Below are 56287 nucleotides of genomic sequence, written 5' to 3'. Positions count from 1 at the left end.
GCCGCCGAGAATGTTGGCCGACAGAATCCGTTCGGCAGCGCCTTGCAGGTTCTCGTCGCTGATGCGGTGGATGAATGACGGGATGTCGATTTCGCTGGGGCACGCGTTGACGCAGGGCGCGTCGTAGCAATACAGGCAGCGGGCGCTTTCCACGGCGGCCTGGCGTGCGGTGAGGGGTGGGGCCAGGTCGCTGAAGCACTCGGCCAATTGGTCGGCGCCGGCCCGGGGGCGCGGCAAATGGTTCAGGGCGTCGATCACGGTTGTAGCCTCTCTATTTTTTTAGGGTTCAGGCGACAGCTGTTGTGGTGGGATCGGGGGCCGCTGTGCGGCCCATCGCGACGCAAGGCCGCTCCTACAAGGGACCGCGCATTCCTGCAGGAGCGGCCTTGCGTCGCGATGGGCTGCGCAGCAGCCCCAATGGCTTCAGCGCTGAACGGGCGTCGGCCGCTGCTGGTCGGCCCGACGCTCCAGCACCTCATACACCGACGGATACGCCGGCCGCTCCACATAGCGCCCCGCGCCCGCCTCGGCGCGCAGGTCGCCATCAGCCCAGACCACTTTGCCCTGGCTGATGGTGTGGCTGGGGACGCCACGTACAGTGCGGCCTTCGAAGATGTTGAAGTCCACCCGTTGGTGGTGGGTCTGCGCCGAGATGGTGCGCGTGCCTTGCGGGTCCCATAGCACCAGATCGGCATCGGCCCCTACGCGGATGGCGCCCTTGCGTGGGAACAGGTTGAAGATCTTCGCCGTGTTGGTAGAGGTCAGTGCCACGAACTCGTGCATCGACAGGCGCCCGCTGTTGACCCCGGCATCCCACAGCACCGCCATGCGGTCTTCGATGCCAGCGGTGCCATTGGGGATGCGGCTGAAGTCATCCCGGCCCATGGCTTTCTGTTCGGCGCAGAAGCAGCAGTGGTCGGTGGCTGTGGTGTGCAGGTTGCCCGCCTGCAGGCCGCGCCACAGCGCCTCCTGGTGCTCGCGCGGGCGGAACGGCGGGCTCATGACGTAGCCGGCGGCTGTGGCCCAGTCCGGGTCACGGTAGACGCTGTCGTCCAGCAGCAAGTGGCCAGGCAGCACTTCGCCGTAAACCGGTTGGCCCTTGGCCCGCGCATAGGCGATTTCATCCAGCGCCTCGCGGCTGGAAATGTGCACCAGGTACAGCGGTGTACCGAGGGTTTCGGCAATGCGGATGGCGCGGCTGGCCGCCTCGCCTTCAACCTGCGAAGGGCGCGACAGGGGGTGCGCTTCCGGCCCGGTCAGGCCCTGTGCCAGCAGCTTTTTCTGCAGGTGGAACACCAGCTCGCCATTTTCGGCATGCACGGTGGGCACTGCACCTAGCTGCAGGCAGCGCTCGAAGCTGGCCACCAAGGTGTCATCGGCCGCCATGATGGCGTTCTTGTAGGCCATGAAGTGCTTGAAGCTGTTCACCCCATGCTTGGCCACCAGTTCGCCCATCTCTTCGGCCACCTGCTCGCTCCACCAGGTGACGGCGACGTGGAAGCCATAGTCGCTGGCACTTTTCTGGGCCCAGCCGCGCCAGGTGTGAAAGGCCTCCAGCAGTGACTGCTGCGGGTTGGGAATGACGAAGTCGATGATCGATGTGGTGCCGCCCGCCAGGCCGGCCGCGGTACCGCTGAAGAAGTCTTCGCTGGCCACGGTGCCCATGAACGGCAATTGCATATGGGTGTGCGGGTCGATGCCGCCCGGCATCAGGTATTGCCCGCTGCCGTCGAGGATCTCGCAATCGGTCGGCGCTTCCAGGCCAGGTCCGACTGCACGGATCAGGCCATCGGCACACAGCACATCGGCGGGGTAACTCTCTTCGTGGGTAACAACGGTGGCGCCACGGATCAACAGGGACATGCCGTTTTCCTCGCAGGCTGACCGGTCTTGGCCGGTTCTTGGAATTTTCGGAAGCAGGGCGGGCAGGGGTTAATCCTGTCATGCCTGACAAGATTCGAGGCTAGATGCTGATCCTGAATTCAGCAAGAAAATTTCCTATTTATTTTGTGGTTTTTAAATCATTGATTTAAATGAATTAAATATTTAGAGCCCGCTGAATTCGGGCCCTCCAGGGTTTTTGACTAACTTGACAAGATAGAAAATTGGTCGAGATTTCTAAGGCACTCATACGCGTGTGTACTCCGGCCATCGAATTAGCCCGATGAGCAGACAACTCGAAAAAGTCTGGAGAAAGGCCCATGCAACAGAGCAGATCGCAAGTGGTCGAGCAGGATGGCCTGTTCGAGCTGGCCGAGGGCAGTGATGTTCTCGACAGCCCGCGCTACAACCACGACATCGCCCCGACCAAGGTGCACCAGCGCACCTGGAACAAATGGCACATCACGGCCCTGTGGGTAGGCATGTCCATCTGCGTGCCAACCTACACCCTCGGCGGCGTGCTCACAGCCTACTTTGGCCTGAGCGTTGGCGAGGCGCTGCTGGCGATCCTGCTGGCCAACATCATCGTGCTGATCCCGCTGACCCTTAACGCGTTCCCCGGCACCAAGTACGGCATCCCGTTTCCGGTGCTGCTGCGCTCGTCGTTCGGCATTCTGGGCTCCAACGTGCCGTGCCTGATTCGCGCCGTGGTGGCCTGCGGCTGGTTCGGGATCCAGACCCTGTTCGGCGGGCTGGCCATCCACCTGTTCCTGGGGTCGGTGTTCGACGGCTGGAAGGCCCTGGGCGGTGTCGGCGAGGTGATCGGGTTCATGATCTTCTGGTGCCTGAACCTGTGGGTGGTACTGCGGGGCGCCGAGTCGATCAAGTGGCTGGAGACGCTTTCGGCGCCGCTGCTGGTGGCCGTTGGGCTGGGCCTGCTGGTGTGGGCCTTGCCACACATGTCGATGACCGAACTGCTGGCGCAACCGCCCAAACGCCCTGAAGGCGCCAGCGTGGTCAGCTACTTCTGCGCTGGGCTCACGGCCATGGTCGGCTTCTGGGCCACGCTGTCGCTGAACATTCCCGATTTCAGCCGCTATGCCCGCAGCCAGAAGGACCAGATCCTCGGGCAAATCTTTGGCCTGCCGCTGACCATGTTCCTGTTCGCGGCCTTGGGCGTGGTGCTGACTGCGGCCTCGGCGTCGCTGGTGGGCGAAACGGTGTCCGACCCGGTCAGCCTGATCGGCAAGATCCACAGCCCGTTCTGGGTCGCCCTGGCCATGGCGCTGATCGTGATCGCCACCCTGTCGACCAACACTGCGGCGAACATCGTGTCGCCGACCAACGACTTCCAGAACATTGCCCCGCGCCTGATCGGGCGCAGCCGTGCGGTGTGGCTGACCGGCTTCATCGGCCTGGCGCTGATGGGCCACGAGTTGCTGAAGAAACTGGGCTGGATCGTGTCCGACCTGAGCCTGGAAAGCGTGTACTCCAATTGGTTGCTGGGCTACTCCAGCCTGCTCGGGCCGATAGCCGGGATCATGGTGGTGGATTACTTCCTGATCCGCCGGCAACAGCTGGACCTGGCCGGGCTGTACCGCGACGACGTGTACCCGGCGTGGAACTGGGCTGGCTTCGCCGCCTTCGTGCTGCCCGTGGGGTTGACGGTGCTGGCGATCGGCAACAGCAGCTTCAGCTGGTTCTACGACTATGGCTGGTTCACCGGCTCGCTGCTGGGGGCGGCGTTGTACTACGTGTTCGCCGGCTTGGCGGCGCGCAGCCCGGCGCGGCTGGTCAAGCCCTTGCCCTGAGACCGTGTCTGCTTCTTCGCGGGCATGCCCGCTCCTACAGGTACTACGCAGTACTGGAAAACCTGTGGCGATCTGGTGGGAGCGGGCATGCCCGCGAAGAGGCCCGAACAGACAACAAAAAAGCCTGAAGGAGAAACCCGTGACCCCTTTCCAAGACATCCTCAAGACCACCGCCCACCACATCGACAGTGCCCGCCTCTGGCAATCGCTGATGGACCTGGCCCGCCTCGGCGCCACGCCCAAGGGGGGTGTCTGCCGCCTGGCCCTGACCGACCTCGACCGCCAGGCCCGCGACTTGTTCGTGCAGTGGTGCGAGGCGGCCGGTTGCACGGTCAGCGTCGATGCCGTGGGCAATATCTTCGCCCGTCGCCCTGGGCGTAACCCCAAGCTGCCACCGGTGATGACCGGCAGCCATATCGATACCCAGCCCACTGGCGGCAAGTTCGACGGCTGTTTCGGCGTGATGGCCGGGCTGGAAGTGCTCCGTACCCTCAACGACCTGGGCGTGGAAACCGAAGCACCGCTGGAGGTGGTGGTGTGGACCAACGAAGAAGGTTCGCGCTTTGCCCCCTGCATGATGGGGTCGGGTGTGTTCGCCGGCAAGTTCACCCTGGAAGAAACCCTGGCCAAGCGCGATGCCCAGGGCACCAGTGTGGGCGAGGCGTTGAACGCCATTGGCTACGCCGGCCCACGTGCGGTGCTCGGGCACCCGGTGGGGGCATATTTCGAAGCGCATATCGAGCAAGGGCCGATACTCGAGGACCAGGCCAAGACCATTGGGGTGGTCCTCGGTGCCCTTGGCCAGAAGTGGTTCGACCTGACCCTGCGCGGCGTCGAAGCCCATGCCGGCCCCACCCCCATGCACCTGCGCAAGGATGCCCTGGTGGGTGCCGCAGCGGTGGTCGAAGCGGTCAACCGCACAGCCCTCGGCCACCAGCCGCATGCCTGCGGCACGGTGGGTTGCTTGCAGGCCTACCCGGGCTCACGCAACGTAATCCCTGGCGAAGTGCGCATGACCCTGGACTTCCGTCACCTTGAGGGCGAGCAACTGGATGCGATGATCGCCGAGGTACGAGGGGTCATCGAGGCGACCTGCGCCAAGCATGGCCTGAGCCACGAACTGGTGCCCACGGCGGACTTCCCGGCATTGTACTTTGACAAGGGCTGTGTCGATGCCGTGCGCGATTCGGCCAAGGCCCTGGGGTTGCCGCACATGGACATCGTCAGCGGGGCAGGGCATGACGCGATCTTCCTTGCCGAGCTGGGGCCGGCCGGGATGATTTTCGTACCGTGCGAGAACGGCATCAGCCACAACGAAATCGAAAACGCCGCACCCGATGACCTGGCGGCGGGTTGTGCGGTGTTGTTGCGGGCGATGCTGGCTGCTTCGCAGGCGATTGCCAGCGGCCGCCTGGCAGCTTGATCAGGCGTAAGGGCCGCTCCTTCACTGGTCGTGTTTGGCCATAGATCGGCGGAGCCACACCGTCCGTTTGTAGGACCGGGTTCACCCGCGAACACCGGCGTAGCCGGTGCCAGCCACCGCGCTGGATTCTTCGCGGGCGCGCCCGCTCCCACACAGGCCGCGTCGCGCTTACGAATTCAGTTCTCTGCGCGACAGCGCAGCCCGTAGTGCTGTGTTATCTCCTACTGGGCTGGTTCCAGGTAGCCGTCACGGCCGATGTGATAGCGCTGCAGGTCCTGCGCCAGCACCAGCCGGCCGCGGTAGTGGGCCAGTGCCTCATCACGCACGTCGTTGATGCTCGGGCTGCGCCTTGGGTCGCTCTGATAGCGGGCACTGAAGTGCGTCAGCACCAGGTTGCGCACGCCTGCCGCCTCGGCAAAGCGCGCCACTGCCGCCGCAGTGCTGTGCCCAAAGGTGACCCCGGTCCGCTCCACCACCGCCTGCGTGAAGGTTGCCTCATGCACCAGCACATCGGCGCCACGGGCGGCGTCGGCGAGCAATTGCGGGTTGTCATTGTCACCACACACGATAATCCGCCGGGGCGGGCGCGAGCCACGCAGGTATTCATTGCCATGCAGCAGCTGCTCGCCGAATTGCACGGTACGCCCCTTGGCCAGCTCGCCCCACATCGGGCCACGCGGTATGCCCTCAGCCTCCAGGCGCAGGGTGTCCAGGCGGGGTTCAGGGTTGAGTTCGGTAAACACGAAACCTACGCTCGGCACCCGGTGCGACAAGCGCACCGCTGCAACCTGCAGGGTCTGGTTGCGCCAGCCCTGCCAATCTTCCACGGCCAGCAGGCGCAGCTCGAACGGCAGGAAGGTATCACTGGCGGCCAGGCCTTGGCGTAGCCAGCCATGCAGCGCGGCAGGCAAGACGATATCCAGCGGTTGGTTACGGCCACTCATGCCGGCACTGGCGAGCAGCCCGGGCAGGCCAAAACAATGGTCACCATGAACGTGGGTAATGAAGACCGCCTGCAGGTCGCGAACCGACAGCGGCGTGTGCAACAGTTGGTGCTGGGTGCCCTCGCCGCAGTCGACCAGGTACCAGTGGCTACCACTGGCTTCGACTACGGCGGTGGCGCTGACGTTGCGGGCTTTGGTCGGCACCCCGGCGGAGGTACCGAGAAACAGCAGGTCCATGTTGCGGCTCCTTGTGCCAGTCCAGTCGCGCAAAATCGCGCAATACGCAGGGCCTCGTTCCTTCGAGACGAACAACGCCGCACACCTTAGCCGGATTGCCGGAGGCCGTCGATTGCCCGCTAGTCAGCCTGCCGCCAGACCAGCTTGCTGGTGTCGTAGCCTTGCTCGCGGGCAATGTTCAGCAACTGTTCGCGCTGCTGGTCGGTGACCGCAGGGGTGCGCGACAGCAGCCACAGGTACTCACGGTTGGGGTGGCCGACCAGTGCCACGCGGTAATCCTTGTCGTGGTACAGCACCCAGTACTCACCCTTGGTCAGGCCAGGGGCCAGGCGGCTGAACCAGTTGTCGAAGCGTACCCACAATTTGTCAGTCCTGCCCGGCTGCTGGGCTTCAGCGATGCCTTTGGCTTCGTTCACCTCACCGTCCTTTTCCTTGCAGCGGTTGGTCACGTCGATACGGCCATCGGCGCGTAGCCCATAATGAGCCTCGGACTGTACGCAATTACGCTGGAAGAACATCGGCAGCCGCGCCAGTTCGTACCAGGTGCCCTGGTAGCGTTGCAGGTCCACCTGCTGGGTGCGCGGCGGTGCAGGGTGGTCGTTGCCGGCGCAGCCGAGCAAGGCAAGGGTCATGCAGGAAAGCAGCAGCGTGGTGCGTAGCGCCATGGTTGATCTCCTTGAAACGGATGAGTGCTTACCTGGGGTTCGATCCCGCGGCGGGGCAAAAGTTGTATGCGCAAACCATTGTCTGCTCCAGCTGGGTTACCATCCACGATGGTGAACCATCCAACCCTAGGAGTTCCGTTCGTGACCGAATACACCGCATTCAAGGTCGAGCTGACCGATAGCATCGCCCACGTTCAGATCAACCGCCCGGAGAAGGTCAACGCGATGAACGCGGCCTTCTGGGAAGAGATCGTCGATATCTTCCAGTGGATCGACGACACCTACGCCGTGCGTGCGGTGGTCATCAGTGGTGCCGGCAAGCACTTCTCGGCCGGTATCGACCTGATGATGCTGGCCTCGCTGGCCGGGGAGATGGGCAAGGACGTGGGCCGCAATGCGCGCTTCCTGCGCAAGACCATACAGCGCCTGCAAGCCTCGTTCACCGCCGTGGACAGCTGCCGCAAACCGGTACTGGCCGCGGTGCAGGGCTATTGCATCGGTGGCGCCATCGACCTGATCTCGGCCTGTGACATGCGTTACTGCAGCAGTGACGCGCAATTCTCGATCAAGGAAATCGACATGGGCATGGCCGCCGATGTCGGCACGCTGCAACGTTTGCCACGTATCATCGGCGACGGCATGATGCGTGAGCTGGCGTTCACCGGGCGCAATGTCGCGGCGGACGAGGCGCTGCGCATCGGCCTGGTGAACCGGGTCTATGATGACCACGCCGCGCTGCTGGACGGGGTTTTTGCCATCGCCCGCCAGATTGCTGCAAAATCGCCGATCGCGGTGGCGGGCACCAAGGAAATGCTCAGCTACATGCGCGACCACCGCATCGACGATGGCCTGGACTACATCGCCACGTGGAACGCCGCGATGCTGCAGTCCGAAGACCTGCGCGTGGCTGTGGCCGCGCACATGAGCAAACAGAAACCGACGTTCGCCGACTGATCGGGCCGGCGCACGCGCAGTAAAGGAAACCCGAGATGTCAGCACGCTGGACTACCGCAGTACTCGACCCTCAGATCACCGGCGGGCTGGCCGTGGCGCGCAGCCCGGAAGGGTTTCTGCACGACGCCAACGGCGCGCTGTTCCCTCGTGACTGGCTCAAGCGCCAGGGCCTGGATGTGCTGTGCGAACACGGCATTGGCCACTTCGACGGCCAGCCTGTGTTCCTGCTGGAACTGCGCGCTGCCAGCGACGTGCCCGGTTGCAACTGGCGCGGCCTGCGGGCGTTCATGCTGGAGGGTGACTTCGACACCTACATGGTTCTGGGTTATGCCGCACAGATCGGCACCTGGGCTCGCGAGCACCGTTTCTGCGGCAGTTGCGGGCAGGCGATGACACAAATCCGCTGGGAGCGCGCGATGTACTGCCAGCCTTGCGACCTGCGCAGCTACCCGCGTATTTCGCCGAGCATGATCGTGCTGGTGACCCGTGGCGACGAAATCCTGCTGGCACGCTCGCCGCGCTTCGTCACGGGGGTGTACAGCACCCTGGCAGGCTTTGCCGAGCCGGGCGAGTCGGCCGAGGACTGCCTGGTGCGCGAAGTGCGTGAAGAAGTGGCGGTAGAGGTGCAGAACATCCAGTACGTCGGCAGCCAGTGCTGGCCGTTCCCGCACTCGATGATGCTGGGCTTCCATGCCGAATACGCGGGTGGCGAGATCGTCATGCAGCCGGACGAGATCGAGGACGCCCAGTGGTTCAGCGTGCACGACCTGCCGCCGCTGCCGGCTGGGCGCTCTATTGCGCGCTACCTGATCGACCTCTATGTCGCTCGCCGCTTAGGCCTGCCCGAACCAGTGCTGCCACGCTAGGCGCACGGTCAACGCCAGCACCACGGTGATGAACACCGGGCGGATGAACTTGCTGCCGCCGCTGATCGCCGTGCGTGCGCCAAAGAAGGCGCCGACCATCACCGACAAGCCCATGCACAGGCCGACGATGTAGTCGACCTGCCCGGAAATGATGAACACCGTCAGCGCCGCGATGTTGCTGACGAAGTTCATGCTGCGCGCCACGCCGCTGGCGCGAACCAGGTCGATGGGGTACAGCAGCAGGGTGCTGACCGTCCAGAACGCCCCGGTGCCGGGGCCGGCCACGCCGTCATAGAAACCCAGGGTAAAGCCCTGCGGCGCCTGCCATTTTTTTCTGATCGGGGCATCGACGTCCAGCGGTGCCTTGGGCGTGCCGCCGAACAGCAGGTACACGCCACAGGCGAAGACGATGACCGGCAGCATCTTGTTCAGCCATTCGGCTGGCATGTAGTGGGCCACTACGGCGCCGATCAATGCCCCGACCAGGGTGGCCAACAGCGCCGGCCGCCACTGCGCCGGGTGGAACAGCTTGCGCTTGTAGTAGGTGAAGCTGGCGGTGGCCGAGCCGAAGGTGGAGCTGAGCTTGTTGGTGCCCAGCACCAGGTGTGGCGGCATGCCGGCGGTGAGCAGCGCCGGGGTGGTGAGCAGGCCGCCGCCACCGGCGATGGCATCGATGAAACCGGCGACGAAGGCGACCAGGGCCAGAATCAGCAGGGTGAGGGGTTCTACGGTGAGTTCGAAGGGCATGGGAGGCTTCAAGCTGAAAGGCCGGGGTGCGGCAAATGGACAGATAAACGGGCATGATAAGCCCTCGTCCCTTAGGTTGTCAGTGTCAGCCTGCTTGTGCGGGAGGTGATTGATTGGGACCAACCTCGGACAAAACGGGCCGGTACTGACACTGCAAACATTCAGGTTGCCGCTTTTTTCCGCGGCTGCCTTGGCTTGCCAGCCGCTGCTTTGCCCCCGGCCGCTTTGCTTCTCCCGCCACCCCGGCGCTTCTTTTTCCACGGCGGTGCCGCCCCGGCTGCAGGCCCGCTGATGGTCATGCGCATACCCTGGCAACGTTCTACCAGCTTGCCCATCCATGCCGACTGCCGGGCGACGAACTCTTCCAGGCTCATCTCGCCGCTCTGCACCATGTCCAGCGCCTGCTCCCAGATGGCCGTGGTGCCCGGATCAGCGATGGCGCGCGGTACGGCATCGATCAGGCTGAACGCTGCTGGCGTGGCCGACAGTGCCTTGCCGTTCTTCACCAGATAACCGCGATCGAGCAGGCCTTGGATGATGCTGGCGCGGGTGGCTTCGGTGCCGATACCGGTGGTTTCCTTGAGCTTCTGTTTCAGCCGTGGGTCGTCGACCAGCTTGGCCACGTTCTTCATCGCCTTGATCAGGTCGCCTTCGGTAAACGGCTTGGGCGGCTGGGTCCATAGGTCTTTCAGCTGCAAGCCCTGCACGTTGCAGTCCTGGCCTTCGCGCAGCATTGGCAGTACTTGGGCGGGTGGTGCCTCACGGCCTTTGGTTGGGGTCAGCGCCTCGGGTAGCGCGCGGCGCCAGCCCGGTTCGACGATCTGCTTGCCCACCGCGCGCAGGGCATGGCCCGCGCAGTCGAAGTCGGCCTGGGTGCGGTCGAACTCGTGGTTGGGCAGGAACTGCGCCAGGTAGCGGGCGCGGATCAGGGTGTACACCGCCTTGTACTTGGCTGGCAGGCGCGCCGGGTCGCTGGCAGCGGCAGTGGGGATGATGCCGTGGTGGGCACTGACCTTGGCGTCGTTCCAGGCCCGCGAGCGGCGTTGCGGCTCGAGGTAGGGCTGCAGGGGCGCCAGGCTGGCATCGGCCCGTTGCAGGGCGGCGAGGATGGCTGCTGCCTCGGCGTGCTGGCTTTGCGGCAGATAGCCACAGTCGCTGCGCGGGTAGGTGATCAGCTTGTGGGTTTCGTACAGCGCCTGGGCAATGTCGAGGGTTTCCTGGGCGCCGAGGCCGAATTTTTTCGAGCACAGCTCTTGCAGGGTACCGAGGTCAAAGGGCAATGGCGCTGCTTCGCGCACGCGCTCGGTGGCCACCTTCATGGCCCTTGCAGTGGCGGCCTGGCCGATATCGGCAGCCGCTCGTTGCGCCAGTGCCTGGTTCAGGCAGCGCCCCTGGTCGTCACAGGCGTCTTCCGGCGCCCGCCATTGCGCGTTGAACCCCTGGCCGGCGTGTTCCAGCTGCACGTCGATAGCCCAGAACGGCACCGGCACGAAGTTCGCGATGCTGCGGTCGCGGTCAACCACCAGGCGCAAGGTGGGCGTTTGCACCCGGCCCACGGGCAGCACGCCCTGGTAGCCGGATTGCCGGCCCAGCAGGGTGAACAGCCGGCTCATGTTCATACCGATCAGCCAGTCGGCGCGGGAACGGCCCAGCGCCGAGTGGTACAGGTTGAAGGTTTCGTGGCCGGGCAGCAGGCGCGCCAGGGCCTTGCGGATGGAGGCGTCGTCCAGCGCCGACAGCCACAGGCGCTGCACCGGGCCACGGTAGCGACAATGCTCGACCAGCTCACGGGCGATCATTTCCCCTTCACGGTCGGCGTCGGTGGCAATTACCAGCTCGCGCGCTTCGCCAAGCAGGCGCTTAACCGCCTTGAACTGGCTGGCGGTCTTGGGTTTGACCAGCATTTTCCACTTGTCAGGAATGATCGGCAGGTCGGCCAGGTTCCAGCGCTTGTAGCGTTCGTCGTAGCTGTCGGGCGGGGCGGTTTCCAGCAGGTGGCCGATGCACCAGGTGACGCAGACGCCGGTGCCTTGCCAGCAGCCGTCGCCCTTGCGGGTGGCGCCGAGCACTTTGGCGATGTCTTTTGCCTGGGAGGGTTTTTCGCAGAGGAACAGGCGCATGGCCGGGAACGCTTCATCGGGGAATGATGAGCACTAGGATGCGCAACCAGGGGCGCGGAGGCAAGTTTTATCTGGATGGATGTACAGGTTTCTTGGTGCTTGAAATTTTCACGATCCCTGTGGGAGCGGCCTTGGTGGGGCGCCGCACGGGGGAAAGGGCTGCATAGCAGCCCCAGTAATATCAGCCACGGAGTAGAAGCGTGGGGCCGCTTTGCGGCCCTTTCGCGACACAAGGCCGCTCCCACTAGGCCGCTCCCACAAAGGCCGCTCCCACAACTGGGAGTCAGGGGCGCGAGTCGCGCACCATGTCTACGTGCGGGATGCCGGCTTCGAGGAACTCTTCGCTGACTACGCGAAAGCCCAGCCGCTCGTAGAACGGCGTGGCGTGGACCTGGGCGCTGAGCATCTGCTGCTTCAGGTCACGGTTCTGCGCTTCGACGATCACCGCATTCATCAGTGCGTCACCCACCTTCAGCCCGCGCCAGTCCTTCAATACCGAAACCCGGCCGATGGTGCCATCGGGCAGCAGGCGGGCGGTGCCGATCGGATAGTCCCCTTCCAAGGCCAGGAAGTGTACGGCGGTCGGATCTTCCGAGTCCCATTCCAGCTCAGGCGGCACGTGCTGTTCGGCGATGAACACCGCTTCACGGATACGGCGGATGTCGGCGTTGTCCTTGTGCCAGTCGGCGAGGCGCACACGAATCTTATTCATTGGCGAATCCCAGGCTTCCTTGTTTGACCAGCTGCTGTACCAGCATAAGGCCATCTTCATCCTGCAGCCATTCGCCGATGTTGTCGATGTGCAGGGCGTCGGCCGCGCACACCAGTTTCAGCAGCTCGCGCAGCTTGCCAGGCAGTGGGCAGCTGCGGCCGCTGGCGAACAGCAGCAGGTCGTCTTCGAATTCCGACCAGGCCAGGCGGGCACTCGGGTTGCGGATCAGGATGGCGCCTTGCTCCAGCGCATCGACCAGTTCCTCTTCGCTCAGCTCTTCACCGACGATCTGTTCGGGGTAACGCGGTTCGGTCATGAACTGGCCAAACCAGGTCAGCAGCAGGTCCTTGTCGTTCATGTGCTTGTCGAGCAGCGCCTTGAGGCGGTCGAGGGCGTCATGCTGGATCTGGTGCGGGTCGCTGGCAGGCTGGGCGTCGGCGTCGCTGTAGCGTTCTTCGTCGGGCAGGAACTGGCCGAGGAAGTCGGTGAAGTGGGTGAGTACTTCGGCGGCGCTAGGGGCACGGAAGCCAACCGAGTAGGTCAGGCACTCGTCCACGGCAACGCCGTAGTGGGCCAGGCGTGGTGGCAGGTACAGCATGTCACCTGGCTCCAGGGTCCATTCTTCGCCCTGCTCGAACTCGGCCAGGATACGCAGGTCGGCATGCTCCAGCAGCGCACTGTCGCTGCTGCACATCTGGCCGACCTTCCAGTTGCGCTGGCCGTGGCCCTGCAACAGGAACACGTCGTAGTTGTCGAAGTGCGGGCCAACGCTGCCACCAGGGGCAGCGAAGCTGATCATCACATCATCGATGCGCCAGCTGGGCAGGAAGCGGAAGTTCTCCAGCAGCTCGGCGACTTCCGGAACGAACTGGTCTACGGCCTGTACCAGCAGGGTCCAGTCTTTTTCCGGCAGCTCGGCGAAGGTGTCTTCGGTGAACGGGCCACGGCGCAGTTCCCACGGGTGGGCGCCATGTTCCAGCACGATACGCGACTCGACTTCTTCCTCCAGGGCCAGGCCAGCCAGCTCGTCGGGGTCGATCGGGCTGATGAAGTCCGGGAAGGCCTGGCGCACCAGCAGCGGCTTTTTCTGCCAGTAGTCGCGCATGAATTCGCGGGCCGAGATGCCGCCGAGCAGCTGCAGTGGAGTATCAGGATTCATGTTCAACCTATTGAAAAAACGTAATTTTCGTACGGGAATAAAAACGCCCGGCCAGGCCGGGCGTTGTATGCGGCGGTCCGCTTAGACGCGTTTGGCCTGGGCTGCCGCGTTACCGATGTAGGTAGCAGGGGTCAGCAGCTTGAGCTCGGCCTTGGCTTCGGCTGGCATGTCCAGGCCGTCGATGAAGGTCAGCAGCGCTTGTGGGGTGATGCCCTTGCCACGGGTCAGCTCTTTGAGCTTTTCGTAGGGGTTTTCGATGTTGAAGCGGCGCATCACGGTCTGGATCGGTTCGGCCAGCACTTCCCAGCAGGCGTCCAGGTCGGCGGCGATGCGGGCTTCGTTCACTTCCAGCTTGCCGATGCCTTTGAGGCTGGCTTCGTAGGCAATGACGCTGTGGGCGAAGCCCACGCCCAGGTTGCGCAGCACGGTGGAGTCGGTCAGGTCACGCTGCCAGCGCGAGATTGGCAGTTTGCTGGCCAGGTGCTGGAACAGGGCGTTGGCGATACCCAGGTTGCCTTCGGAGTTTTCGAAGTCGATCGGGTTGACCTTGTGCGGCATGGTCGAAGAGCCGATTTCGCCGGCGACGGTCTTCTGCTTGAAGTAGCCCAGCGAAATGTAACCCCATACGTCACGGTCGAAGTCGATCAGGATGGTGTTGAAGCGGGCGATGGCGTCGAACAGTTCGGCGATGTAGTCGTGCGGTTCGATCTGGGTGGTGTACGGGTTGAACTGCAGGCCCAGCTCGTCTTCGATGAAGGCACGGGCGTTGGCTTCCCAGTCGATCTGCGAGTAGGCCGACAGGTGGGCGTTGTAGTTGCCCACGGCGCCGTTGATCTTGCCCAGCAGCGGTACGGCGGCAACCTGGGCGATCTGGCGCTCCAGGCGGTACACGACGTTGGCCAGTTCCTTGCCCAGGGTGGTCGGCGAAGCCGGCTGGCCGTGGGTGCGCGACAGCATCGGCACGTCGGCGTGAGCGTGGGCCAGGGCACGAATGGCCTCGGCGATCTGGCGCATCAGCGGCAGCAGCACGTCGTCACGGCCAGCACGCAGCATCAGGGCGTGGGACAGGTTGTTGATGTCCTCGCTGGTGCAGGCGAAGTGGATGAACTCGCTGACCTTGGCCAACTCAGGCAACTGGGCGGCCTGCTCCTTGAGCAGGTATTCGATCGCCTTGACGTCGTGGTTGGTGGTGCGCTCGATTTCCTTGACGCGCTCGGCGTGCTCAAGCTTGAAATCGCTGGCCAGGGTGTCCAGCAGGGCGTTGGCCTCGGCGGAGAACGCCGGCACTTCGCCAATTTGCGGGTGGGCGGCCAGGCGCTGCAACCAGCGCACTTCGACCAGGGCGCGGAAACGGATCAGGCCGAATTCGCTGAAGATGGGGCGCAAGGCCTGGGTTTTGCCGGCATAACGGCCGTCTACAGGGGAAACCGCAGTGAGCGAAGAAAGCTGCATGGGGTGTTCTCGGACAGTCAGGCTTTTGGAAGGGCGCATATCATACATGAAAAAGGCAGGCGGCGAGCTTCAAGCTGCAAGTAGCAAGTAAAAGCCGACGTGCTGCTTCTGCTTGCTGCTTGTAGCTTAGAGCTTGCAGCTCACCCTCGCATCATGTCGTACAGCTCGTTCAGCAGTTTGCGCCGGCTGAACACCAGTTGCCAGCGGTGCCCGCCCAGCTGGCGCCACAGGCGCGCGGCGCGGATGCCGGCGAGCAACAGGGCGCGGATTTTCGAGGCGTTGCTGGCTTGCTGCAGGAAGCGCATGTCGCCGTGTACCTGGATGCGCTGGCGCAGGGTGCTCAGGGTGTCCTGGTACAAGGCTCCGCTGGAAGCGATGACATTTTCGTGGACCAGGCCGAAGTGATCGGCCTGCGACTGGATTTGTGGCAAGCGGTTGCCGATGGTGTCGAGCATGTCGCCGCGCTTGTTCAGCTGGCGCTCCAGGCCCAGCATCGACAGGGCGTAGCGCAGGGGCTCGCGCTGCAGGCTGCTGGGGTCGCGCTCCAGGGCGCCGACCAGCGCGCGATAGCCATCGCGCAGGTTCAGGTCGTCGCCGCCGAACACTTCCAGGGTGTCTTTGGGGTCGCGTACCAGCAAGCTGCCCAGCATGCAGCCGATGTTGGCCTCGCTGGCCTGGCCGGTGCGGGCGATGCGGTCAACCAGTACGGCTGCCTGGAAGACGCCGCCCAGGGCAATCAATTGCTCGCGCAGTGTGCTCATGCCCGCGGGCTCCACGGCTCGGCCGCCTCGATCACGCCACCACCCAGGCACACCTCGCCATCATAGAACACCACCGACTGGCCCGGCGTCACGGCGCGCTGGGGCTCGTCGAACACGGCGCGGTAGCCGCCATCGGTCAGCGCCAGGGTGCAGCGCTGGTCGCTCTGCCGGTAGCGTACCTTGGCGGTGAGCTGGCGCGGGCTGCTCAGGTCCACCGGGTTGACCCAGAAGATTTCCGACGCGAGCAGGGCGCGGGAGAACAACCATGGGTGTTCGTTGCCCTGGCCAACCACCAGCACGTTGCGGGTCAGGTCTTTGTGCAGCACGTACCAGGGCTCGTCACCGGCGTCCTTCAGGCCGCCGATACCCAGGCCCTGGCGCTGGCCGATGGTGTGGTACATCAGGCCATGGTGGCGGCCGATCACCTCGCCTTCGGTGGTTTCGATGTTGCCTGGCTGGGCGGGCAGGTACTGCTTGAGGAAGTCGCTGAAGCGGCGTTCACCAATGAAGCAGATGCCGGTGGAGTCCTTTTTCTTGGCGGTGGCCAGGCCGTGTTTTTCGGCAATGGCGCGGACCTCGGGTTTTTCCAGTTCGCCCACCGGGAACAGCGTGCGGGCGATTTCCTTGCCGCCAACGGCGTGCAGGAAATAGCTCTGGTCCTTGTTCGGGTCCAGGCCTTTAAGCAGTTCGGTAACGGCGCCGGTGTCGCGGCGGCGTACATAGTGGCCGGTGGCAATCAGGTCTGCACCCAGCGACAGGGCGTAGTCGAGGAACGCCTTGAACTTGATTTCGCGGTTGCAGAGGATGTCCGGGTTGGGCGTGCGGCCGGCCTTGTACTCTTCGAGGAAGTGCTCGAACACGTTGTCCCAGTACTCGGCGGCGAAGTTGGCGGTGTGCAGCTTGATACCGATGCGGTCGCACACGGCCTGGGCGTCGGCCAGGTCTTCACGGGCGGTGCAGTATTCGGTGCCGTCGTCTTCTTCCCAGTTCTTCATGAACAGCCCTTCCACCTGGTAGCCCTGCTCGATGAGCAGAAGGGCGGAGACGGAAGAGTCCACGCCGCCGGACATGCCGACGATGACGCGGGTCTTGGCGGGGTCTTTGAGTGCTGGGCTGGTCATGGGTACCGGTGTGTATCAAGGGGGAAAAACGCCGATTCTATCAAAGCCGCGGCGCTACGTCAGTCGCGCAGCAGCGCAAGGCTGTGCAGCGGGCCTGCAAGGTAGTCGTCCAGGCAGCGCGGCACCAGCTCGCTGCGCCAGCGGGTGGGGTCGGCCAGCAGCTCTTCGCGGGTCAGCCAGACAGCGCGGACGATGTCGCTGTCTAGGGCCAGGTCGGCATGGTGGCGCACGGGGCGGGCGGCAAAGCAGATGCGCTGGTAGGTCACGCCGTTGCTGGGCGCAGTGTACAGGTAGATGCCGACCACGCCGGTGAGCTCGACTTCCCAGGCGGTTTCTTCCAGGGTTTCGCGCAGGGCGGCCTGGGGCAGGGTCTCGTTGGCTTCCAGGTGCCCGGCGGGCTGGTTGAAGACGTGCCGGTTGGCTTTGAATTCCTCGACGAACAGGAATTTGCCGTCCTGCTCGATGATGGTGGCGACGGTGATGTGGGGTTGCCATGACACGGTCGATTCTCTCCCTAAGTAGCAAGTGGCAAGTGGCAAGTGGCAAGTGGCAAGTGGCAAGTGGCAAGTAGCAAGTAGCAAGTGGCAAGTGGCAAGTGGCAAGTGGCAAGTAGCAAGTTGAAGCAATCCGCGTACCGCTTCGGCTTGTAGCTTGTAGCTTGTAGCTTGTAGCTTGTAGCTTGTAGCTTGTAGCTTGTAGCTTGTAGCTTGTAGCTTGTGGCTTGTGGCTTGTGGCTTGTGGCTTGTGGCTTGTAGCTTGTAGCTTGTAGCTTGTAGCTTGTAGCTTGCAGCTTGCAGCTGAAAAAGCACAAACCCCGGTGCGTGGCCGGGGTTTGTGCTGTTACGTCAAGCGGACCTTACAGGGCGGCGATGGCGCTGTTCAGGGTCTGGCTTGGGCGCATCACCTTGGCGGTCAGCTCGGCGTCCGGGGCGTAGTAGCCACCGATGTCGGCTGGCTTGCCCTGAACGGCGTTGAGCTCGGCGACGATGGTCTCCTCGTTCTCGGTCAGGGTCTTGGCCAGTGGGGCGAAGCGTGCCTGCAGGGCGGCGTCGTCGCTCTGTGCAGCCAGGGCCTGGGCCCAGTACAGGGTCAGGTAGAAGTGGCTGCCGCGGTTGTCGATACCGCCAACTTTGCGCGATGGCGACTTGTTGGTGTCGAGGAACTTGCCGGTTGCCTGGTCCAGGGTGCTGGCCAGAACCTTGGCGCGCGGGTTGTCGTAGGTGTTGCCCAGGTGCTCCAGGGAAGCGGCCAGGGCCAGGAATTCACCCAGCGAGTCCCAACGCAGGAAGTTTTCTTCGACCAGCTGCTGCACGTGCTTGGGTGCCGAGCCGCCGGCGCCGGTTTCGAACAGGCCGCCGCCACTCATCAGCGGCACGATCGACAGCATCTTGGCGCTGGTGCCCAGTTCCATGATCGGGAACAGGTCGGTCAGGTAGTCGCGCAGTACGTTACCGGTAACCGAGATGGTGTCCTTGCCTTCGCGAATGCGGGCCAGGGAGAACTTGATGGCGTCGACCGGGGCCATGACACGAATGTCCAGGCCGGTGGTGTCGTGATCCTTCAGGTACTTTTGCACTTTCTCGATCATCACGCCGTCGTGGGCGCGTGCCGGGTCCAGCCAGAACACCGCTGGGGTGTCGCTGAGGCGGGCACGGTTGACGGCCAGCTTGACCCAGTCCTGGATCGGCGCGTCCTTGGTCTGGCACATGCGGAAGATGTCACCGGCCTCGACGTTCTGCTCCAGAACCACGTTGCCCTTGCTGTCGACCACGCGAACCACGCCGTCGGCCTTGACCTGGAAGGTCTTGTCGTGGGAGCCGTACTCTTCGGCTTTCTGCGCCATCAGGCCAACGTTCGGCACGCTGCCCATGGTGGTCGGGTCGAAGGCGCCGTTGGCCTTGCAGTCTTCGATGGTGGCCTGGTAGATGCCGGCGTAGCAACGGTCCGGGATCACTGCCTTGGCGTCTTGCAGTTCGCCAGCGGTGTTCCACATCTTGCCCGAGTCACGGATCATGGCCGGCATCGAGGCGTCGACGATCACGTCGCTCGGTACGTGCAGGTTGGTGATGCCCTTGTCGGAGTTGACCATGGCCAGGGCCGGGCGCTGGGCGTACAGGGCCTGGATATCGGCTTCGATCTCGGCCTGCTTGTCAGCTGGCAGGTCCTTGATGCGGGCGTACAGGTCGCCGATGCCGTTGTTGGCGTTGAAGCCGACTTCGGCCAGGGCGGCGGCGTGCTTGGCCAGCACGTCGTTGTAGAACTCTTCGACGATGACGCCGAACATGATCGGGTCGGAGACCTTCATCATGGTGGCTTTCAGGTGTACCGACAGCAGCACGCCGGTGGCCTTGGCATCGGCGATCTGCTCGGCGATGAAGGCCTTCAGGGCCTTGCGGCTCATGGTTGCGCAGTCGATGACTTCGGCAGCCTTGACCGCGGTCTTTTCCTTCAGCACGGTGGTGCTGCCGTCTTTGCCGACCAGTTCGATACGTACGCTGTCGTCAGCTTCGATCAGTGCAGCTTTTTCGCTGCCGTAGAAGTCGCCTTGGGTCATGTGCGCGACGTGCGACTTGGAGTCGGCGGCCCAGGCGCCCATCTTGTGCGGGTGCTTGCGCGCGTAGTTCTTGACCGACAGCGGTGCGCGGCGGTCGGAGTTGCCTTCACGCAGGACCGGGTTCACGGCCGAACCTTTGATGCGGTCGTAGCGGGCGCGGGATTCTTTCTCTTGCTCGGTGGCCGGCTCGTCGGCGTAGTCAGGGATGTTGTAGCCCTTGCCTTGCAGCTCCTTGATCGCGGCTTTGAGCTGCGGTACCGAGGCGCTGATGTTCGGCAGCTTGATGATGTTGGCTTCAGGGGTGGTAGCCAGCTGGCCCAGTTCCGCCAGGTGATCGCCTACTTGCTTCTCTGCGCCCAGTTGCTCCGGGAAGGCGGCAAGGATACGGCCAGCCAGGGAGATGTCGCGAGTTTCGACAGCGATGTCAGCCGAAGCGGTGAACGCTTCGATGATCGGCAGCAGCGAGTAGGTGGCGAGGGCAGGGGCTTCGTCGGTGAAGGTATAGATGATCTTGGAACGGGTGGGCATGCGGGTTAACTCTCTGTGTGCTGAGCGTGCTCGAGTCTCGTGGTGCGCAGGGTAAGGCGCATCGCCCTGGCAAGCCATGAGCGGAAAGTCGAGAAGCTGCGAGCGGTGATGGTGGATGCATCAGTCGAGCGTCAAGTGCTGAACTGCGGTAACAGCCCAGGCTTTGGCAGCCAGGCGGAAAAGGCCCGGCTTTTCGGCCGATCACGGCCCAGGGCGGTCCGCATTTTCCTGGGATTCGCCCCGATGACCCAACGGTCGCGGCGGAGTATACCAAACCATTTGGCCTAATCAGCAAGGCCAAGTGATATCGGCCCATTTATAAGACCAAAGACTGAGGGGCAATGTGGCGTAATGCCGCAGCGCTGGCGGGGTGTTCTGCGCAGGCGCGCCCGCGCCTACGCCGTCAGCTTGCAGGTCGGCAGATGTGGTTTAGGCTCATTGCTACGCTTGATGTCCAACCCACACCCGATAGCGGAGTAGTGCAAGCATGGCATACCAGAAAATCAAGGTTCCGACCGGCGGCGCCAAGATCACCGTCAATGCAGACCATTCGCTCAACGTGCCCGACCAGCCGATCATTCCCTACATCGAAGGCGACGGGATCGGCGTTGACGTCTCACCGGTGATGATCAAGGTGGTCGATGCCGCTGTGCAGAAAGCCTATGGCGGCAAGCGCAAGATCGCCTGGATGGAGGTGTACGCCGGCGAAAAGGCCACCCACGTCTACGACCAGGACACCTGGCTGCCGCAGGAAACCCTCGACGCCGTGCGTGACTATGTGGTGTCGATCAAGGGCCCGCTGACCACCCCGGTGGGTGGCGGCATCCGTTCGCTGAACGTGGCTTTGCGCCAGCAGTTGGACCTGTATGTGTGCCTGCGCCCTGTGCTGTGGTTCCAGGGTGTGCCAAGCCCGGTTAAAAAACCGGGGGATGTCGACATGGTGATCTTCCGGGAGAACTCCGAAGACATCTATGCCGGCATCGAATGGAAGGCCGGTTCGCCGGAAGCTGACAAGGTGATCAAGTTCCTCAAGGAGGAAATGGGCGTTACCAAGATCCGTTTCGACCAGGACTGCGGCATTGGGATCAAGCCGGTTTCCCGCGAAGGGACCAAGCGTCTGGTACGCAAAGCCCTGCAATATGTGGTGGATAACGACCGCGAGTCGCTGACGCTGGTGCACAAGGGCAACATCATGAAGTTCACCGAAGGTGCCTTCAAGGACTGGGGCTACGAAGTGGCGCGTGACGAGTTCGGTGCCGAGTTGCTCGACGGCGGGCCGTGGATGAAGTTCAACAACCCCAAGACCGGCCGCGAAGTCATCGTCAAGGACGCCATTGCCGATGCCATGCTCCAGCAGATCCTGCTACGCCCGGCCGAGTACGATGTGATCGCCACGCTCAACCTCAACGGCGACTATTTGTCTGACGCCCTGGCGGCGGAGGTGGGCGGCATCGGTATAGCCCCCGGGGCCAACCTGTCCGACACCGTGGCCATGTTCGAGGCTACCCACGGCACGGCGCCCAAGTATGCCGGGCAGGACAAGGTCAACCCGGGTTCGGTGATTCTTTCGGCAGAAATGATGCTGCGCCACATGGGCTGGACCGAGGCCGCCGACCTGATCATCAAAGGCACCAATGGCGCGATTGCGGCCAAGACCGTGACTTACGACTTCGAGCGCCTGATGGACGGTGCCACGCTGGTGGGAAGTTCGGGCTTCGGCGACGCCATGATCAAACATATGTAAGCGAATGTGAAACGGCCGCTTCTGGTAAAGAAGCGGCCTTTCTTTTCGTTTACCGCTGGCAGGGCAGTCGGTCAGGCGTCGGCCGTGCTGCCCACGGGCTGTGCACTGGCCGGCGCGGGCGCAGCCGCGGATGCACTTCTGATGTTGACGGCATGAAAACCTTTCGGGCCTTGGATGACATCGAAGGTCACGGCCTGGCCGGCCTTGAGCGTCTTGTACCCGTCCATCTGGATGGCTGAATAATGAGCGAACAAGTCGTCGTCCTTGCCCTCTTCATTGACGAATCCATAGCCCTTGGCATTGTTGAACCACTTGACTTTACCGCTTGCCATCCCTATGTCCCTCTGCAAAGGACTCCATCACTGGAGTATCATCCACTTCATCCGCATACGAACCTTGCGAAAAAATCTGGTTGACTGCGCGGATCTTTATCGACCACGGTGGGTTCCTATTGGTTGTAACACCGTTTTGCCGATAGTCAAGGTCATGCAGCGGCTGCACCAATGGCCGTTCGCAGGGTCAACCCACAACCTTAACCTGTCGATGTGATGAAATTCTTTCCATGCATGCACACAGCCAGATTCGACTAACATTCAATCAGGATCGTCCTCAATCGAATGAGGACGATGGCTCCGGTCTGGCGGTTCAGGAAGCCAAGCCGATCCTGCAGGCGCCACCGATGTACAAGGTGGTTTTGTTCAACGATGACTACACACCGATGGATTTCGTCGTCGAAGTGCTCGAGACGTTCTTCAGTCTGAACCGCGAGCTGGCGACCAAGATCATGCTGACCGTCCATACCGAGGGGCGGGCAGTGTGCGGATTGTTTACCCGTGACATCGCCGAAACGAAGGCTATGCAGGTCAACCAATACGCCAGGGAAAGCCAGCATCCGCTACTCTGTGAAATCGAGAAGGACGGTTAATCGCCGACCACTTGGGTATGAGGTGAAGCTATGTTAAACCGCGAGCTCGAAGTCACCCTCAATCTTGCCTTCAAGGAGGCCCGTTCGAAGCGTCATGAATTCATGACCGTCGAACATCTGCTGCTGGCACTCCTGGACAATGAGGCTGCCGCGACCGTTCTGCGCGCCTGTGGCGCCAATCTCGACAAGCTCAAGCACGACCTGCAAGAGTTCATCGATTCGACCACGCCGCTGATTCCTGTCAACGATGAAGACAGGGAAACCCAGCCAACCCTGGGCTTCCAGCGTGTGCTGCAACGCGCCGTGTTCCACGTACAAAGCTCTGGCAAGCGTGAAGTGACCGGCGCCAACGTACTGGTGGCGATCTTCAGCGAACAGGAAAGCCAGGCCGTGTTCCTGCTCAAGCAGCAGAGCGTGGCCCGCATCGATGTAGTCAACTACATCGCCCACGGCATCTCCAAGGTGCCGGGGCATGGCTCGCAATCCGAGAGCGACCAGGACATGCAGGACGAAGAGGGCGGTGAAACCTCTTCTTCCAGCAACCCGCTGGACGCCTATGCCAGCAACCTCAACGAGCTGGCACGTGCTGGCCGTATCGACCCGCTGGTAGGCCGCGAGCAGGAAGTGGAGCGCGTTGCGCAGATCCTTGCCCGCCGCCGCAAGAACAACCCGCTGCTGGTGGGTGAGGCCGGGGTAGGCAAAACGGCGATTGCCGAAGGGCTGGCCAAGCGTATTGTCGATGGCCAGGTGCCTGACCTGCTGGCACAGAGCGTGGTGTACTCGCTCGACCTGGGCGCGCTGCTGGCCGGTACCAAGTACCGCGGCGACTTCGAGAAGCGCTTCAAGGCGCTGCTTGGCGAGCTGCGCAAGCGCCCGCAGGCCATTCTGTTCATCGATGAGATCCACACCATCATCGGTGCCGGTGCGGCGTCGGGTGGGGTAATGGATGCGTCCAACCTGCTCAAGCCGCTGTTGTCTTCGGGTGAAATCCGCTGCATCGGCTCCACGACCTTCCAGGAATTCCGTGGCATCTTCGAGAAGGACCGTGCCTTGGCGCGGCGTTTCCAGAAGGTAGATGTCAGCGAACCCTCGGTTGAAGACACCGTGGGCATCCTGCGCGGCCTGAAAGGGCGGTTCGAAAGCCACCACAATATCGAGTACAGCGACGAAGCCCTGCGCGCCGCCGCCGAGCTGGCCTCGCGCTACATCAATGACCGGCACATGCCGGACAAGGCCATCGACGTGATCGACGAGGCTGGCGCCTACCAGCGCCTGCAGCCGGAAGCCAGCCGCGTCAAGCGCATCGACGTGCCGCAGGTGGAGGATATCGTCGCCAAGATTGCGCGAATTCCGCCGAAGCATGTCAGCAGCTCCGACAAGGAACTGCTGCGTAACCTGGAGCGCGACCTGAAGCTGACCGTTTTCGGTCAGGACCAGGCCATCGATTCGCTGTCCACGGCCATCAAGCTGTCGCGTGCCGGCCTCAAGGCACCTGACAAGCCAGTGGGTTCGTTCCTGTTTGCCGGCCCTACCGGCGTCGGCAAGACCGAAGCGGCCCGGCAATTGGCCAAGGCGCTGGGTGTGGAGCTGGTGCGCTTCGATATGTCCGAGTACATGGAGCGCCATACCGTTTCGCGCTTGATCGGTGCACCGCCCGGCTATGTCGGGTTCGACCAGGGTGGTCTGCTGACCGAGGCGATTACCAAGCAGCCGCACTGCGTGTTGCTGCTCGACGAAATCGAGAAGGCGCACCCGGAAGTCTTCAACCTGCTGCTGCAGGTGATGGACCACGGTACCCTTACCGACAACAACGGGCGCAAGGCCGACTTCCGTAACGTGATCCTGATCATGACCACCAACGCCGGCGCGGAAACCGCGTCGCGGGCCTCGATCGGCTTCACCCATCAGGACCATGCGTCCGATGCGATGGAAGTGATCCGCAAGAGCTTTACGCCAGAGTTCCGCAACCGCCTGGATACCATCATCCAGTTTGGCCGCCTGAGCACCGAAACCATCAAGAGCATCGTCGACAAGTTCCTTATCGAACTGCAGGCGCAGCTCGAAGACAAGCGCGTGCTGCTTGAGGTCAGCGACGAGGCCCGCGGCTGGCTGGCGGCCTCGGGGTATGACGCGCAGATGGGCGCGCGGCCGATGGCGCGGTTGATTCAGGACAAGATCAAGCGGCCGCTGGCCGAGGAGATCCTGTTTGGTGAGTTGGCCCAGCATGGCGGTGTGGTGCACGTCGACTTGCGCGATGGCGAGTTGGTGTTCGACTTCGAGACCACGGCTGAAGTAGCGTGATACATGGGGCTGCAACGCAGCCCCTTACAAACTTGAAGGCATGAAAAAGCCCGGCACTTGGCCGGGCTTTTTCATGGCTGGAGCTTAGCGCGCACGGTAGGTGATGCGGCCCTTGCTCAGGTCATAAGGCGTCAGCTCGACGCGGACCTTGTCGCCAGTGAGAATACGGATGTAGTTTTTGCGCATCTTTCCGGAGATGTGCGCGGTTACGACGTGCCCGTTTTCCAACTCCACGCGGAACATGGTGTTGGGCAGGGTGTCGACGACAGTACCTTCCATTTCGAAGCTGTCTTCTTTCGACATGCAGTTGAGCCCTCGGTGTCCAGTGTTGGCCCGACGCATATCCGCACCGGGCAAAAAAGTGGCGTGGATTATGCCGGAAAACTGTGTGTCAAGCCAATGCTTTCAGTTGAGGGTGACCCAGCGCTGGTTTATCAACAATTCGATGGGCCGATACTGTGTCTTGTAGTTCATCTTCTTGCAGTTCTTGATCCAGTAGCCCAGGTACACCGCCTCCAGATCCTTGCGCAGGGCTTCGCCGATCTGCCAGAGAATGGCGAAACGGCCCAGGCTGCGGCGCTCTTCGTCGGGCTCGTAGAAGGTGTAGACCGCTGACAGGCCATTGGGCAGCACGTCGCACACGGCCACTGCCATCAGCCGGCCGGCCAGGCGAAATTCGTAGAACCAGCAGAAGGGCAGGTCCCGCACCAGGAAGGTGGAAAACTGGTCGCGGCTGGGTGGATACATGTCACCGTCGGCATGGCGGGTTTCGATGTAACGCCGGTACAGCTCGAAGTACTCTTCCTTGAACGCCGGCCGCGCTGCGCTCACGGTGAGGTCGGCATTGCGCTTGAGGATGCGCCGCTGCTGGCGGTTGGGAATGAAACGGGCCGCGGGGATGCGCGCCGGTACGCAGGCGTTGCAGTTCTGGCAGTGGGGGCGATACAAGTGGTCGCCACTGCGGCGAAAACCCATGTCCGACAAGTCGGCATAGACGTTCACGTCCATCGGCTGGCTGGGGTCGAGGAACAGCGTGGTTGCCTGCTCGTCGGGCAGGTAACTGCAGGAGTGGGGTTGAGTGGCATAGAACTTCAACCGCGCCAACTCTGTCATGATCAACCCCTCGGTGAGACTTTGTTCTAAGTGTAAGCCAGCCAGGGAAAACCGCCTAGGCAACCACCCAGGTCGCGCTGTTGGGCTGGTCGAGGTGACGGGCCAGGTAGCGGGCGAACTCGGCGCGGCTGATGGCATGGGCGCCGAGGCTGTGCAGGTGGTTGGTGGGCATCTGGCAGTCGATCAGTACGAAGCCGGCCTGGCGCAGGTGCTCGACCAGGGTCACGAAACCGACCTTGGAGGCGTTGTCGGCGCGGCTGAACATCGATTCGCCGAAGAACAACTGGCCCATGGCCAGGCCGTACAGGCCGCCGACCAGTTCGCCGTGCTGGCGTACTTCGACCGAGTGGGCAATGCCGCGACGGTGCAGTTCGCAGTAGGCGTTGCGCATGGTATCGGTGATCCAGGTGCCGTCGGCGTAATCGCGGGGGGCGGCGCAGGCGTCGATGACCGCCGGGAAGTCGCTGTCGAAACTGACCTGGTAGCGCCCCTGGCGCATCAGCTTGGCCAGCGAGCGCGATACGTGAAGCTGGTCGGGCAGCAACACCGTGCGCGGGTCGGGTGACCACCACAGGATCGGCTGGCCGTCCTGGTACCAGGGGAAGCAGCCATGGCGGTAGGCCTGCACCAGCCGTTCGGGGCTCAGGTCGCCGCCGGCGGCGAGCAGGCCGTTGGGTTCGTGCAGGGCCTTTTCCAGGGGCGGGAAGGTCAGCGAGTCGCGGGTCAGCCAGGTGAGCATGGTCTATCGTGCGGTGGGGGAGGGGAGCGGGCAGCATGGCGTGCGCGCCCGGCAGGGTCAATGGCTGAGCGCCGGCAGCGGCGGCCAGGGCCGGCACGGCCGCGAAATTCGGGCAATTTCCTGCACATTGATGAAACCACAGGCACCATCCGCTACATTTGCTGTCATACCTGTGCAAAAACACAGCATAAGCCTTTGTCACGAAAGAAAATGCGTGCTCAAATTGCAGGCATGTGAAAGTCGCCCCCGCTTGAGCGCCTTATGGCGCGCCGTCATGGCAGTGGGCGGGCAGTAATGTTAAAAGTAGTGGTTCATTGGCCGCACTGCCGGCCGAGCACTATTGGACGCGCAACACGCGCAGGAATAGACGTGTTTTGAAGAAATCCACCGCAACCCCAGCTCCCTTGCCCGTGCCCCTGTGGCGGCAGCAGCTGCATTATCGCCTCAAGGAAGGTGCGTTGATCGCCGTTGGCGCTCTGTGCCTGTACCTGTGGATGGCGCTGCTGACCTACGACACTTCGGATCCGGGCTTCAGCCACACCGCCACCGTCGACCAGGTGCAGAACGCCGCCGGGCGTGCCGGTGCCTACTTTGCCGACATCCTGTTCATGGTGTTGGGTTACTTCGCCTATATCTTCCCGCTGCTGCTGGCGGTGAAAACCTGGCAGATCTTCCGCCAGCGCCATCAGCCCTGGGACTGGAGCGGCTGGCTGTTTTCCTGGCGGCTGATCGGCCTGGTATTCCTGGTGCTGTCGGGGGCCGCGCTGGCGCACATCCACTTCCATTCGCCTGCGAGCTTGCCATTTTCTGCCGGCGGCGCCCTGGGCGAGAGCCTTGGCGACCTGGCGCGCAACCTGCTGAACGTGCAGGGCAGTACGCTGATGTTCATCGCCCTGTTCCTGTTCGGCCTGACCGTGTTCACCGACCTGTCGTGGTTCAAGGTGATGGACCTGACGGGCAAGATCACCCTCGACCTGTTCGAACTGGTGCAGGGCGCCGCCAATCGCTGGTGGGAAGCCCGCAACGAACGCAAGCGCCTTGAAGCGCAGTTGCGCGAGGATGAGCCCGTGGTGAAGGCCGCGCCAACGGTCGCCGAGAAACGCGAACCCGCCAAACCGGCGCTGCGTGAGCGCATCTTCAAGCGTGAAGAGGCGCCGGCAGCGGTGGTCGAGCCCCGCGAGCCGACCCTCGGGCGCGAGCCCGTGGCCCCGGCCCGCGAACCGGCCCTGGCCCGCGAGCCGGTGGTGCCGCCCCGCGAGCCAAGCCTTGCCCGTGTGCCGTCGTCCACGCCAACCATCGTGCCCCCGGCCGTAGACAAGGCGCCAGAGCCGAGCAAGCGGGTGATGAAAGAGAAGCAGACGCCGCTGTTCATCGACAGCGCCGTGGAGGGCACGCTGCCGTCGATATCCATCCTCGACCCGGCCGAACAGAAGAAGATCGAGTACTCGCCAGAATCCCTGGCCGGTGTCGGTCAGCTGCTGGAAATCAAGCTCAAGGAGTTCGGCGTTGAGGTCTCGGTGGATTCCATCCACCCAGGCCCGGTGATCACCCGCTACGAAATCCAGCCTGCCGCTGGCGTCAAGGTCAGCCGTATCGCCAACCTGGCCAAGGACCTGGCGCGGTCGCTGGCGGTGACCAGCGTGCGTGTGGTCGAGGTCATCCCCGGCAAGACCACCGTGGGTATCGAGATCCCCAACGAAAACCGCCAGATGGTGCGTTTCTCCGAAGTGCTGGCCACGCCGCAGTACGATGAGCAGAAGTCCCCTGTCACCCTGGCCCTGGGCCACGACATTGGCGGCAAGCCGGTGATTACCGACCTGGCCAAGATGCCCCACCTGTTGGTGGCCGGTACCACGGGTTCCGGTAAGTCGGTGGGGGTCAACGCGATGATCCTGTCGATCCTGTTCAAGTCCAGCCCGGAAGACGCGCGGCTGATCATGATCGACCCGAAAATGCTCGAGCTGTCGATCTACGAAGGCATTCCGCACCTGTTGTGCCCGGTGGTCACCGACATGAAGGACGCCGCCAACGCCCTGCGCTGGAGCGTGGCCGAGATGGAGCGCCGCTACAAGCTGATGGCGGCCATGGGTGTGCGTAACCTGGCCGGCTTCAACCGCAAGATCAAGGACGCCCAGGAAGCCGGGGAAATCATCCACGACCCGCTGTACCGCCGCGAAAGCATGGACGACGAGCCGCCGGCGCTGAAAACTCTGCCGACCATCGTGGTGGTGGTCGACGAATTCGCCGACATGATGATGATTGTCGGCAAGAAGGTCGAAGAACTGATCGCCCGTATCGCGCAGAAAGCGCGTGCGGCGGGCATTCACCTTATCCTCGCCACCCAGCGCCCGTCGGTGGACGTGATCACCGGTCTGATCAAGGCCAACATCCCGACCCGCATGGCCTTCCAGGTGTCGAGCAAGATCGACTCGCGGACCATCATCGACCAGGGCGGTGCCGAACAACTGCTGGGCCACGGTGACATGCTGTACATGCCGCCGGGCACCAGCCTGCCGATCCGGGTGCATGGCGCGTTCGTTTCCGACGACGAGGTGCACCGCACGGTCGAGGCGTGGAAGCTGCGCGGCGCCCCAGACTACAACGACGACATTCTCAATGGCGTGGAAGAAGCCGGCAGCGGCTTCGACGGCGGCGGCGGTGGTGGTGATGGCGACGATGCCGAAACCGATGCGCTGTATGATGAAGCGGTGCAGTTCGTGCTCGAGAGCCGTCGTGCTTCCATTTCTGCCGTGCAGCGCAAACTGAAGATCGGCTACAACCGTGCCGCCCGCATGATCGAGTCGATGGAAATGGCCGGCGTCGTTACCCCGATGAACAGCAACGGCTCGCGGGAAGTAATTGCCCCAGGCGGCCCGCGCGACTGATGAACACCCTGCCGGGCGCCAGCGTTGGTGCCCGGCCTTTTCAATGCTCAATGAGGATTCCCATGCGCGCGACTCGCATGCTGTTGGTTTCTGCCCTGACCCTGGGCTCGGTTACCGCTTATGCCGGTGAGCAGGATGTGCAACGCCTGACCCAGTTGCTGGAAAAGTCACAGACCATCGAGGCCAATTTCTCCCAGCTGACCTTGGGCGCCGATGGCACCAGCCTGCAGGAAACCTCGGGCAAGATGACCGTCAAGCGGCCGGGCCTGTTCTACTGGCATACCGACGCACCGCAGGAGCAAGTGGTGGTGTCGGACGGCAAGAACGTCACCCTGTGGGACCCGGACCTGGAACAGGCCACCATCAAGAAGCTCGACGTGCGCCTGAACCAGACCCCGGCGCTGCTGCTGTCGGGTGATGTGTCGAAAATCAGCCAGAGCTTCGACATCACCTCGAAGGAGCAGGGCGAAGTGATGGACTTCACCCTCAAGCCGAAAACCAAGGACACCTTGTTCGACTCGCTGCGCGTGTCGTTCCGCAAGGGCCTGATCAATGACATGCAGCTGATCGACAGCGTCGGCCAGCGCACCAACATCCTGTTCAATGGCGTCAAGGCCAACCAGGCGGTGCCGGACAGCAGGTTCAAGTTCGACATTCCCAAAGGCGCGGACGTGATCAAGGAGTAACCAGAGCTCGCCATGGACCTGTTTCGAAGCGAACCTGTCGCCCAGCCTCTGGCGGCCCGCCTGCGCCCGTCCAACCTGGACGAGTACGTAGGCCAGGAGCACCTGCTGGCGCGCGGCAAACCGCTGCGCGAGGCATTGGAGCAAGGCGCGCTGCACTCGATGATCTTCTGGGGCCCGCCAGGGGTAGGCAAGACCACCCTGGCGCGGCTGCTGGCGCAGTTCTGTGATGCGCATTTCGAAACCGTGTCGGCGGTACTGGCCGGGGTGAAGGAAATTCGCCAGGCGGTGGAGGTTGCCAAGCAGCAGGCAGGGCAATACGGCCGCCGCACCATTCTGTTCGTCGACGAGGTGCACCGCTTCAACAAGTCGCAGCAGGATGCCTTCTTGCCCTACGTGGAAGACGGCACCCTGCTGTTCATTGGCGCCACCACCGAAAACCCCTCGTTCGAGCTCAACAACGCACTGTTGTCGCGGGCGCGGGTGTATGTGCTCAAAAGCCTGGACGAGGCGGCGTTGCGCAAGCTGGTCGACCGCGCCCTCACCGAGGAGCGTGGCCTGGGCAAGCGCAACCTGCGGGTGGGCGACGATGCCTTCAAGATGCTGATGGCCGCCGCAGACGGCGATGGCCGGCGCATGCTCAATTTTCTCGAAAATGCCTCGGACCTGGCCGAAGACGGCAGTGAAATCGACGTCGAGATGCTGCAGAGCCTGTTGGGCGACAGCCGTCGCCGTTTTGACAAGGGCGGCGAAGCCTTCTACGACCAGATTTCCGCGCTGCACAAATCGGTACGCGGTTCCAACCCGGACGGCGCCCTGTACTGGTTCGCGCGCATGCTCGACGGCGGCTGCGACCCGCTGTACATCGCCCGCCGTGTGGTGCGCATGGCCAGCGAAGACATTGGCAACGCCGACCCGCGGGCGCTCGGCTTGTGCCTGGCGGCCTGGGATGTACAAGAGCGCCTGGGCAGCCCCGAAGGCGAGCTGGCGGTGGCCCAGGCCATCACCTACCTGGCCTGTGCGCCGAAGAGCAACGCGGTGTACATGGGCTTCAAGACCGCCCTGCGCGAAGCCGCCGAGCATGGCTCGCTGGAAGTGCCACTGCACTTGCGCAATGCGCCCACCAAGCTCATGAAGCAACTGGGTTACGGCGACGAGTACCGCTACGCCCATGACGAGCCCGACGCCTATGCAGCCGGCGAGGACTACTTCCCCGATGCACTCGAGCCGCGCCAGTACTACCAGCCGGTGCCGCGCGGCCTGGAACTGAAAATCGGCGAGAAGCTGCGCCACCTGGCCGACCTGGACCGCAACAGCCCCCGTCAGCGGAGAAAGCCATGATTGCCTTGATCGCTGCCGTGAGTGCCGGGGGCGTCGCCGGTACGTTGCTGCGCTTTGCCACCGCCAATTGGGTCACCGCCCACTGGCCACGGCACTTCTATGCCGGTACGCTGGCGGTCAACCTGGTTGGCTGCCTGCTGATCGGCCTGCTCTACGGCTTGTTCCTGCACAAGCCACTGGCGCCGGTCGAGTTGCGCGCCGGCTTGATCGTCGGCTTCCTTGGTGGCCTTACGACTTTTTCCTCTTTTTCGCTCGATACCGTGCGCCTGATGGAAAGCGGGCAAGTACCGCTGGCCTTGGGCTATACCAGTATCAGCGTAGTGGGCGGGCTGCTCGCGACCTGGGCCGGCCTGTCCCTGACCCGTTTCTGAACCAACACCTACCTATAACGAGAGAACGATATGCTCGATTCCAAACTGTTACGCGGCCAACTTCAGGAAGTGGCGGATCGCCTGACCTCCCGTGGCTTCAGCCTGGATGTCGCGCGCATCGAATCACTGGAAGAACGCCGCAAGGCGGTGCAGACCCGTACCGAGCAGCTGCAGGCCGAGCGTAACGCCCGTTCCAAGTCCATCGGCCAGGCCAAGGCCAAGGGCGAGGACATCGCCCCACTGATGGCCGATGTCGAGCGCATGGCCAATGAGCTGGCGGCCGGCAAGGCCGAGCTGGACGAGATCCAGGCCGAGCTGGACGGCATCCTGCTGACCATCCCCAACTTGCCGGATGCCAGCGTACCGGTCGGTGCCAGCGAAGACGACAACGTTGAAGTGCGCCGTTGGGGCAGCCCGAAAACCTTCGATTTCGACATCAAGGACCACGTTGCCCTGGGTGAACTCAGCGGTGGCCTGGACTTCGAAGCCGCCGCCAAGCTGTCCGGCGCACGCTTTGCCGTGCTGCGCGGGCCGATTGCCCGCCTGCACCGCGCCCTGGCGCAGTTCATGATCAACCTGCATACGGGCGAGCACGGTTACGAGGAACACTACACCCCGTACCTGGTGCAGGCCCCAGCGCTGCAGGGCACTGGCCAGTTGCCGAAGTTCGAAGAAGACCTGTTCAAGATCACCCGCGAAGGCGAGGCTGACTTCTACCTGATCCCGACTGCCGAGGTGTCGCTGACCAACCTGGTGGCAGGCGCGATTCTGGATGCCAAGCAACTGCCGCTGAAGCTGGTTGCCCACACCCCGTGCTTCCGCAGTGAAGCGGGCGCTTCCGGCCGGGACACCCGCGGCATGATCCGCCAGCACCAGTTCGACAAGGTCGAGATGGTGCAGGTGGTGGAGCCGGCGAAGTCGATGGAAGCCCTGGAAGGGCTGACGGCCAACGCCGAGCGCGTGCTGCAGCTGCTGGAGCTGCCGTACCGCGTGCTGGCCCTGTGCACCGGCGACATGGGTTTCGGCGCGGTGAAAACCTATGACCTGGAAGTGTGGGTGCCGAGCCAGGACAAGTACCGTGAAATCAGCTCGTGCTCCAATTGCGGCGACTTCCAGGCGCGCCGCATGCAGGCCCGCTGGCGCAACCCGGAAACCGGCAAGCCGGAACTGGTACACACCCTCAACGGGTCCGGCCTGGCGGTTGGCCGTACCTTGGTTGCGGTGCTGGAAAACTACCAGCAGGCGGACGGCTCGATCCGCGTGCCAGAGGTGCTGAAGCCTTACATGGGCGGCGTCGAGGTCATCCGCTAAATGGATTATCTGCCGCTGTTCCACAAGCTGCAGGGCGGCCGTGTACTGGTCGTCGGCGGCGGTGAGATCGCCTTGCGCAAGGCGCGCTTGCTGGCGGATGCCGGGAGTGTGCTGCGCGTGGTGGCGCCGGACGTCGACGGCCAGTTGGCTGCGTTGGCCCGGGAAGGTGGCGGTGAGGTGCTGGTGCGTGGCTACCAGGCCGCCGACCTGGTCGGGTGCCGGCTGGTGATCGCCGCCACTGACGACCCTGGGCTGAACGCGCAGGTGTCGGCCGATGCGCAGGCCGTCAGCCTGCCAGTCAACGTGGTGGACGCGCCGGCCTTGTGCACGGTGATCTTCCCGGCGATTGTCGACCGTTCACCGTTGGTGATTGCGGTGTCCAGTGGCGGGGACGCTCCGGTGCTGGCGCGTTTGATTCGCGCCAAGCTGGAAGCCTGGATCCCGGCTGCCTACGGTGAGCTGGCCGGGCTGGCGGCGCGGTTCCGGCACAAGGTCAAGTCCTTGTATCCGGACGTGAACCAGCGCCGTGGCTTCTGGGAGACCGTGTTCCAGGGCCCGATCGCCGAGCGCCAGCTGGCCGGGCAGGGCGCCGAAGCCGAACGCCTGTTGCAGGCGATGGTGGAGGGCGCACCGGTGCAGCAGGGGGGCGAGGTGTACCTGGTAGGTGCGGGCCCGGGCGACCCGGACCTGCTCACCTTCCGCGCCTTGCGCCTCATGCAGCAGGCCGATGTGGTGCTGTATGACCGCCTGGTGGCCCCTGCGATCATCGATATGTGCCGGCGTGATGCCGAGCGTATCTACGTTGGCAAGCGCCGCGCTGATCACGCCGTACCGCAGGACCAGATCAACCGCCTGTTGGTTGACCTGGCCCAGCAAGGCAAACGCGTACTGCGCCTGAAGGGCGGCGACCCGTTCATCTTTGGGCGCGGTGGCGAAGAGATCGAAGAGCTGGCCGAGCATGGCATCCCCTTCCAGGTGGTGCCGGGCATTACGGCGGCCAGTGGCTGTTCCGCCTATGGCGGGATTCCACTGACCCATCGCGACCATGCCCAGTCGGTGCGCTTCGTGACCGGGCACCTCAAGGATGGCACCAGCAATCTGCCATGGAACGACCTGGTGGCGCCGGCCCAGACCCTGGTGTTCTACATGGGTTTGGTGGGCTTGCCTACGATCTGCGCAGAGCTGATTCGCCATGGGCGTGCGGCCAGTACCCCGGCGGCCCTGGTGCAGCAGGGTACTACGCGTAACCAGCGGGTGTTCACCGGTACCTTGGCGGACTTGCCGGAGCTGGTGGCCCAGCATGAAGTGCATGCGCCGACCCTGGTGATTGTTGGGGAAGTGGTGCAGTTGCGCGACAAGCTGGCCTGGTTTGAAGGTTCGCAGAACAGCTGAAACCGCCGGGGCCGCTTTGCGGCCCATCGCGACACAAGGCCGCTCCTACACCAAGGCACTGCGCTGTAGGAGCGGCCTTGTGTCGCGATGGGCTGCAAAGCAGCCCCCAGTGCCTCAACCCTGCCAAATCCCTTTACCCACCAACCGCTCCCGATCATGCGGCTGGTTGAAATCCTGCAACGGCCCCTTAGGCACGATCCCATTCGGGTTGATGGTCTTGTGGCTCATGTAATAGTGCTTCTGGATATGCTCCATATCCACCGTCCCCGCCACCCCCGGCCACTGGTACAGCTCACGCAGCCAGTTCGACAGGTTGTGATAATCGCTGAGGCGCCGCAGGTTGCACTTGAAGTGCCCGTGATACACAGCGTCGAAGCGCACCAGCGTGGTGAACAGGCGCACATCGGCTTCAGTCAGGTATTCGCCCGCCAGGTAGCGATTGCGGCCTAACAGCTCTTCCAGGTAATCCAGTTCGTTGAACACGTCATCGAACGCCGCCTCGTAGGCCTCCTGCGTAGTCGCGAAGCCGGCGCGATAGACGCCGTTGTTAACCGCCGGATAGATACGTTCATTCAGCGCCTCGATGGCCGGACGCAGCGGCGCGGGGTACAGGTCGAGGGTGTTGCCGGTTAACTCGTTGAACGCGCTGTTGAAAATGCGAATGATCTCAGCCGACTCATTGTTGACGATACGTTTCTCTTTCTTGTCCCACAGCACGGGTACTGTCACCCGGCCGGTGTAGTGCGGGTCGTCCTGGGTATAACGCTGATGCAGGTACTGCAGTGCATCGAGGTGATCGCCGCTGGAGCCTTGCTGCTGGTCGAAGGTCCAGCCATGGTCTTGCATCAGCCAGCTCACTACCGAAACGTCGATCAACGGCGCCAGGCCTTTGATGGCGCGGAAGATCAACGTGCGGTGGGCCCAAGGGCAGGCCAGCGACACGTACAGGTGGTAACGGCCGGCTTCGGGGGCAGGCAACGAATGGCGGCGCTGGGCGTTTTCGCGTTTGAAGGTGCCGTCCTTGCCGTTTTCATACCACTGATCATGCCAGCGGCCGTCGATCAAAAGGCCCATGGTGAGCTCCTGGAACAAAGGGTTTGTCGTTGGAGCCCAGTCTAGGCCAGATCGTTCGAAGAAATAGCGCAAAGATCGGGGTGGTGTTATCGACTAAATCGATCTATCACGGTTGTCCCAATAGGCCTGCGCGTTGGTGAAGGCCTGTTCCCGGGTCTGCTCCAGGCCACGCAGTGCCAAGGCCATGGTCGCGATCAGCGCTTTCTCGCCGTAGCTGTCTTGCACTTCGCCACGCCAGAAGGCGAGCAAATGCTCCGGTTGCAGCGTGGCGGGTTTGACGTGACGGCGCTCGCTGAGCGCCGGCCATTCTTCATCCCAGGCTACGCCGGCAGTGGTGCCGTAGAGGTGGCTGATGACGTCCGGGTTGACCTCGATCTCGCCGCCATCGCCCTTGATCACCACGGCATGGTCGCCCAGCAGGCGGCTGGCCTCCCGGTGTACCGCCTGGTAACCGGGGTGGAAGATGCTTTGCAGGCCGCAACGCGCGCCCAGCGGGTTGAGCACCCGCGCCAGGGAGTGGATGGGTGAGCGCAGGCCCAGGGTGTTGCGCAGGTCGATCATACGCTGCAGTTGCGGCGCCCAGTCGTGCAAAGGGAAAAACGCCAGCTGATGCTGGCCCAGCGCGGTGTCGACCGCTGCCCAGTCGCGGCACAGGGGGATATGCAACAGGCCGAGCAGCTGCTCGGTATACAGGCGCCCGGCTGTGTGTGCACCGCCGCCATGCATCAGGATGCGAATACCATTGCCGGCCAGGCATTTGGCGGCCAGCAGGTACCAGGGTAAGTGGCGCTTCTTGCCAGCGTAGGTTGGCCAGTCCAGGTCCACGGCAATGCGCGGGGCTTGCAGGTGGCCGCGTAGCGCTTCGGTGAAGCCGGCCAGCTCTTCGGCGCTTTCTTCCTTGTGCCGCAGCAGCATCAGGAAGGCGCCCAGCTGGGTGTCCTCGACCTTGCCTTCCAGCAGCAGGGTCATGGCAGCCCTGGCTTCCTCGCGGGTAAGGCCGCGCGCGCCGCGCTTGCCTTTGCCAAGAATGCGCACGAATTCAGCGAACGGGTGTTCAGCCGGAGTTTCCAGGGTCAGCGGGCGGGCTTGATTCAAGGGTGGCAGGGTCATATGCAATTGGTCGGCTTGGGCAGGCCCGCCAGCTTGGCGGCAAGTTTGGCGGGGGTGCCATTGAACAGGCGGTTCAGGTGCGGGCTATTGCCCTTGTCCGCGCCCAGCTTCAGGGCGGTGTACTTGATCAGTGGGCGGGTGGCCGGGGACAACTGGTACTCCTGGTAGAACTGTCGCAGCAGTTCGAGGATTTCCCAGTGGTCCGCGGTCAGGGCAATGCCCTCGCGCTCGGCAAGGGCCTCGGCAGCTGCATGGGACCAGTCTTGCAGGTCGACCAGGAAGCCGTCTTTGTCCAGGGCGATCGCCTGATCGGCAACGGTGAGGGTATTCATAGCCAGCTGTTGACCTTGTCGTAGTGCAGCGACAGTTCGACGAACCCGGCGTAGTCCACGGCCTTGGCCAGGTCGTTGCCGACCGCGCGGGCTTGCAGGTCTTCGTCCAGGGCGAACAGGCGCTGGGCCAGGCTGGCGGCTTGCAACTGGCGGTACGCTTCGCTGCCGCTGCGCAGGGCGTATACCGCATCGCCGCACAGCAGCAGGGCGTCGTTGGCGCCCAGCAGGCGCAGGCAACTGGCCAGGCGCTCGTCGCCGAACGGGGAGTGGGCAATTACGTGCAGGGTCGTCATCAGAGCGTTACCACCTGGTCGAAACGGGCGATCAGTGCGGTCAGTGCCGCGTCATCCAGCACTTGCACTGGCAGTGCCAGGCTGTCGGCGGCCAGGCCACGGCGGGTGAGGCTGTGGTTGCAGGCGAACAGTTCTTCGACGCCGAACATCGGCAACGCCTGCAGGTTGGCGGCCAGGTTCTTATGTTGCACGGCGGCAGGTTGCTGGTTTGGCGCCAGCTGGAACACGCCATCGTCGAGGAACAGCATGCCTAGCGGCAGGTCGAACGCGCCACCGGCCAGGGCGATGTCCAGCGCCTCGCGGGCAGATGGGCCGTTCCACGGCGCCTGGCGGCTGATGATCAACAAGGATTTGGCCATTTCAGTCGCCTCCAAAGCAGACAAGGCGGTCGGCGACTTGCGCGGCCTCGTGCAGTTGCCCCAGGCCGGACAACTCCCATGGCTTGGGCAGGTTCACGGCCGGGCGCTGATAGCGGTTGGCCTCGGCCTCGTCGAGCACGCCACGGCGCAAGGCGGCGGCGATGCACACCACGGCATCCAGCTGGTGGGTCTCGATAAAGGCACGCCACTGCGCGGCCACGTCCACTTCATCCTGGGGCGCGACCACGTTGGCCGAGGCACTGTGTACCCCGTCCTGATAGAAGAACAGCCGGGCAATCTCATGCCCGCCGGCCAGCACCGCCTCGGCATAGCGCAAGGCGCGCCGCGAGGAGGGCGCATGGGCCGGGGAGAACACCGCGATAGCGAATTTCATGGGTAACTCATGCAAAGGAATACCGCCATGATAAAGCAAAAAAACCCGCGCCCGCTTGTGCATGCGGGCGCGGGCTTTTGTAGGAGGCCTTGTGTCGCGATGGGCTGCAAAGCAGCCCGGGGCTTCAGCGCAAATGCACAAATTGCTGGGGCTGCTTTGCAGCCCATCGCGACACGAGGCCGCTCCTACGGGGATTGCGCAAGGCCCTGTCAGAAGGGAGAAGGCCTCAAGCCTGTTCCTTGCTCTCCGGCAAGAACCAGTTCAGTACCAGGGCACAGATGCCACCGGTCGCCACGCCCGACTCCAGCACATTGCGCACCGCCGCCGGCATGTGTGCCAAGAACTCCGGCACCTGCGCCACACCCAGGCCCAAGGCCAGGGAAACAGAGATAATCAGCAGCGCCCGACGATCCAGCCGAGTACTGGCCAGGATATTTATCCCAGACGCCGCAACCGCGCCGAACATGACCATGGCCGCACCACCCAGCACCGGCTCCGGCACCGCCTGGATCACCCCGGCAACACTCGGGAACAGCCCCAGCAGCACCAGCATCACGGCAATCCACATACCAATGTGGCGGCTGGCGATACCCGTCAGCTGAATCACCCCGTTGTTCTGGGCAAAGATCGAGCTCGGGAAGGTGTTGAACAAGCCCGCCAACAGCGAGTTGGCGCCGTTGACCAGCACACCACCCTTGATCCGCTGCATCCACACCGGGCCTTCGACTGGCTGGCGCGACACCTTGCTGGTGGCGGTCACGTCACCAATGGCTTCCAGCGACGTCACCAGGTAGATCACCAGCATCGGAATGAACAGCGCCCACGAGAAGCTCAGGCCGAAGTGCAGCGGCGTCGGCACCTGAAACAGCGCGGCCTCATGCATACCGGTGAAGTCCAGGCGGCCCATATAGCCCGCCAGCGCATAGCCGACCGCCAGGGCAATAACGATGGCACAGCTGCGCATCCACACCACCGGAATACGGTTGAGGATCACGATAATGGCCAGCACCACACCCGACAACAGCAGGTTCTCGCCATTGGCGAAGGTGCCATTGGCCATGGCGCCGAAGCCGCCACCCATGCTGATCAGGCCGACCTTGATCAGCGTCAGGCCGATCATCAGCACGACAATGCCGGTGACCAGCGGGGTGATCAGGCGTTTGACGAAGGGCAGGATGCGCGAAACGCCCATTTCGACGAACGAGCCAGCGATGACCACGCCAAAGATGGCGGCCATCACACCTTCGACTGGCGTGCCTTGCTTGACCATCAGCGCACCCCCGGCAATCAGCGGGCCCACGAAGTTGAAGCTGGTGCCCTGCACGATCAGCAACCCGGCGCCAAACGGCCCGAAGCGCTTGCACTGCACGAATGTGGCGATACCGGAGATTACCAGCGACATGGAAACGATCAGGTTGGTGTCCCGCGCGGACACCCCCAGCGCCTGGCAGATCAACAGCCCGGGCGTCACGATCGGCACGATGATCGCCAGCAGGTGTTGCAGCGCCGCCAGCAGCCCGATCAGCAGCCGAGGCTTGTCCTCGAGGCCAAGCACCAGCTCATTGGCGGGGGCCGATGCTGCTGGGCTGTGTTCATGTGTGCTCATGGCTGAAAGCTGCCCCTGAAGAAAAAAGGAGCGCATTCTACGGGGTGAAGGCAGATTGCGGTAGAGCAAAGCACGATGCCGACATGATCGGCGACCCTATGCTTAATTACCTGACTTTTCAGTCAAAAACCGCCCGCCGCGAATGTGCACTGCCGCGCCGGTTAACCCATGCTGAAGGCGAACACCGGCATGCCTTTCCCACACCCACAAAAAAGCCCGCCGAAGCGGGCTTTCTCACAAGCTACAACAATCAGTCATCACGCCCCATGATGCCAAACAGCTGGAGCAGGCTGACGAACAGGTTGTAGATGGATACATACAGGCTGATGGTGGCCATGATGTAGTTCCGCTCACCACCGTGAATGATCGCGCTGGTCTGGAACAGGATGCACACCGACGAGAACAGCACGAAGCCAGCGCTGATTGCCAGTTGCAGGCCGCTGATCTGGAAGAAGAAGCTGGCCACGACCGCACCCAGCAGCACGAAGAAGCCGGCAGTGATGAAGCCACTGAGGAAGCTCATGTCCTTGCGGGTAATCAGTACGTAAGCCGACAGACCACCGAACACCAGGGCAGTCATGGCAAATGCCGAGCTGACGACCTCGGCACCACCGGCCATGCCCAGGTAGCGGTTGAGGATTGGGCCGAGAATGAAGCCCATGAAGCCGGTGAGGGCGAAGGTGGAGACCAGGCCCCAGGCCGAATCACGCAGCTTGTTGGTCAGGAAGAACAGCCCGTAGAAGCCGATCAGCACCACGAACACGTTCGGGTAGCCGACACGCATTTGCTGGGCAACGAAGGCCATGACGCCGCTGAAGGCGAGGGTGAGCGCCAGCAGACTGTACGTGTTGCGCAGGACCTTGCTGATCTCCTGCTGCTCGACCTGCTGGCCGTGATGTACGGCATAATCCTGTTCGCGCATGGCGACACTCCTTGGTAAACCTGTGGTTTCGAACGTTCAGATGCTGGGAGTCTACCAGAGCCATTGCAACCCGCGACACAGAGAGTTTGACAGCTTGTTTCATTACGGTATTATGGCGGCCGCAAACGAGCTGGAAGCGTGGCCGAGTGGTTTAAGGCAACGGTCTTGAAAACCGTCGATGGGCAACTATCCTAGAGTTCTTATCTAAGGTTCCTTCCAGTTGCAGCTTGTTGTATCGCGTCATCGGAACAAACGGGGAATTGGCAGAGTGGTTGAATGCACCGGTCTTGAAAACCGGCGAACGTTAATCGCGTTTCCAGGGTTCGAATCCCTGGTTCCCCGCCGCGAATTCAGTAAAATCAAGGGTTTAGATGAAAATCTAGACCCTTTTTTTGTGCGTTTTGCTTTTGAAAAACGCCCATTTTTCTATCAAATCCGTGCCTGATCACCCTCCGCTTAAAGGTGCAATCATCCAGTTGCACGTTGTTGCGTTCTATTGCATCTTGCGCATGTCCTTTGACCTCTCGGATGCCATGGAGCCAGGGTATTGGTCGGTTATGTTGAGTGACTAAAACGCTCAGCGCTGGTCGACGTCCCCAACAAAAAGCAAGCGTGATTCGGCCCTATGCATTGCCTTGGTGAGGGAGGGGCGTGAGTTAAGGTCTACCCCTCAACCTTGAGATTGCACCAGCCTGAGGCGGTCGGAGCTGTCGCAGTCCGGCAGGATGCTTTCAGCTTTACCTCGCTGTGGGTTATGTCGCTCCTAGGAGGAGAGGCCAAAGGGTTGATCCAGTTTTGGCTGAAAGATCCCAGGCGAAATCCTGGAGAAGTCCAGCCTTCCCTCGAATCCGCTGCAAGTGGCTCACACTCGCCCAGCTGGCCTGCAGTGGTCTATTGAAAGGCTTGTGTCCGTTCGCAAAACCCTCCCAGCCGTCTAATCCACCCCAAAGGCCACCTTACCTGCGTGACTGGTACTCGTACTGGTGGCTGGCGTGGTTAATCCATCAGTCCCAATCAAATGAATTGCGTCAGGCTTCCTTTGTTGGCAAGCGATGCTAGGGGGATGCGTTGTCCCAATAACCGGTCAATCTCCATCACCTCACAGCTAAAGATTAATAATTATCATTATATTTTTAGGCAGCAGAATCCTGTTGCCTGCACGGCTATCTGCTCTCAGTCCCGTAGACAACGTTTTTATGCGGTTTCTGGAAAATGCGTATCCCTCCAGTATCCGTCCTTTCTCGTGATTAAAAAGCGGTAAAGAACGCGTATTAAAAACGATATACTTTTGGCATACCCTAAGTTGCAATTAACTAATTGCATCTTGTTGATTTGTGAAAATTCCTGTGGAAGGATGCGCCGAAATTCGGAGCGATACGGTGCCGAATTATCTCCATAGGTGATAATCAGTTTATGAAACACGTTGAGCTATATGAGACCGTGCGCAATGGAACTCCTACGTTTAGGATTCTCTCGCCGGACTCAATGTTGTGTGAGTTTTTTGATAGCTGGGCATATCAGCTGGCAAAAGCGAAAAAATGGTTGACCGTTAAGGCGTACTGCTATGCGGTTGCGGAAAAACTTAATTACATCCATCAAGTTGGTTTAAATAATGGTGGCCTGACGCCGTTGTTGCTTAATGAGGCACTGGATTGCTACGAAAGCTACTTGGTGTTTGGGGACGATAGCGATTCTGAAATTGCACGGGATGCAGCACGGGTTCTCGGGTCTCGTAATTTGAGCGGGTCTTCGGTTGCTGTGAGTTTAGCCGGCTGTAATAACTTCATTGCATCAAGCGAAGCGATGCGAAATGGCTTGTTGCAAATGCAGGAAAGTGGATATGTCACAGACATAGCGCTGTCTATGGTGCCGCTCACTGTAGCAAAGTATGCCGATGCGCCTAGAAATATTAGCGCCGCTATCAAGGCGAATAGCTGGTTTGCAGGCTGTTTGGCCGGAGGTGCTAAAAAGATAAAAAGACAAAGGCTTGCGGCAACATCAAAGCCACAATTGATGGCGCGCACTGACGAATTTGGAGGTGACCAGACGGCGTTCCCTATCGACAAATGCGTCGAGTTGATCGAAAGCGCAGAGTGCTTGCGGGACAAGGTGCTTTGGTCTTTTCTAGCTGCAGCAGGATGTCGGGTTTCAGAAGCGCTGACTATCCTCATGGACGATATTGTGGTGAACCCAGAAAGCCCACAGAATAATCGGGTTTACATTGTCGATCCCGACACTCGGCGAGAAAATCTTATCAAGTACATTCCTGAGGCCAAGCTGAATAAGCTTGAGCACAAAGGTCGAGACAAACCGGATACTTTCCTGATTGAGCCGTTTGCATCAATTTTTTGGGCAAATCTTGGCCTTTATCATGAAGAAGAGATTGCAAAGGAAAAAGCGAGGCATAGACCTGTCATCCATCCTTTCCTGTTCCGCAATATGCGCGACGGCGGGGCAATGCCGTCATCCTACCAGGCGGTATGGGAACGTTTTAATAAAGCAGCATTCAATTTGACCGGTACTAGCTACGGGTTTCACTCACTTCGTCATATGTATGCTTACTACTTGGTAAATCACTGCCCAAGCCCGAGAGATCCAAATCGGTTTGGGCTTGACTTGAAAATGGTACAGCTTTTGATGGGCCATAAGTCGATCAAGTCCACAGAGCGTTACGCGCGGAAGGATGCAAAGATGCTTGAGGCGACTTTTGCTGCTATGAACATGATTCGTATGTCGTCTTCAAATTTCAGTGTTGTTAAAGTACAGCTTCAGCACCTTGAGAGTGAGGTTGAGCAAATCAAAAAGCATCTTGAAGGGGGCGCCAAGTGATGATCAACCTTAGTAAGGATAAGGCAGTCTGGTTGGTGCCCGAAGACGAAGTGATCGCAGCGTTCAAGAAGGCGGTCTCTTTTGTTCGAAATATTTATCGAAAGGTTTCAAAAGGCAGGGGTACCTCGACAGAGAAAATTGAGTATTTATTCAATGGTTATGGCCTTGAATTTAGTAGTTGGGGACTAGCTCACATTGAGCGTTTGCTTGAGTCGACATATCGTGGATCAAGTACGCGGATTGGAGATATTGATCGATCATATCATGCCTTGCCGGAGAGTTATGATATGACGCTATCCCAATTCGTCCGGATGGTATTTATCACTCTTTGGGCACGTAAAGTGTTCATTGCTCCCTTGTCCATACAGACAATTAACCATCAAGTCGAAATTTTCGATGAGCTATGCCGCAATCTCGATCTTGAGTGCCTTACTATCATTCGCGGTGTTCATCCCGACTCTGAGATTGAAAGTATTTACAAGCGTGGTGAGTTTAACGACGGAAGCAGTCGAGTAAGCTTTTGGTTGAGGCTTTTGCTGAGTACCGATTTCTACACCGTTGATGACATTACTGAGGAAGGTTGTAAGATACTCTTTGATGGCGCTAATGGTTCGGGTACGTTGCCGCTTCGAAGATATTATGTAAATGATTTTTTGTTGACCATCACCCATCCCCGCCCATCTAGCAAAAAGATGGTAGAAGATATCATTAGCGGGTATCAGGCCGTTAAGCGAGAGTGCAAGCCTGAAAGGGTGTACAAAGGACGTAGAATCGCGACGAAGACAAAGCATGCCAAAAGCTCTGCGCAACAGGCTCATGAGGCGGCGCTCAAAATGGCTCGATCTCTCGCCAATGGTGAGCTTGAGTTCAATTTTGAACTTATGTTCAAGACGCATTTCCCTACACACCGCATCAAAGGGCTCTTCAGCTTGGGTGAGGAGAATGATCGGCTTCCTTTCATTGAGGAGTCGCATCCTCAAGTGAAAAGTTTTGCCATCTATATGGATCAGGTGTTTGGCTCATTTATGAAGTCCAAGCGCCTGCAGAGATCGAGCGGTTATGGGTTTCTGCGTAATTTGTATATGAGCTATCTCACAGCTTATTTGCCAAATTTTTACATGCGGCGTGATGGCTCGCTTGAGAATTACCCTAGGACTATCAATCAGTTTAATTGCAGTCTCTATTTTACCCATGAGTCAGTTTTTCTGGATGGAGTGATCAAATTTGATAAGGCACCTCCGAGGACTTTCTTGGGTTACATGGAGGAATTCGCAAGCGCCCATGGCTGGGTTAACGAAACGCATTATGCTCGCGTTTTGGTGATTGATCATTTCTGCCAGTATATTGAAAGCAACAGGCTTGTGCTGCCAGATGCGGACAAATTTAAATGCAATTTTACGAATGCTTGCTATCCAGCTGTTGAGAAAAAGTCAGGCACGGTAAAAAGACCGATTCCAAGGCCCTACTTTGCAACATTCCTGAGTATGCTCTACAGCCTGGAGTATCTCACTGATCATATCAACAACATGCCCTACTATGATGGTCAGGATGAAAAAAATATTAACTATGGAGTATTGAATGGGCAGCTTTGCCAGCCGAGCCTGACAGATCTGTTGAACAGCCACGCTTGGGCCGGGCTTTTTTCGAAGGAAGTGCGGGGGTTTGGGGAGGTGAACCAATCACTGCTTAACTACACGCCAATTTTCTACCATGAGGGGAAAATTCATCGATTTGAGGTGCTTCCCAGATTTTATAAAATTGTAGATTTTGAGTTTATGGGTAATGTGGTTCAACGCATTTCACCAAACTCGGTTCGCCTGACCATACTGATGTGTGAAACAGGACTGCGCCAACAGCACCTGATCTGGCTTAATAAAGAAAAGTACGACTGCGTCTTGGATAGATATTGGAAAAGTCCGTTGGCGCCTCTTTTTGTTAGTTCAGATAAGTCGCATGGAGAGTGGACGGCGATTGTTTCGCGCCACGTGATTGATATTTTGGATCGACAAAGGGCCTGGTATGACTCCTGCAGCTCTGAATCTTACAATGAAAATCTTTGGTATGGATTTACCAAGGGCTCCAAATTTGGGCAGTTCAAACCGATCTTCAGAGAAGCGGGAGTTGGTGCTAGCCAGTGGGCGAATTATCGGCATTATCCTGTTTACCTACTGATGCTCCAACATTTCATTAGGGAGGTCATGCAAGACGATACTGGTGAGGACATTGTGTTTCTGAAGGGGGAAGGTGGTAAGCGTGAGCCGGTTGAGGGCTATGATCATGCCTATCTGAGCACACTTTCTGCCGATGGCTTCACCAGTCCTCACACCCCGCACGGATTGAGGGCTGGGTTCGTATCCGAAGCTATGCGTTTTCTACCGCCTTCGTTGATCGGACAGTTCATGACAGGCCAGACTGAAGAGCTGGTTTGGTACTACACCTTGTTTGACGGCGAGAACATGCCAGATCATCAAAAGCTGCTGGCTGATTACATGATGAAGAACATGGATAAGCTGAGCGGCGGCGAGGCTCCGGAGCTAGCGGAAGCTGCATTGCGGCTGAATGCAAGGCTGGGAGCAAGCATTCATAAAGATCCTGTGAAAGCTATTGATATGCATGGCCTGATTAGCTTGACAGGGGTCAGGGAAGGGCAGAGCGGCTTAGAGGTATTGCGTGCTAGGCGGTACACCAAGCTGGCCTATAACCTGTGTCATATCTGCCCGTTTGATAATCGTTGCCCTGAAGAAGTGGTGAAACAACTTGGAGCTGGTCGACCTTGCGTGCTTTGCCCATATGCCATCCGTGGGGTAGACCACCTGCCAGCTATCTGCGCGGAAAAAGATAAATCTAAGGAAATTATGAAGGAAATCCTGGATAAATTACGCGAGTACCGGGCGCTGAAAACTTCTGCACGCAATCCTCAGGTTATGGAAAATCTGAACATGGAATATGATCATCATGCTAGAGAGGCGTATGCTCTCGAGGCGATTGAGCAGCAGCTTTACCTCATGGCCAAACGCGGTGAATACAAAAGCTATTTTATTCCTGAGAAGGAGGGGGTCGTTGCGCACCTTGAGAGGGTTAATGTTTCGGAGGCTGAGCACATTCTGAAACGTTTAGTTGATGTCCAGAACTTCCCAGATGCGACAAGTGAAAGCTTGAACAAGAAGTTTGCCTATATGCGTATGGCCATGCTGGTGCAGCAGGGTAAATTTGATGAGCTTCTCTGCGTTGATCCAAGGCCGCCCTGCCATCAACTAACCTCTCAAATCTCCAGTATGATGACTGCCGGGGTGCTTGATGTGCGGGATGTTATTAAAATTGGCCATACGGTTGCTAACCCGTCAGTGGAAACTAAGCCTGTTCGTTTGATCGCTTCAACTCTGGGTGTTGCTAAAGTTGAAGACTGATGGCTTGGCTTTGAACGCAAGACTAGGCTGATCTGGTAACAAGCTTGCCCCGCTACTATATATTGCTGTAACGGGGTTCGCTATATCAGCATTATCTTGGGTGCCCGCAACAAATGTTGATGAGGCTGTAATCGTCACAGAGCTATCGCATGGAGCTCGATTTTATGCAGCGTAAAGACACATTTCAGGAACACAGGGATTCGCATAGGGCAGCACGTATTGCCCATATTAGTAGTGCTCTAAAGGTACTATCTAGGGCTAATTACAAGAACATTACAAGTCTTGCTAAAGGCGTGGCTGAGATTGTTACAGAATATGAGCTGAGCCAAAATCTTAGCTTGCCGGAGCATGATAGAGATAGTGATTTAAAGCCAGTAAGTCACGTTACGCTGCTTAGGAACTCTGACTATCGAAAAATACTCGAGAAGACTCTTGAATCAGAGGAGGTTTCAGCTCTGCCGACATCGATTAGCTCTTCTGATTATGAAGCGTTGAAGATACGGAATGCAGGTCTTGAAGGGCAGATCGCTCAATTAAAACATACTATAATAAATCTAGACTCTGGTGGCTTAATGGTGTCTGGTGATTCGGAGCAGTTGAAGGAAGAGATTGTCAAACTTGGCGACGATATAAAATTTTTGATGGCCTTTATCGATGGTATGCAGAGCGAAGCTATGGATGTATTTGTAATTATTAAGCCGGGCGAGGAAAATTTTGAGTATAGTGTGGCCGGGTATCATGGAGCTATGAATATGGTCGCAACTTACGATGATCTTATACGTCTTGAAGTGCTACGGCGGAAATTCGATATGTAAAAATTAGGGTTTAATGAACTTTCCAACGATGGCGCCAAACACCGCCACTGCAACCGTCATCTTGCCAGCGTCCGCGATGCCGCTGGTGCACTGCGGGCACAGTTCATCGTCGTAGTATTCACCGCCCTTAGCGTAGTTGTTGCACCCAGGGCTGCGGCAAACGTAGACGTCCTCACCGCAAGCAGTGCACGCACATTTGTCACGTCTGACCAGGTTCTCCTCCCTGACATCAGGGGTGACCATCTCAGCGCAGAATGGGCAGACACCCTTCGACTTTGTACTCATGATGCTTCCCTACAGAGGACGCACAGCGATTCGGGTGGAACGGCACTTAGGGCAGTAGTTAGGTGTACCGAAGCCTGCGCGGCTCTTCCACTTATTGCCACAGACGGGTTTCTTGGGATCCAGGCATTCAGCCCAGTAGACCTGATCTTTTTTCGCGATAGCCATGGAAACGTCTCCTGTTCGGTTTCTCTAATGTGTCTGAGCATAGGAAACGCATTGTGAGATGTACACTGGCAAAACGATCAGAAAAAACCAAATAGAATCAATATCTTAGCGAGCTGTTTAAATGTACAGCAAGGTATCGTATTGATTTATATGGATAAGTTTATAGAGTTGTGTATTTGAGTTATGGTCTCAAAATGCCATTATGTGAAGTTGGTCACATCTTTCTGTCTTGCAGGCCAGTAACGCGGTAGCCGTCGGCCCGCAGTACATGAGCAGGGCCCTAATTTTTCTCAGCCTCTTCCGCCCACTCCAGCTCCTCCCTGCCATCACAGCTCGAATTTTGGAGCGGGTATTGAGGGCATGGATACCGCCTGCAAGCTGGCATTGCTCACCTGGATCACCGGCCGATTTGGTCACTGCCCACGACGTGGTGTTAAAATGCCACCAATTTTGGGTTGGAAGGGATTTCTCGCGTGAAGCTTGATTTAGGTTGGTGGAAGGAGCGCTGGGTATGGATCGCTATGATCTTGCTCATTGTGTTGTTGGGCTACGTCCTGTTTTCTACCTACGCTGAAAAGCTGACTTACGTATCAAACAACCATTCTGCGTGGGCGAGCTTTGGTGCCTTGCTCGCTGGCTTTTTCACACTGACGAGCACCTTGGCAACTGTGGCTACTCTCCTGTTCCTGGCTCGCCAGAACAAAGGGATGCAGAAGGTCACTCAGGCCCAGCTCGCAGCGATGACCTTTGATCGCTACATTAGTCATCGAAAACTCTTCATTGAAATATTGGAGGAGCAGGAAAAAAGCTTAGGTAATAGCTACAAATTTCGGAATCCGACACTTTTATATAAAGCTATTTTTTCATGCAACTCTCTTCATCACTGCGAGCTTACAGCTTCACCACTTTTCGATGAGAATGGCGATGGCGCCAATCATTTGGGTAAGCTTTGTGCGAAGCTGGAGCGTGTTAAGAGAGTTTTGGCTAATACCGATACCAGTGACGTAGAAAGTCATGATTTTATTCTTGATTTGATTGCTCTTCGACATGATCTACTCATGGTTGAGCAGCAGCGCGGCCTGCGAGAGGGTGATGTTCTGTTTCACGGTCGGGCTCAGGGGTTTAATGTCTTTATGCTCGATAATGTTGTGCTTGACTCCGTTAAAGTGGCTAACATAATATTCGGATTTACAAATAGTCCGGATATTGATGGGGGTATGTTTCATGCGTGCCCTTCAGATCTAAAGGATAGAGTTTTAGAGGGGTTATACACTCCGCGTAAAATATCAGGTCTGACTGTTCACTCAGGGAATGAGCTCATTGCCGACTTAGTTTGGGTTAGATCTTCTCTAGCTACAGTTTCTTCTGTGGATACTTCATTTGTAAATGCTAAGCGCCGGTTGGACGAGGTTTTCAAGAGCATTCAGGGTGTTGAACGATTGAAGGATAAGGTTGCTTTGAGGTCGCTGATCGAATCATGTCTGACAGACGTCAAATCTAAATTCGACAAGATGAGTGAGGGGGAACACTTTTCGCTCATAGCACAGATTGATCTGCGTCTTCATAATATGAAATTTAATTTGTAATTTTCCAGATTAGAAATTTTGAAAAGGAGATCTTTATGAGTGACGGTTCTAATCGGGGTGATACATGGCTGGGTTATTTGCCAGTGAAGACGTTAGCTCTTGCATTTTTGTTGGCTCTGGTCTATCGAGCGCTTGGCCTTGATAATGCTTTTTTGAAAAGTAATGCATCTTGGCCCAATCTTTCGATGGGTGCATCAATAACTTCATTCCTGCTTGTTTTTTATTTCTTGAGTTTTGTACTGTCCTTTAGTGATGATGGCTGGGTTGGGCGGCTTCGTGCGCTGCTGGTAGAGTTTGTCGTCTTTAGCTATGATTTGTCTTTCTTTGCGCTCGGGTTTATTTTGGTTTTCGATTTCGGAAAATCTGATTATTGGTCGTCGCTGGGTTTATGGTTGCCTATTTATCTTGTATGGTTCATATTTAGTCACCATGCTTTGCTGCTCGTAAATGGTGATCAAGGGTCAACGGTTCGACTTGTGAATTATATTGGAGAAAGAAAAGGCAAGGTGCCAAAGTTTCAATGTTTGAGGAATCGTAGCTTCTATGGGTTGCTCGGCATTCTTTGTGTGGTGATTTTTATCGGTGCCGCCGTGGTCGCGAAAAATTATAAGTGATGCCCCTCTTAAGGCCGGTTCAATCCGGCCTGCTTCTTTCAATAGCGTTGACGATCGCCCACGTCAAGACTTCTTCCAATAGTCCCTGACACTCGTCAACGCCAGGCCCAGCTGTTCAGCCACCTGCTGCTGCTTCATGCCAGCGGCTTTGAGGGCCAACACAGCTGCTTCGTTGTCAGCGTTGAGTGGCTTGCCACGCTTCCGCTTGATGAGATTCCCGCCATCGTCGAACTGTTCGGCGAGGGCCTTCATCCCACCCTCCGCTTCAAACGCAGCGACGTGAGTTAGTGCCCGGCCCACTACTGTGAGAGCTGGCTCACCCTGTTTTTGAGCTATCGACATCGCGAGCATGGCGATCGGGTCGACGCCCAGGCTGTCCGCAATCTGCTCGAGCTGCTCAATGGTGATGCTTGTCTTGGCGTTCTCGAGTGCGCTGATTTTCGTGCGATCTGTAGCCTCTGAAAGATCGGCGTACCGAGCGCCCCGGACGAGACGAAAAGCACGTAGCACCCCCGCGAATGCGATCCTGAGCTGCATAGTCCATCCAAAAGTCAGGATATAGCCACAGCTTCGCTTTGCGGATAAACGGTAAATCACTGTATTATCCGTTTTACGTGGATGGCCTTGGACGGCACATCGTGGAGAGAGGCGAGTGGTCGGATGCTACAAGAGTTCTCTCAAGCTCCCCCTGCGAGGTGAGGAATTGGACAACGCAGATATCGAGCTCTTCAGCGAGCCTTCAGAGCCCCGCGAGGGCGCCCATGCTGACGAGGGACAGTTGATCGAGCAGGTCGCCCAACGCTATCCCGGGAAAGCCTACTGTCTTGTCCGAGATTGGACGTTGTTCCGTGCAGAGCTCACTGAGGCTGAGCTTGCGAAGGTGGCGGCGGCTGGCAACATCCCTTTATTCCTGCTGGCTCACAATGTGGTGGCGGATAGCGCAGGACGATTCCAGCCAGGCAATTGGTTGCGCTCGAGCATCGGGGTTGCGCTCGTGGACGGGTATTTTTTTGAGACTCGAAACACGGTTTATGTGCTCGTCGGGAAAGGGGCTGAGCAGAAGGCCTCGCTCAAGACGATTTTTTCATTTTATTGACGTTAACGAGCCCAGGCTCGCGGTTGAGTTATCCGACTGATGTTTAGAACCAGCACCACTGACCTTGCAGGCGTTCCAGGTATGTTCGGTGACGGCCTTGCACATTGGCATGGCGTGTCGAGAGCGCTTTCGACGCATTGGTATCACGTAAGCGTGAGGCGTTGGATTGAGGGTAGGTTTGTGCGAGGCGAAGAGATGCTCAACGACGAGCCACGGCTGCATGAGATGCTCCAGGCCCAAGATGATCAGTTCATCGTTGAGGATGTCCAGGTCGTTACACCGGCGCGGCTTAACGGCGGGGTGCATTGGCGAATGGAGCGGTTAGCCTCTCTTGCGCTGGGGTATGACAAGAATGACTGCCCTGTGTGCTTGCTCGAGGTAGAGAGCGGGAGCGTTTACAACGACTCCAGTGATGCCGACTTCGATCCAGCCAACCTAAGTAAAGTCAGGGAGCTGTACCGAGCACCGGCTTAGTTTGTCTCTGACCTCCCTACTGAATACAAGGCCCGCGCAAGGAGCTTTTCTTTGGCAGTCTCAAACATCTACGCCGTTGACCTTCATGGCCGGCGGTACACAGATTTCGATCTCTTGCGCATTGCTCGTGCCGCTGGCCAGGGCTATGCGCAACCAGTGACGGCGTTTCTGGTAAATGTTCAGATCATCGCCTGCAGCGCTGTGGGTGTTGTCTTCGGGCATGTACATGCAGCCAATCCGATCGGGCGATTTGCTGACGGGCATTACCTGCGCACTTCCGACATCCAGAGTCTACAAAAGGAAGGGCGGTATTGGGTCGCGACTACGCTCAACTCAAGGTACGTCATCGCCTCGTTCCGTAAACAAGGCGGCCGGGCGGGGCTCCGCGAATTTCTGAAGGTAGGTTCAAAGGGGTTCTTCGTCAGCCCAAACCACCTGCACTAAACGCTTGTTGCTAAAAAAGCGGCTCCGTGGTGGAGCCGTTCACGCTATTTCTTTGCCTGATTTTAGGCTCTGGAAATTTCTGACAGGAGTTACATCGTGGCAATCGCTGATTACATCAAGGTTTCAGGGAAACTTGAAGACATCCGAGTTTTTGAGCATAAAGAAGGAAGCGTTCGGGTAATCATGAAGGTCGATGGTGTTTTAATCCCAAACACCGATATTCCGATCAAGCTCTACGAAGAGATCGAGGCGGGTAAGCATTACGATTTTTATTGTGTCTACAAAAAGTCTAGGGACAAGCTTAAGAACAGCGGTGCGGTCTATGCGTTTAAAGAGGAGGGCGGACGAATCCGCAGTCTGACTAAGCTTCGTCTGGCGACTCCAGTATATATGATTTTCTACGGAGCCATTTGGTTCGCTGTAGCGTATGTTGCTGTATTTCTTCTTGCGCTCCTTCCCGTCTTGGCACATCACCGGCAGTCAGAAGTTATATCGATTCTGCACGGTTATTCGATGGTGGGCGGGACAATTCCTGGGTTGTTCTTCCTCTGGTGCGCAATTGATTTTTGGCGTAAGTCAGCGAATCTTGAAGCCTGGCCGAGCGTTGCTCCGAGTGTCGTGATTGAGCGTTTCAGTAAGCTCCACAAGTAAGCGGTCTTGCCTGAGATCGGCAGCTTGGGCGTGCCGCTGCACGGCCAGACTGTCGTGAACCAAGCCCCGCATTTCGCGGGGCTCGGCCCTTCGGGCTTCCATCCTGCACGCCTTCGGCCCGTGGCCTGCGCGCTCTGCTTGCCTAAGTAAGCCTTGCAATTCGTACCGAGTCGCTCTCTTCTAAATAAGCCTTGAGGCGTTCTATGGAAACTACTTGGAGCTGTCAGTCGTCTAGGCCCAAAGCAATGTGCCGCATCAAAACCCGATGATTCTTGCTCTCCGCGATTCCAAATGCCACACGCGTAAGCGCAGTATCCAGCTAACCCTGAGCGTGTGCAGCGCTCTGCGGCTGATCCCAACCTTTAACGAACCAACTGTCTTCCAATGGCTCGACCTTGAGCACTTTAACTGTGCAGCATGGGAACGTTACCTGGTTATGATTCGCTTGGTAATTTCTCAACCGCTCAAATCGTGCTTCGATGTCGCTAATGGTTTCGCAGTCTGAATACGCAGGATTTTCTAGCGGCGAAACAATCTGGTACTCGGGATATCCGATTGTATCAGCAGTACCAAGCTGCTTGTGATCGACCGAAGTGTCGAAGCAGATGTACGTCACGAAATATCTCATGGTACCCCGTAGCTCATCAGGAATTTTTAGATATTTTTCGCCGATTTAGATGATCCGTCAAGGCACGTTTTAAACGGTCTGCTTAGAACGTACTCATAGATTTCATGTCTGCGAAGCGTTCAAGTTCGTTAGATTGCTGAGCTTTCAGGTTGTTTTGCTGTGAGATTATGTGGGTGACTTAATTCGTTTGATGAGCCGCTGAGGGTTTCAGCGAAGAAGCATAAAATTTTCAAAAAAACCACTCAAGTTTTTTCAAAGTCAACCGTTTGTATAGTTGAGAGCAAATTTTTGAGATTGTTATGACTGCCAGCAAACCTCGCAATCCCGTGTTTTCATTCAAGGCTTCCACGTTTTTCAGATTTCCAGAAGTACCTGAAGATTACCGCGCTACCGTGAAGCTTGAACGCTCAGGCCTCATAAATACGTGGCTGCATGATTTCAGAGTGGCGTACACGCTAACTCAAGCCGTCCAGATGGCTACAAGCTTGAGTCATGCACTAATTCACCTGGCCAAGCAGCGACGTACCGTGGAGATAAAACGCAAGCTTGATAATCGACTTGCATGTTGGAGCAATCTTATTGCTCCTTATATGCCCAGTCCCCAACCGGATGGCGATCAAATGTTTTTGGGCGTATCTGGAGATGATTTTATTGCGCACCGGGCGTTCCATGACCTTGACCCGTTAGTCAAATTCGACGATGGCAAAGAAGCCATCTACGACTTAGCCATTCTGCTCCAAGACGGGGCGGTCACGATAAAGTTTGGATGGGTTGCGTGGATTCTCACCCCCGCTGAAGCAGAGTGGCTGGCTGATCAGTTATGGACTGCCGCATATTTGGCAGCAAAGCAGTCTACATACGCTTGAAATTCAGCGTTTAGGGTGAAACGACGCTGACTTCGAATGAGTCGGCTTCGGTGACTCAATTCGAGCAAGGCTAGCTGTCAGGGCCGCGCAATCATCTTCTACGTCGTGACTGATCTACCAAGCTTCTTCTGCCTATTGAGAAATTGCCGCGATTCGGTACCAAAGTGAGAAAGTGTTGAAACTTGGTAGGTGATCGGCGGTGTGCCAGTCTTGGTTGCCTCCCATTTGCAGCAGAACACGCATGATCAAGCTCCCAATGCTCGCTTTGCCACTCGCCCTAAGCCTCTCAAGCGTGGAGGCGAGCCCCTTTGTTCAAGCAGAACCTGAGCCCAAAGGTAATCGTATGGTGCAGAATCAAAAGTCAGCTTCCTCTGATTCCAACGGCGAGCAGTCGAGGAGCGATGAGCCGTACTACATCGATCAGGGCTCCGAGCTGCCGGGTATTGCTGAAAAGGCCGCACGGGAAATGCTGGCAGCCAAAGCTGGAGGTTTCACTGTGGTGGCAGGGCGATCGCGTGGACGCTATGGCCAGGTTTGGCAATATTCGACCTGACACGCAGTACCCCATCGCATCTGCGTCGAAATGGTTCACAGCAGCAGTAGTGATGCGAGTTGTTGAGGAGAATGGCCTGTCGCTGGACGCACTGATCTCTACCTGGTTACCCGAGATCTCTGGAGAAAGTGGTCAACTGACGCTCCGCCAGCTGCTTTCTCAAACATCAGGGTTGGCAGGGTCGAAAGGTGAGTTCTACGACCTCAATCAAGATCACCGTATTACGCTGGCTGACTCTGCTCAGGAGGTCGCGTCGCGTCCATTGATCAGCAAGCCTGGAGAGGTATTCGCATACGGTGGCCCAGCGGGTTGGTTGCTCGGCCATTAGCGCCGTATCGCTTGGTGCTGTGTGCTTCGCCCCACTACATTTCCAGCCATCCACCCATCCTGGCCCTGAAGGATTTGAGTGACCACGAGTGCCTAGTGTTCGCTCATACCGACCTGCGTACCCAGTGGACATTCAAAGGCCCAGGCGGATTGATCGAGGTACCTGTGCAAGGCCGGTTCATGGCTGATCATGGTGAGGCGCTGCTGAGCGCTGCAATCGCCGGCCTCGGTGTGATGCTCCAGCCCCATGAGCTGGTTAGTGAGGCACTGAACAACGGCTCACTGGTTGAGCTGCTGCCTCAGTACGCTATACCGACCGGCTCACTCAACCTCCTATATGCCCAAGACCGACGCATGACGCCGAAGCTTCGCAGTTTCGTGGATTTTGCGGTGGCACGGTTTGGAGACGGTTCGCCTCGGCTGCTGTGAGATTGGCTACCGACTGAAAGCTGTTACGAAGTTGGCTCACTTTCAGGCGGGCACTGCGTCCAGCGATCCAGTACGAGTAAACATAAGATCTGCTTGTCGAGCTGGCACTCCGCATCATCGGTGATACAGTGGCACTTAGACACCTTGGCGCAGCTGCATTATGAATCGCCCCTGCTTTCCTAGACACTCTCCAAGCTCAGGAAATAGCGTTTCTCATACTCTACTGGAGACAGCTGCATAGCACTGCTGTGTCGACGCTTAGGGTTATAGAACATCTCGATGTAATCG

General features: G+C 59.4%; 55 protein-coding genes and 2 tRNA genes (1 of these 57 cut by a window edge). 27 read left to right on the top strand and 30 right to left on the bottom strand.

Annotated features, from left to right (window positions below):
* Positions 1-258 carry the beginning of an NAD(P)-dependent oxidoreductase gene (locus tag DMX12_RS02520; protein ID WP_110676080.1) on the bottom strand. 1110 nt of this gene lie to the left of the window's left edge, so the window shows 258 of its 1368 coding nt (coding positions 1-258); its start codon is at positions 256-258; its stop codon lies off the left edge, out of view.
* Positions 259-423: 165 nt separating this feature from the next.
* On the bottom strand, positions 424-1863 hold the full coding sequence (gene hydA / locus DMX12_RS02515; RefSeq protein ID WP_009683141.1) for a dihydropyrimidinase: 1440 nt from the start codon (positions 1861-1863) through the stop codon (positions 424-426).
* A gap of 338 nt (positions 1864-2201) precedes the next feature.
* On the opposite strand from hydA, the gene DMX12_RS02510 reads away from it, so the two are divergent.
* Both DMX12_RS02510 and DMX12_RS02500 read left to right on the top strand, forming a co-directional pair.
* On the top strand, positions 2202-3692 hold the full coding sequence (locus tag DMX12_RS02510; protein WP_110676078.1) for an NCS1 family nucleobase:cation symporter-1: 1491 nt from the start codon (positions 2202-2204) through the stop codon (positions 3690-3692).
* Between the two features lie 139 nt (positions 3693-3831).
* Complete coding sequence (locus DMX12_RS02500) at positions 3832-5115, top strand: Zn-dependent hydrolase (protein WP_029887470.1); 1284 nt, start codon at positions 3832-3834, stop codon at positions 5113-5115.
* A gap of 221 nt (positions 5116-5336) precedes the next feature.
* Here the strand turns inward: DMX12_RS02500 and DMX12_RS02495 are convergent, their stop codons facing one another.
* Positions 5337-6296 carry a ribonuclease Z gene (locus DMX12_RS02495; protein WP_110676076.1) on the bottom strand — a complete coding sequence of 320 codons (960 nt, stop codon included), beginning with the start codon at positions 6294-6296 and terminating at the stop codon, positions 5337-5339.
* Positions 6297-6415: 119 nt separating this feature from the next.
* Complete coding sequence (locus DMX12_RS02490; protein ID WP_054911522.1) at positions 6416-6961, bottom strand: lipocalin family protein; 546 nt, start codon at positions 6959-6961, stop codon at positions 6416-6418.
* Positions 6962-7102: 141 nt separating this feature from the next.
* Between DMX12_RS02490 and DMX12_RS02485 the strand changes: the two genes are divergently transcribed.
* Both DMX12_RS02485 and nudC read left to right on the top strand, forming a co-directional pair.
* The gene (locus DMX12_RS02485) at positions 7103-7915 is read left to right on the top strand and encodes a crotonase/enoyl-CoA hydratase family protein (protein WP_110676074.1); all 813 of its coding nucleotides are present in this window, start codon (positions 7103-7105) and stop codon (positions 7913-7915) included.
* 35 nt (positions 7916-7950) lie between these two features.
* Positions 7951-8781, top strand: coding sequence for an NAD(+) diphosphatase (gene nudC, locus DMX12_RS02480; protein ID WP_110676072.1), 831 nt, complete (start codon positions 7951-7953; stop codon positions 8779-8781).
* Here the strand turns inward: nudC and DMX12_RS02475 are convergent.
* The 9 genes from DMX12_RS02475 to DMX12_RS02435 all read right to left on the bottom strand — a co-directional run bounded on the left by DMX12_RS02475 (position 8749) and on the right by DMX12_RS02435 (position 19935).
* Entirely contained in the window at positions 8749-9528 is a 780-nt protein-coding gene (locus tag DMX12_RS02475; protein ID WP_110676070.1) for a TSUP family transporter, read from the bottom strand. The genes nudC and DMX12_RS02475 overlap by 33 nt on opposite strands.
* 161 nt (positions 9529-9689) lie before the next feature.
* On the bottom strand, positions 9690-11648 hold the full coding sequence (locus DMX12_RS02470; RefSeq protein WP_110676068.1) for a DNA topoisomerase III: 1959 nt from the start codon (positions 11646-11648) through the stop codon (positions 9690-9692).
* Between the two features lie 283 nt (positions 11649-11931).
* Entirely contained in the window at positions 11932-12360 is a 429-nt protein-coding gene (locus DMX12_RS02465) for a GNAT family N-acetyltransferase (protein WP_009683126.1), read from the bottom strand.
* Positions 12353-13519, bottom strand: coding sequence for a cupin domain-containing protein (locus DMX12_RS02460; protein WP_110676066.1), 1167 nt, complete (start codon positions 13517-13519; stop codon positions 12353-12355). Before DMX12_RS02460 ends, DMX12_RS02465 begins: the two co-directional genes overlap by 8 nt.
* Positions 13520-13600: 81 nt before the next feature.
* Positions 13601-14971 (bottom strand): adenylosuccinate lyase, encoded by a 1371-nt coding sequence (purB, locus tag DMX12_RS02455; RefSeq protein ID WP_009683124.1) that lies wholly within the window; start codon positions 14969-14971, stop codon positions 13601-13603.
* 140 nt (positions 14972-15111) lie between these two features.
* Positions 15112-15732: a high frequency lysogenization protein HflD gene (gene hflD, locus DMX12_RS02450; RefSeq protein ID WP_110676064.1), complete on the bottom strand. Its 621-nt coding sequence runs from the start codon at positions 15730-15732 to the stop codon at positions 15112-15114.
* Positions 15729-16853 carry a tRNA 2-thiouridine(34) synthase MnmA gene (gene mnmA, locus DMX12_RS02445; protein ID WP_029887826.1) on the bottom strand — a complete coding sequence of 375 codons (1125 nt, stop codon included), beginning with the start codon at positions 16851-16853 and terminating at the stop codon, positions 15729-15731. Before mnmA ends, hflD begins: the two co-directional genes overlap by 4 nt.
* Before the next feature lie 59 nt (positions 16854-16912).
* A complete protein-coding gene (locus DMX12_RS02440; protein ID WP_009683120.1) occupies positions 16913-17353 on the bottom strand; it encodes an NUDIX hydrolase in 441 nt (146 codons plus the stop codon).
* Between the two features lie 356 nt (positions 17354-17709).
* Complete coding sequence (locus DMX12_RS02435; RefSeq protein WP_110676062.1) at positions 17710-19935, bottom strand: NADP-dependent isocitrate dehydrogenase; 2226 nt, start codon at positions 19933-19935, stop codon at positions 17710-17712.
* 487 nt (positions 19936-20422) lie between these two features.
* Between DMX12_RS02435 and icd the strand changes: the two genes are divergently transcribed.
* Positions 20423-21679: an NADP-dependent isocitrate dehydrogenase gene (gene icd, locus DMX12_RS02430; protein WP_110676060.1), complete on the top strand. Its 1257-nt coding sequence runs from the start codon at positions 20423-20425 to the stop codon at positions 21677-21679.
* A gap of 71 nt (positions 21680-21750) precedes the next feature.
* Here the strand turns inward: icd and cspD are convergent, their stop codons facing one another.
* A complete protein-coding gene (cspD, locus tag DMX12_RS02425) occupies positions 21751-22011 on the bottom strand; it encodes a cold shock domain-containing protein CspD (RefSeq protein WP_110676058.1) in 261 nt (86 codons plus the stop codon).
* Positions 22012-22241: 230 nt separating this feature from the next.
* Here cspD and clpS point away from each other — a divergent pair, with 230 nt between their 5' ends.
* The gene (gene clpS, locus DMX12_RS02420) at positions 22242-22604 is read left to right on the top strand and encodes an ATP-dependent Clp protease adapter ClpS (RefSeq protein WP_009683116.1); all 363 of its coding nucleotides are present in this window, start codon (positions 22242-22244) and stop codon (positions 22602-22604) included.
* A 30-nt stretch (positions 22605-22634) separates the two neighbouring features.
* Positions 22635-24905 carry an ATP-dependent Clp protease ATP-binding subunit ClpA gene (gene clpA / locus DMX12_RS02415; protein WP_110676056.1) on the top strand — a complete coding sequence of 757 codons (2271 nt, stop codon included), beginning with the start codon at positions 22635-22637 and terminating at the stop codon, positions 24903-24905.
* An 84-nt stretch (positions 24906-24989) separates the two neighbouring features.
* On the opposite strand, the gene infA is transcribed toward clpA, so the two are convergent.
* From infA to aat, 3 genes are all read right to left on the bottom strand, one after another.
* Positions 24990-25208 (bottom strand): translation initiation factor IF-1, encoded by a 219-nt coding sequence (infA, locus tag DMX12_RS02410; protein ID WP_002553999.1) that lies wholly within the window; start codon positions 25206-25208, stop codon positions 24990-24992.
* A gap of 102 nt (positions 25209-25310) precedes the next feature.
* Positions 25311-26018, bottom strand: a complete 708-nt coding sequence (locus DMX12_RS02405) for an arginyltransferase (RefSeq protein ID WP_054904215.1) — start codon at positions 26016-26018, stop codon at positions 25311-25313.
* 55 nt (positions 26019-26073) lie between these two features.
* Positions 26074-26757 (bottom strand): leucyl/phenylalanyl-tRNA--protein transferase, encoded by a 684-nt coding sequence (gene aat, locus DMX12_RS02400; protein WP_054881605.1) that lies wholly within the window; start codon positions 26755-26757, stop codon positions 26074-26076.
* A 323-nt stretch (positions 26758-27080) separates the two neighbouring features.
* On the opposite strand from aat, the gene DMX12_RS02395 reads away from it, so the two are divergent.
* From DMX12_RS02395 to cysG, 6 genes are all read left to right on the top strand, one after another.
* Positions 27081-29642 (top strand): DNA translocase FtsK 4TM domain-containing protein, encoded by a 2562-nt coding sequence (locus DMX12_RS02395; RefSeq protein WP_371928249.1) that lies wholly within the window; start codon positions 27081-27083, stop codon positions 29640-29642.
* A 62-nt stretch (positions 29643-29704) separates the two neighbouring features.
* Entirely contained in the window at positions 29705-30328 is a 624-nt protein-coding gene (lolA, locus tag DMX12_RS02390; RefSeq protein WP_110676052.1) for an outer membrane lipoprotein chaperone LolA, read from the top strand.
* Positions 30329-30340: 12 nt separating this feature from the next.
* Entirely contained in the window at positions 30341-31666 is a 1326-nt protein-coding gene (locus DMX12_RS02385) for a replication-associated recombination protein A (RefSeq protein ID WP_054904213.1), read from the top strand.
* On the top strand, positions 31663-32037 hold the full coding sequence (crcB, locus tag DMX12_RS02380; protein WP_009683106.1) for a fluoride efflux transporter CrcB: 375 nt from the start codon (positions 31663-31665) through the stop codon (positions 32035-32037). Before DMX12_RS02385 ends, crcB begins: the two co-directional genes overlap by 4 nt.
* A gap of 30 nt (positions 32038-32067) precedes the next feature.
* A complete protein-coding gene (serS, locus tag DMX12_RS02375) occupies positions 32068-33348 on the top strand; it encodes a serine--tRNA ligase (protein WP_110676050.1) in 1281 nt (426 codons plus the stop codon).
* Positions 33349-34740 (top strand): siroheme synthase CysG, encoded by a 1392-nt coding sequence (gene cysG / locus DMX12_RS02370; RefSeq protein WP_054912653.1) that lies wholly within the window; start codon positions 33349-33351, stop codon positions 34738-34740.
* A gap of 114 nt (positions 34741-34854) precedes the next feature.
* Here the strand turns inward: cysG and DMX12_RS02365 are convergent, their stop codons facing one another.
* The 8 genes from DMX12_RS02365 to DMX12_RS02325 all read right to left on the bottom strand — a co-directional run bounded on the left by DMX12_RS02365 (position 34855) and on the right by DMX12_RS02325 (position 40830).
* A complete protein-coding gene (locus DMX12_RS02365; protein ID WP_110676048.1) occupies positions 34855-35814 on the bottom strand; it encodes a glutathione S-transferase family protein in 960 nt (319 codons plus the stop codon).
* 93 nt (positions 35815-35907) lie between these two features.
* Positions 35908-36909 carry a glycosyl transferase family protein gene (locus DMX12_RS02360; RefSeq protein ID WP_009682092.1) on the bottom strand — a complete coding sequence of 334 codons (1002 nt, stop codon included), beginning with the start codon at positions 36907-36909 and terminating at the stop codon, positions 35908-35910.
* An 11-nt stretch (positions 36910-36920) separates the two neighbouring features.
* Complete coding sequence (locus DMX12_RS02355; protein WP_009682093.1) at positions 36921-37256, bottom strand: TusE/DsrC/DsvC family sulfur relay protein; 336 nt, start codon at positions 37254-37256, stop codon at positions 36921-36923.
* On the bottom strand, positions 37253-37549 hold the full coding sequence (gene tusB, locus DMX12_RS02350) for a sulfurtransferase complex subunit TusB (RefSeq protein WP_009682094.1): 297 nt from the start codon (positions 37547-37549) through the stop codon (positions 37253-37255). Before tusB ends, DMX12_RS02355 begins: the two co-directional genes overlap by 4 nt.
* Positions 37549-37908 (bottom strand): sulfurtransferase complex subunit TusC, encoded by a 360-nt coding sequence (tusC, locus tag DMX12_RS02345; RefSeq protein WP_009682095.1) that lies wholly within the window; start codon positions 37906-37908, stop codon positions 37549-37551. Before tusC ends, tusB begins: the two co-directional genes overlap by 1 nt.
* Before the next feature lies 1 nt (position 37909).
* The gene (gene tusD / locus DMX12_RS02340; protein ID WP_110676046.1) at positions 37910-38302 is read right to left on the bottom strand and encodes a sulfurtransferase complex subunit TusD; all 393 of its coding nucleotides are present in this window, start codon (positions 38300-38302) and stop codon (positions 37910-37912) included.
* 226 nt (positions 38303-38528) lie between these two features.
* Positions 38529-39908, bottom strand: coding sequence for a nucleobase:cation symporter-2 family protein (locus DMX12_RS02335; protein ID WP_110676044.1), 1380 nt, complete (start codon positions 39906-39908; stop codon positions 38529-38531).
* A 250-nt stretch (positions 39909-40158) separates the two neighbouring features.
* Positions 40159-40830, bottom strand: a complete 672-nt coding sequence (locus DMX12_RS02325; protein WP_003251184.1) for a Bax inhibitor-1/YccA family protein — start codon at positions 40828-40830, stop codon at positions 40159-40161.
* Between the two features lie 132 nt (positions 40831-40962).
* Between DMX12_RS02325 and DMX12_RS29240 the strand changes: the two genes are divergently transcribed.
* From DMX12_RS29240 to DMX12_RS02305, 5 genes are all read left to right on the top strand, one after another.
* A tRNA-Ser gene (locus DMX12_RS29240) sits at positions 40963-41049 on the top strand.
* Between the two features lie 35 nt (positions 41050-41084).
* Positions 41085-41172: transfer RNA gene (locus DMX12_RS02320), tRNA-Ser, on the top strand.
* A gap of 1071 nt (positions 41173-42243) precedes the next feature.
* Positions 42244-43659: a site-specific integrase gene (locus tag DMX12_RS02315; RefSeq protein WP_110676040.1), complete on the top strand. Its 1416-nt coding sequence runs from the start codon at positions 42244-42246 to the stop codon at positions 43657-43659.
* A complete protein-coding gene (locus DMX12_RS02310) occupies positions 43659-47066 on the top strand; it encodes a hypothetical protein (RefSeq protein ID WP_110676038.1) in 3408 nt (1135 codons plus the stop codon). Before DMX12_RS02315 ends, DMX12_RS02310 begins: the two co-directional genes overlap by 1 nt.
* 164 nt (positions 47067-47230) lie before the next feature.
* Positions 47231-47881: a hypothetical protein gene (locus DMX12_RS02305; RefSeq protein ID WP_146226807.1), complete on the top strand. Its 651-nt coding sequence runs from the start codon at positions 47231-47233 to the stop codon at positions 47879-47881.
* Positions 47882-47884: 3 nt separating this feature from the next.
* Here the strand turns inward: DMX12_RS02305 and DMX12_RS02300 are convergent, their stop codons facing one another.
* A complete protein-coding gene (locus DMX12_RS02300; RefSeq protein WP_110676034.1) occupies positions 47885-48166 on the bottom strand; it encodes a hypothetical protein in 282 nt (93 codons plus the stop codon).
* Positions 48167-48804: 638 nt separating this feature from the next.
* On the opposite strand from DMX12_RS02300, the gene DMX12_RS02295 reads away from it, so the two are divergent.
* Together DMX12_RS02295 and DMX12_RS02290 are read left to right on the top strand one after the other, a co-directional pair.
* The gene (locus DMX12_RS02295; RefSeq protein ID WP_146226806.1) at positions 48805-49917 is read left to right on the top strand and encodes a hypothetical protein; all 1113 of its coding nucleotides are present in this window, start codon (positions 48805-48807) and stop codon (positions 49915-49917) included.
* Positions 49918-49952: 35 nt separating this feature from the next.
* The gene (locus DMX12_RS02290) at positions 49953-50531 is read left to right on the top strand and encodes a hypothetical protein (RefSeq protein WP_110676030.1); all 579 of its coding nucleotides are present in this window, start codon (positions 49953-49955) and stop codon (positions 50529-50531) included.
* A gap of 63 nt (positions 50532-50594) precedes the next feature.
* Here DMX12_RS02290 and DMX12_RS02285 read toward each other — a convergent pair whose 3' ends face one another.
* Positions 50595-51128, bottom strand: coding sequence for a helix-turn-helix domain-containing protein (locus DMX12_RS02285; protein ID WP_256598381.1), 534 nt, complete (start codon positions 51126-51128; stop codon positions 50595-50597).
* A 106-nt stretch (positions 51129-51234) separates the two neighbouring features.
* Here DMX12_RS02285 and DMX12_RS02280 point away from each other — a divergent pair, with 106 nt between their 5' ends.
* Together DMX12_RS02280 and DMX12_RS02275 are read left to right on the top strand one after the other, a co-directional pair.
* Positions 51235-51627: a hypothetical protein gene (locus tag DMX12_RS02280; protein WP_110676165.1), complete on the top strand. Its 393-nt coding sequence runs from the start codon at positions 51235-51237 to the stop codon at positions 51625-51627.
* A 39-nt stretch (positions 51628-51666) separates the two neighbouring features.
* Positions 51667-52101: a hypothetical protein gene (locus DMX12_RS02275; protein WP_110676028.1), complete on the top strand. Its 435-nt coding sequence runs from the start codon at positions 51667-51669 to the stop codon at positions 52099-52101.
* Between the two features lie 60 nt (positions 52102-52161).
* Here the strand turns inward: DMX12_RS02275 and DMX12_RS30215 are convergent, their stop codons facing one another.
* The gene (locus DMX12_RS30215; protein ID WP_156089062.1) at positions 52162-52329 is read right to left on the bottom strand and encodes a hypothetical protein; all 168 of its coding nucleotides are present in this window, start codon (positions 52327-52329) and stop codon (positions 52162-52164) included.
* Positions 52330-52641: 312 nt separating this feature from the next.
* On the opposite strand from DMX12_RS30215, the gene DMX12_RS02265 reads away from it, so the two are divergent.
* The gene (locus tag DMX12_RS02265; protein ID WP_110676024.1) at positions 52642-53196 is read left to right on the top strand and encodes a hypothetical protein; all 555 of its coding nucleotides are present in this window, start codon (positions 52642-52644) and stop codon (positions 53194-53196) included.
* A gap of 319 nt (positions 53197-53515) precedes the next feature.
* Here DMX12_RS02265 and DMX12_RS28900 read toward each other — a convergent pair whose 3' ends face one another.
* A complete protein-coding gene (locus DMX12_RS28900; RefSeq protein ID WP_146226805.1) occupies positions 53516-53812 on the bottom strand; it encodes a hypothetical protein in 297 nt (98 codons plus the stop codon).
* 311 nt (positions 53813-54123) lie between these two features.
* On the opposite strand from DMX12_RS28900, the gene DMX12_RS28895 reads away from it, so the two are divergent.
* From DMX12_RS28895 to DMX12_RS02250, 4 genes are all read left to right on the top strand, one after another.
* On the top strand, positions 54124-54690 hold the full coding sequence (locus DMX12_RS28895) for a hypothetical protein (protein ID WP_146226804.1): 567 nt from the start codon (positions 54124-54126) through the stop codon (positions 54688-54690).
* A gap of 241 nt (positions 54691-54931) precedes the next feature.
* Positions 54932-55243: a hypothetical protein gene (locus DMX12_RS29375; RefSeq protein ID WP_177411219.1), complete on the top strand. Its 312-nt coding sequence runs from the start codon at positions 54932-54934 to the stop codon at positions 55241-55243.
* A complete protein-coding gene (locus DMX12_RS02255) occupies positions 55215-55571 on the top strand; it encodes a serine hydrolase (RefSeq protein WP_232108520.1) in 357 nt (118 codons plus the stop codon). Before DMX12_RS29375 ends, DMX12_RS02255 begins: the two co-directional genes overlap by 29 nt.
* A gap of 14 nt (positions 55572-55585) precedes the next feature.
* Positions 55586-55999 (top strand): LysR substrate-binding domain-containing protein, encoded by a 414-nt coding sequence (locus DMX12_RS02250; protein ID WP_256598382.1) that lies wholly within the window; start codon positions 55586-55588, stop codon positions 55997-55999.
* Positions 56000-56178: 179 nt separating this feature from the next.
* Here the strand turns inward: DMX12_RS02250 and DMX12_RS02245 are convergent.
* A partial coding sequence (locus tag DMX12_RS02245; protein ID WP_135192744.1) for an IS3 family transposase occupies positions 56179-56287 on the bottom strand: 109 nt, incomplete at its 5' end.

Source organism: Pseudomonas sp. MB-090624 (genome assembly GCF_003205245.1).
GTDB lineage: Bacteria > Pseudomonadota > Gammaproteobacteria > Pseudomonadales > Pseudomonadaceae > Aquipseudomonas > Aquipseudomonas juntendi.
This window is presented reverse-complemented; position numbering and strand designations above follow the sequence as displayed.

Bases quoted from the DNA above. Each gene is read 5' to 3' on its own strand.
- hydA (WP_009683141.1), bottom strand. From the start codon at position 1,863: ATGTCCCTGTTGATCCGTGGCGCCACCGTTGTTACCCACGAAGAGAGT.
- DMX12_RS02510 (WP_110676078.1), top strand. From the start codon at position 2,202: ATGCAACAGAGCAGATCGCAAGTGGTCGAGCAGGATGGCCTGTTCGAG.
- DMX12_RS02495 (WP_110676076.1), bottom strand. From the start codon at position 6,296: ATGGACCTGCTGTTTCTCGGTACCTCCGCCGGGGTGCCGACCAAAGCC.
- DMX12_RS02490 (WP_054911522.1), bottom strand. From the start codon at position 6,961: ATGGCGCTACGCACCACGCTGCTGCTTTCCTGCATGACCCTTGCCTTG.
- nudC (WP_110676072.1), top strand. From the start codon at position 7,951: ATGTCAGCACGCTGGACTACCGCAGTACTCGACCCTCAGATCACCGGC.
- DMX12_RS02475 (WP_110676070.1), bottom strand. From the start codon at position 9,528: ATGCCCTTCGAACTCACCGTAGAACCCCTCACCCTGCTGATTCTGGCC.
- DMX12_RS02470 (WP_110676068.1), bottom strand. From the start codon at position 11,648: ATGCGCCTGTTCCTCTGCGAAAAACCCTCCCAGGCAAAAGACATCGCC.
- DMX12_RS02465 (WP_009683126.1), bottom strand. From the start codon at position 12,360: ATGAATAAGATTCGTGTGCGCCTCGCCGACTGGCACAAGGACAACGCC.
- DMX12_RS02460 (WP_110676066.1), bottom strand. From the start codon at position 13,519: ATGAATCCTGATACTCCACTGCAGCTGCTCGGCGGCATCTCGGCCCGC.
- purB (WP_009683124.1), bottom strand. From the start codon at position 14,971: ATGCAGCTTTCTTCGCTCACTGCGGTTTCCCCTGTAGACGGCCGTTAT.
- hflD (WP_110676064.1), bottom strand. From the start codon at position 15,732: ATGAGCACACTGCGCGAGCAATTGATTGCCCTGGGCGGCGTCTTCCAG.
- mnmA (WP_029887826.1), bottom strand. From the start codon at position 16,853: ATGACCAGCCCAGCACTCAAAGACCCCGCCAAGACCCGCGTCATCGTC.
- DMX12_RS02435 (WP_110676062.1), bottom strand. From the start codon at position 19,935: ATGCCCACCCGTTCCAAGATCATCTATACCTTCACCGACGAAGCCCCT.
- icd (WP_110676060.1), top strand. From the start codon at position 20,423: ATGGCATACCAGAAAATCAAGGTTCCGACCGGCGGCGCCAAGATCACC.
- cspD (WP_110676058.1), bottom strand. From the start codon at position 22,011: ATGGCAAGCGGTAAAGTCAAGTGGTTCAACAATGCCAAGGGCTATGGA.
- clpS (WP_009683116.1), top strand. From the start codon at position 22,242: ATGCATGCACACAGCCAGATTCGACTAACATTCAATCAGGATCGTCCT.
- clpA (WP_110676056.1), top strand. From the start codon at position 22,635: ATGTTAAACCGCGAGCTCGAAGTCACCCTCAATCTTGCCTTCAAGGAG.
- infA (WP_002553999.1), bottom strand. From the start codon at position 25,208: ATGTCGAAAGAAGACAGCTTCGAAATGGAAGGTACTGTCGTCGACACC.
- DMX12_RS02405 (WP_054904215.1), bottom strand. From the start codon at position 26,018: ATGACAGAGTTGGCGCGGTTGAAGTTCTATGCCACTCAACCCCACTCC.
- aat (WP_054881605.1), bottom strand. From the start codon at position 26,757: ATGCTCACCTGGCTGACCCGCGACTCGCTGACCTTCCCGCCCCTGGAA.
- lolA (WP_110676052.1), top strand. From the start codon at position 29,705: ATGCGCGCGACTCGCATGCTGTTGGTTTCTGCCCTGACCCTGGGCTCG.
- DMX12_RS02385 (WP_054904213.1), top strand. From the start codon at position 30,341: ATGGACCTGTTTCGAAGCGAACCTGTCGCCCAGCCTCTGGCGGCCCGC.
- crcB (WP_009683106.1), top strand. From the start codon at position 31,663: ATGATTGCCTTGATCGCTGCCGTGAGTGCCGGGGGCGTCGCCGGTACG.
- serS (WP_110676050.1), top strand. From the start codon at position 32,068: ATGCTCGATTCCAAACTGTTACGCGGCCAACTTCAGGAAGTGGCGGAT.
- cysG (WP_054912653.1), top strand. From the start codon at position 33,349: ATGGATTATCTGCCGCTGTTCCACAAGCTGCAGGGCGGCCGTGTACTG.
- DMX12_RS02365 (WP_110676048.1), bottom strand. From the start codon at position 35,814: ATGGGCCTTTTGATCGACGGCCGCTGGCATGATCAGTGGTATGAAAAC.
- DMX12_RS02355 (WP_009682093.1), bottom strand. From the start codon at position 37,256: ATGAATACCCTCACCGTTGCCGATCAGGCGATCGCCCTGGACAAAGAC.
- tusB (WP_009682094.1), bottom strand. From the start codon at position 37,549: ATGACGACCCTGCACGTAATTGCCCACTCCCCGTTCGGCGACGAGCGC.
- tusC (WP_009682095.1), bottom strand. From the start codon at position 37,908: ATGGCCAAATCCTTGTTGATCATCAGCCGCCAGGCGCCGTGGAACGGC.
- tusD (WP_110676046.1), bottom strand. From the start codon at position 38,302: ATGAAATTCGCTATCGCGGTGTTCTCCCCGGCCCATGCGCCCTCCTCG.
- DMX12_RS02335 (WP_110676044.1), bottom strand. From the start codon at position 39,908: ATGAGCACACATGAACACAGCCCAGCAGCATCGGCCCCCGCCAATGAG.
- DMX12_RS02325 (WP_003251184.1), bottom strand. From the start codon at position 40,830: ATGCGCGAACAGGATTATGCCGTACATCACGGCCAGCAGGTCGAGCAG.
- DMX12_RS02315 (WP_110676040.1), top strand. From the start codon at position 42,244: ATGAAACACGTTGAGCTATATGAGACCGTGCGCAATGGAACTCCTACG.
- DMX12_RS02310 (WP_110676038.1), top strand. From the start codon at position 43,659: ATGATCAACCTTAGTAAGGATAAGGCAGTCTGGTTGGTGCCCGAAGAC.
- DMX12_RS02305 (WP_146226807.1), top strand. From the start codon at position 47,231: ATGCAGCGTAAAGACACATTTCAGGAACACAGGGATTCGCATAGGGCA.
- DMX12_RS02300 (WP_110676034.1), bottom strand. From the start codon at position 48,166: ATGAGTACAAAGTCGAAGGGTGTCTGCCCATTCTGCGCTGAGATGGTC.
- DMX12_RS02290 (WP_110676030.1), top strand. From the start codon at position 49,953: ATGAGTGACGGTTCTAATCGGGGTGATACATGGCTGGGTTATTTGCCA.
- DMX12_RS02275 (WP_110676028.1), top strand. From the start codon at position 51,667: ATGTTTAGAACCAGCACCACTGACCTTGCAGGCGTTCCAGGTATGTTC.
- DMX12_RS30215 (WP_156089062.1), bottom strand. From the start codon at position 52,329: ATGTACATGCCCGAAGACAACACCCACAGCGCTGCAGGCGATGATCTG.
- DMX12_RS28895 (WP_146226804.1), top strand. From the start codon at position 54,124: ATGACTGCCAGCAAACCTCGCAATCCCGTGTTTTCATTCAAGGCTTCC.
- DMX12_RS29375 (WP_177411219.1), top strand. From the start codon at position 54,932: ATGATCAAGCTCCCAATGCTCGCTTTGCCACTCGCCCTAAGCCTCTCA.
- DMX12_RS02255 (WP_232108520.1), top strand. From the start codon at position 55,215: ATGGCCAGGTTTGGCAATATTCGACCTGACACGCAGTACCCCATCGCA.